The organism is Streptomyces sp. NPDC051907 (genome assembly GCF_040681075.1).
Classification (GTDB): domain Bacteria; phylum Actinomycetota; class Actinomycetes; order Streptomycetales; family Streptomycetaceae; genus Streptomyces.
In genome coordinates this window covers 1-54,261 of the sequence record NZ_JBFAYB010000053.1, presented here as the reverse complement: position 1 = coordinate 54,261, position 54,261 = coordinate 1, and the positions used below count along the sequence as shown (strand labels likewise).

At 71.8% G+C, this 54,261-nt stretch carries 53 protein-coding genes and 3 pseudogenes (1 of these 56 only partly in view); 29 read left to right on the top strand and 27 right to left on the bottom strand.

Going from position 1 to position 54,261, the window contains the following annotated elements:
* Together AB0M39_RS25370 and AB0M39_RS25365 are read right to left on the bottom strand one after the other, a co-directional pair.
* A protein-coding gene (locus tag AB0M39_RS25370; protein ID WP_365368147.1) for a hypothetical protein crosses the window boundary here: on the bottom strand, nt 1-352 show its 5' portion. It extends 194 nt beyond the left edge of the window; the window shows 352 of its 546 coding nt (coding positions 1-352); it begins with the start codon at nt 350-352; the stop codon falls past the left edge of the window.
* Nucleotides 339-647, bottom strand: coding sequence for an SseB family protein (locus tag AB0M39_RS25365; RefSeq protein ID WP_365368145.1), 309 nt, complete (start codon nt 645-647; stop codon nt 339-341). The genes AB0M39_RS25370 and AB0M39_RS25365 overlap by 14 nt, the downstream gene beginning before the upstream one ends.
* A 1,183-nt stretch (nt 648-1,830) precedes the next feature.
* Here AB0M39_RS25365 and AB0M39_RS25360 point away from each other — a divergent pair.
* Entirely contained in the window at nt 1,831-2,466 is a 636-nt protein-coding gene (locus AB0M39_RS25360; protein ID WP_365368143.1) for a haloacid dehalogenase-like hydrolase, read from the top strand.
* 48 nt (nt 2,467-2,514) lie between these two features.
* Here AB0M39_RS25360 and AB0M39_RS25355 read toward each other — a convergent pair whose 3' ends face one another.
* Nucleotides 2,515-2,751: a hypothetical protein gene (locus AB0M39_RS25355; protein ID WP_365368141.1), complete on the bottom strand. Its 237-nt coding sequence runs from the start codon at nt 2,749-2,751 to the stop codon at nt 2,515-2,517.
* Between the two features lie 183 nt (nt 2,752-2,934).
* Here AB0M39_RS25355 and AB0M39_RS25350 point away from each other — a divergent pair, with 183 nt between their 5' ends.
* Nucleotides 2,935-3,318 carry a cold-shock protein gene (locus tag AB0M39_RS25350; protein ID WP_189550285.1) on the top strand — a complete coding sequence of 128 codons (384 nt, stop codon included), beginning with the start codon at nt 2,935-2,937 and terminating at the stop codon, nt 3,316-3,318.
* A 64-nt stretch (nt 3,319-3,382) separates the two neighbouring features.
* Here AB0M39_RS25350 and AB0M39_RS25345 read toward each other — a convergent pair whose 3' ends face one another.
* From AB0M39_RS25345 to AB0M39_RS25330, 4 genes are all read right to left on the bottom strand, one after another.
* Entirely contained in the window at nt 3,383-4,222 is an 840-nt protein-coding gene (locus tag AB0M39_RS25345) for a 1,4-dihydroxy-6-naphthoate synthase (protein WP_365368139.1), read from the bottom strand.
* Entirely contained in the window at nt 4,219-4,878 is a 660-nt protein-coding gene (locus AB0M39_RS25340) for a futalosine hydrolase (RefSeq protein WP_365368137.1), read from the bottom strand. Before AB0M39_RS25340 ends, AB0M39_RS25345 begins: the two co-directional genes overlap by 4 nt.
* A 26-nt stretch (nt 4,879-4,904) precedes the next feature.
* Nucleotides 4,905-5,384: a DUF2771 domain-containing protein gene (locus AB0M39_RS25335; protein ID WP_365368135.1), complete on the bottom strand. Its 480-nt coding sequence runs from the start codon at nt 5,382-5,384 to the stop codon at nt 4,905-4,907.
* 225 nt (nt 5,385-5,609) lie between these two features.
* Nucleotides 5,610-6,959: an MFS transporter gene (locus tag AB0M39_RS25330; RefSeq protein WP_365368133.1), complete on the bottom strand. Its 1,350-nt coding sequence runs from the start codon at nt 6,957-6,959 to the stop codon at nt 5,610-5,612.
* Nucleotides 6,960-7,284: 325 nt separating this feature from the next.
* Between AB0M39_RS25330 and AB0M39_RS25325 the strand changes: the two genes are divergently transcribed.
* The 4 genes from AB0M39_RS25325 (at nt 7,285) to AB0M39_RS25310 (ending at nt 13,518) form a co-directional block, all read left to right on the top strand.
* Entirely contained in the window at nt 7,285-8,220 is a 936-nt protein-coding gene (locus AB0M39_RS25325; protein ID WP_365368131.1) for a DUF3027 domain-containing protein, read from the top strand.
* Nucleotides 8,221-8,794: 574 nt separating this feature from the next.
* Complete coding sequence (locus tag AB0M39_RS25320; protein WP_365368129.1) at nt 8,795-12,025, top strand: molecular chaperone Hsp90; 3,231 nt, start codon at nt 8,795-8,797, stop codon at nt 12,023-12,025.
* 366 nt (nt 12,026-12,391) lie between these two features.
* A complete protein-coding gene (locus AB0M39_RS25315; RefSeq protein WP_365368127.1) occupies nt 12,392-13,015 on the top strand; it encodes a hypothetical protein in 624 nt (207 codons plus the stop codon).
* A gap of 53 nt (nt 13,016-13,068) precedes the next feature.
* Nucleotides 13,069-13,518, top strand: coding sequence for an NUDIX hydrolase (locus AB0M39_RS25310; RefSeq protein WP_365368125.1), 450 nt, complete (start codon nt 13,069-13,071; stop codon nt 13,516-13,518).
* 158 nt (nt 13,519-13,676) lie between these two features.
* Here the strand turns inward: AB0M39_RS25310 and AB0M39_RS25305 are convergent, their stop codons facing one another.
* Together AB0M39_RS25305 and AB0M39_RS25300 are read right to left on the bottom strand one after the other, a co-directional pair.
* Nucleotides 13,677-16,178, bottom strand: a complete 2,502-nt coding sequence (locus tag AB0M39_RS25305) for an HAD-IC family P-type ATPase (protein WP_365368123.1) — start codon at nt 16,176-16,178, stop codon at nt 13,677-13,679.
* A gap of 216 nt (nt 16,179-16,394) precedes the next feature.
* Nucleotides 16,395-16,724: a DUF2530 domain-containing protein gene (locus AB0M39_RS25300; RefSeq protein WP_365368121.1), complete on the bottom strand. Its 330-nt coding sequence runs from the start codon at nt 16,722-16,724 to the stop codon at nt 16,395-16,397.
* A 271-nt stretch (nt 16,725-16,995) separates the two neighbouring features.
* Between AB0M39_RS25300 and AB0M39_RS25295 the strand changes: the two genes are divergently transcribed.
* Nucleotides 16,996-18,468, top strand: coding sequence for an NCS2 family permease (locus AB0M39_RS25295; protein ID WP_365368119.1), 1,473 nt, complete (start codon nt 16,996-16,998; stop codon nt 18,466-18,468).
* Nucleotides 18,469-18,507: 39 nt separating this feature from the next.
* On the opposite strand, the gene AB0M39_RS25290 is transcribed toward AB0M39_RS25295, so the two are convergent.
* Nucleotides 18,508-18,690, bottom strand: a complete 183-nt coding sequence (locus tag AB0M39_RS25290; protein ID WP_365368118.1) for a CopG family antitoxin — start codon at nt 18,688-18,690, stop codon at nt 18,508-18,510.
* 133 nt (nt 18,691-18,823) lie between these two features.
* On the opposite strand from AB0M39_RS25290, the gene AB0M39_RS25285 reads away from it, so the two are divergent.
* The 3 genes from AB0M39_RS25285 (at nt 18,824) to thpR (ending at nt 21,300) form a co-directional block, all read left to right on the top strand.
* Nucleotides 18,824-19,270 (top strand): MarR family transcriptional regulator, encoded by a 447-nt coding sequence (locus AB0M39_RS25285; RefSeq protein WP_365368116.1) that lies wholly within the window; start codon nt 18,824-18,826, stop codon nt 19,268-19,270.
* A gap of 28 nt (nt 19,271-19,298) precedes the next feature.
* Entirely contained in the window at nt 19,299-20,615 is a 1,317-nt protein-coding gene (locus AB0M39_RS25280; RefSeq protein ID WP_365368114.1) for an MFS transporter, read from the top strand.
* Between the two features lie 112 nt (nt 20,616-20,727).
* Nucleotides 20,728-21,300 (top strand): RNA 2',3'-cyclic phosphodiesterase, encoded by a 573-nt coding sequence (thpR, locus tag AB0M39_RS25275; protein ID WP_365368112.1) that lies wholly within the window; start codon nt 20,728-20,730, stop codon nt 21,298-21,300.
* A gap of 148 nt (nt 21,301-21,448) precedes the next feature.
* On the opposite strand, the gene AB0M39_RS25270 is transcribed toward thpR, so the two are convergent.
* Nucleotides 21,449-22,513, bottom strand: a complete 1,065-nt coding sequence (locus AB0M39_RS25270) for a hypothetical protein (RefSeq protein ID WP_365368110.1) — start codon at nt 22,511-22,513, stop codon at nt 21,449-21,451.
* A 142-nt stretch (nt 22,514-22,655) separates the two neighbouring features.
* Nucleotides 22,656-23,066 (bottom strand): hypothetical protein, encoded by a 411-nt coding sequence (locus AB0M39_RS25265; RefSeq protein ID WP_365368108.1) that lies wholly within the window; start codon nt 23,064-23,066, stop codon nt 22,656-22,658.
* Between the two features lie 82 nt (nt 23,067-23,148).
* On the opposite strand from AB0M39_RS25265, the gene AB0M39_RS25260 reads away from it, so the two are divergent.
* The 3 genes from AB0M39_RS25260 to AB0M39_RS25250 are packed head-to-tail and all read left to right on the top strand — an operon-like array spanning nt 23,149 to nt 24,883.
* Entirely contained in the window at nt 23,149-23,967 is an 819-nt protein-coding gene (locus tag AB0M39_RS25260) for a helix-turn-helix transcriptional regulator (protein ID WP_365368106.1), read from the top strand.
* Complete coding sequence (locus AB0M39_RS25255) at nt 23,964-24,269, top strand: DUF397 domain-containing protein (protein ID WP_365368104.1); 306 nt, start codon at nt 23,964-23,966, stop codon at nt 24,267-24,269. The genes AB0M39_RS25260 and AB0M39_RS25255 overlap by 4 nt, the downstream gene beginning before the upstream one ends.
* A gap of 38 nt (nt 24,270-24,307) precedes the next feature.
* The gene (locus AB0M39_RS25250; RefSeq protein ID WP_365368102.1) at nt 24,308-24,883 is read left to right on the top strand and encodes a hypothetical protein; all 576 of its coding nucleotides are present in this window, start codon (nt 24,308-24,310) and stop codon (nt 24,881-24,883) included.
* 33 nt (nt 24,884-24,916) lie between these two features.
* Here AB0M39_RS25250 and AB0M39_RS25245 read toward each other — a convergent pair whose 3' ends face one another.
* Together AB0M39_RS25245 and AB0M39_RS25240 are read right to left on the bottom strand one after the other, a co-directional pair.
* On the bottom strand, nt 24,917-25,372 hold the full coding sequence (locus AB0M39_RS25245) for a hypothetical protein (protein WP_365368100.1): 456 nt from the start codon (nt 25,370-25,372) through the stop codon (nt 24,917-24,919).
* A gap of 153 nt (nt 25,373-25,525) precedes the next feature.
* Nucleotides 25,526-26,407 (bottom strand): glycosyltransferase, encoded by an 882-nt coding sequence (locus AB0M39_RS25240; RefSeq protein WP_365368098.1) that lies wholly within the window; start codon nt 26,405-26,407, stop codon nt 25,526-25,528.
* Nucleotides 26,408-26,495: 88 nt separating this feature from the next.
* Between AB0M39_RS25240 and AB0M39_RS25235 the strand changes: the two genes are divergently transcribed.
* Nucleotides 26,496-26,822: a hypothetical protein gene (locus AB0M39_RS25235; protein ID WP_365368096.1), complete on the top strand. Its 327-nt coding sequence runs from the start codon at nt 26,496-26,498 to the stop codon at nt 26,820-26,822.
* 473 nt (nt 26,823-27,295) lie between these two features.
* On the top strand, nt 27,296-27,889 hold the full coding sequence (locus AB0M39_RS25230) for a Uma2 family endonuclease (protein ID WP_365368094.1): 594 nt from the start codon (nt 27,296-27,298) through the stop codon (nt 27,887-27,889).
* A gap of 46 nt (nt 27,890-27,935) precedes the next feature.
* Here AB0M39_RS25230 and AB0M39_RS25225 read toward each other — a convergent pair.
* A pseudogene (locus AB0M39_RS25225) lies at nt 27,936-28,166 on the bottom strand (TetR family transcriptional regulator C-terminal domain-containing protein); the annotation flags it as partial.
* On the opposite strand from AB0M39_RS25225, the pseudogene AB0M39_RS25220 reads away from it, so the two are divergent.
* Together AB0M39_RS25220 and AB0M39_RS25215 are read left to right on the top strand one after the other, a co-directional pair.
* A pseudogene (locus tag AB0M39_RS25220) lies at nt 28,157-28,462 on the top strand (FAD-dependent monooxygenase); the annotation flags it as partial. The pseudogenes AB0M39_RS25225 and AB0M39_RS25220 overlap by 10 nt on opposite strands.
* A gap of 73 nt (nt 28,463-28,535) precedes the next feature.
* Nucleotides 28,536-29,525: an aldo/keto reductase gene (locus AB0M39_RS25215; RefSeq protein ID WP_365368092.1), complete on the top strand. Its 990-nt coding sequence runs from the start codon at nt 28,536-28,538 to the stop codon at nt 29,523-29,525.
* A gap of 275 nt (nt 29,526-29,800) precedes the next feature.
* On the opposite strand, the gene AB0M39_RS25210 is transcribed toward AB0M39_RS25215, so the two are convergent.
* Entirely contained in the window at nt 29,801-30,397 is a 597-nt protein-coding gene (locus AB0M39_RS25210; RefSeq protein WP_365368090.1) for a MarR family winged helix-turn-helix transcriptional regulator, read from the bottom strand.
* On the opposite strand from AB0M39_RS25210, the gene AB0M39_RS25205 reads away from it, so the two are divergent.
* The gene (locus AB0M39_RS25205; protein WP_365368088.1) at nt 30,396-30,929 is read left to right on the top strand and encodes a carboxymuconolactone decarboxylase family protein; all 534 of its coding nucleotides are present in this window, start codon (nt 30,396-30,398) and stop codon (nt 30,927-30,929) included. The genes AB0M39_RS25210 and AB0M39_RS25205 overlap by 2 nt on opposite strands.
* Before the next feature lie 43 nt (nt 30,930-30,972).
* Here the strand turns inward: AB0M39_RS25205 and AB0M39_RS25200 are convergent, their stop codons facing one another.
* Nucleotides 30,973-31,944, bottom strand: coding sequence for a WYL domain-containing protein (locus AB0M39_RS25200; RefSeq protein WP_365368085.1), 972 nt, complete (start codon nt 31,942-31,944; stop codon nt 30,973-30,975).
* A 146-nt stretch (nt 31,945-32,090) separates the two neighbouring features.
* On the opposite strand from AB0M39_RS25200, the gene AB0M39_RS25195 reads away from it, so the two are divergent.
* Nucleotides 32,091-32,486 carry a RidA family protein gene (locus tag AB0M39_RS25195; RefSeq protein ID WP_365368159.1) on the top strand — a complete coding sequence of 132 codons (396 nt, stop codon included), beginning with the start codon at nt 32,091-32,093 and terminating at the stop codon, nt 32,484-32,486.
* A gap of 119 nt (nt 32,487-32,605) precedes the next feature.
* Here the strand turns inward: AB0M39_RS25195 and AB0M39_RS25190 are convergent, their stop codons facing one another.
* The 3 genes from AB0M39_RS25190 to AB0M39_RS25180 are packed head-to-tail and all read right to left on the bottom strand — an operon-like array spanning nt 32,606 to nt 35,444.
* A complete protein-coding gene (locus AB0M39_RS25190; protein ID WP_365368083.1) occupies nt 32,606-33,718 on the bottom strand; it encodes a contact-dependent growth inhibition system immunity protein in 1,113 nt (370 codons plus the stop codon).
* An 11-nt stretch (nt 33,719-33,729) separates the two neighbouring features.
* Nucleotides 33,730-35,103, bottom strand: coding sequence for a hypothetical protein (locus tag AB0M39_RS25185; RefSeq protein ID WP_365368081.1), 1,374 nt, complete (start codon nt 35,101-35,103; stop codon nt 33,730-33,732).
* Nucleotides 35,103-35,444, bottom strand: coding sequence for a hypothetical protein (locus tag AB0M39_RS25180; RefSeq protein WP_365368079.1), 342 nt, complete (start codon nt 35,442-35,444; stop codon nt 35,103-35,105). The genes AB0M39_RS25185 and AB0M39_RS25180 overlap by 1 nt, the downstream gene beginning before the upstream one ends.
* Nucleotides 35,445-35,726: 282 nt before the next feature.
* Here AB0M39_RS25180 and AB0M39_RS25175 point away from each other — a divergent pair, with 282 nt between their 5' ends.
* The gene (locus AB0M39_RS25175) at nt 35,727-36,197 is read left to right on the top strand and encodes a hypothetical protein (protein ID WP_365368075.1); all 471 of its coding nucleotides are present in this window, start codon (nt 35,727-35,729) and stop codon (nt 36,195-36,197) included.
* A 73-nt stretch (nt 36,198-36,270) separates the two neighbouring features.
* On the opposite strand, the gene AB0M39_RS25170 is transcribed toward AB0M39_RS25175, so the two are convergent.
* Nucleotides 36,271-36,981, bottom strand: coding sequence for a GDSL-type esterase/lipase family protein (locus tag AB0M39_RS25170; protein WP_365368073.1), 711 nt, complete (start codon nt 36,979-36,981; stop codon nt 36,271-36,273).
* 189 nt (nt 36,982-37,170) lie between these two features.
* On the opposite strand from AB0M39_RS25170, the gene AB0M39_RS25165 reads away from it, so the two are divergent.
* Nucleotides 37,171-38,169 carry a WD40 repeat domain-containing protein gene (locus tag AB0M39_RS25165; RefSeq protein WP_365368071.1) on the top strand — a complete coding sequence of 333 codons (999 nt, stop codon included), beginning with the start codon at nt 37,171-37,173 and terminating at the stop codon, nt 38,167-38,169.
* A gap of 100 nt (nt 38,170-38,269) precedes the next feature.
* Here AB0M39_RS25165 and AB0M39_RS25160 read toward each other — a convergent pair whose 3' ends face one another.
* On the bottom strand, nt 38,270-39,034 hold the full coding sequence (locus AB0M39_RS25160) for a TetR/AcrR family transcriptional regulator (protein ID WP_365368069.1): 765 nt from the start codon (nt 39,032-39,034) through the stop codon (nt 38,270-38,272).
* A gap of 109 nt (nt 39,035-39,143) precedes the next feature.
* Between AB0M39_RS25160 and AB0M39_RS25155 the strand changes: the two genes are divergently transcribed.
* Entirely contained in the window at nt 39,144-40,109 is a 966-nt protein-coding gene (locus AB0M39_RS25155) for an ATP-binding cassette domain-containing protein (RefSeq protein WP_365368066.1), read from the top strand.
* Between the two features lie 17 nt (nt 40,110-40,126).
* On the top strand, nt 40,127-40,954 hold the full coding sequence (locus AB0M39_RS25150; protein WP_365368157.1) for an ABC transporter permease: 828 nt from the start codon (nt 40,127-40,129) through the stop codon (nt 40,952-40,954).
* Between the two features lie 9 nt (nt 40,955-40,963).
* Here AB0M39_RS25150 and AB0M39_RS25145 read toward each other — a convergent pair.
* The 3 genes and pseudogenes from AB0M39_RS25145 to AB0M39_RS25135 form a co-directional block, all read right to left on the bottom strand.
* Nucleotides 40,964-41,116, bottom strand: a pseudogene (locus AB0M39_RS25145) (Uma2 family endonuclease); the annotation flags it as partial.
* Between the two features lie 72 nt (nt 41,117-41,188).
* The gene (gene serC / locus AB0M39_RS25140) at nt 41,189-42,307 is read right to left on the bottom strand and encodes a phosphoserine transaminase (protein WP_365368064.1); all 1,119 of its coding nucleotides are present in this window, start codon (nt 42,305-42,307) and stop codon (nt 41,189-41,191) included.
* Between the two features lie 110 nt (nt 42,308-42,417).
* The gene (locus AB0M39_RS25135; protein ID WP_365368062.1) at nt 42,418-43,143 is read right to left on the bottom strand and encodes an ATP/GTP-binding protein; all 726 of its coding nucleotides are present in this window, start codon (nt 43,141-43,143) and stop codon (nt 42,418-42,420) included.
* A 226-nt stretch (nt 43,144-43,369) separates the two neighbouring features.
* Between AB0M39_RS25135 and AB0M39_RS25130 the strand changes: the two genes are divergently transcribed.
* Nucleotides 43,370-46,186 (top strand): FAD-binding and (Fe-S)-binding domain-containing protein, encoded by a 2,817-nt coding sequence (locus tag AB0M39_RS25130; RefSeq protein WP_365368060.1) that lies wholly within the window; start codon nt 43,370-43,372, stop codon nt 46,184-46,186.
* A 30-nt stretch (nt 46,187-46,216) separates the two neighbouring features.
* On the opposite strand, the gene AB0M39_RS25125 is transcribed toward AB0M39_RS25130, so the two are convergent.
* Together AB0M39_RS25125 and AB0M39_RS25120 are read right to left on the bottom strand one after the other, a co-directional pair.
* Complete coding sequence (locus AB0M39_RS25125) at nt 46,217-46,633, bottom strand: pyridoxamine 5'-phosphate oxidase family protein (protein WP_365368058.1); 417 nt, start codon at nt 46,631-46,633, stop codon at nt 46,217-46,219.
* Between the two features lie 86 nt (nt 46,634-46,719).
* Complete coding sequence (locus AB0M39_RS25120) at nt 46,720-47,586, bottom strand: LysR family transcriptional regulator (RefSeq protein ID WP_365368056.1); 867 nt, start codon at nt 47,584-47,586, stop codon at nt 46,720-46,722.
* Between the two features lie 163 nt (nt 47,587-47,749).
* Here AB0M39_RS25120 and AB0M39_RS25115 point away from each other — a divergent pair, with 163 nt between their 5' ends.
* The 5 genes from AB0M39_RS25115 to AB0M39_RS25095 all read left to right on the top strand — a co-directional run.
* On the top strand, nt 47,750-48,622 hold the full coding sequence (locus AB0M39_RS25115) for an EamA family transporter (RefSeq protein ID WP_365368155.1): 873 nt from the start codon (nt 47,750-47,752) through the stop codon (nt 48,620-48,622).
* Between the two features lie 84 nt (nt 48,623-48,706).
* Entirely contained in the window at nt 48,707-49,507 is an 801-nt protein-coding gene (locus AB0M39_RS25110; RefSeq protein WP_365368054.1) for a TIGR03084 family metal-binding protein, read from the top strand.
* Between the two features lie 3 nt (nt 49,508-49,510).
* Nucleotides 49,511-51,202, top strand: a complete 1,692-nt coding sequence (locus tag AB0M39_RS25105) for an acyclic terpene utilization AtuA family protein (protein ID WP_365368052.1) — start codon at nt 49,511-49,513, stop codon at nt 51,200-51,202.
* Nucleotides 51,199-52,797, top strand: coding sequence for a carboxyl transferase domain-containing protein (locus AB0M39_RS25100; protein ID WP_365368050.1), 1,599 nt, complete (start codon nt 51,199-51,201; stop codon nt 52,795-52,797). Before AB0M39_RS25105 ends, AB0M39_RS25100 begins: the two co-directional genes overlap by 4 nt.
* A gap of 7 nt (nt 52,798-52,804) precedes the next feature.
* The coding region (locus tag AB0M39_RS25095) for a biotin carboxylase N-terminal domain-containing protein (RefSeq protein WP_365368048.1) at nt 52,805-54,261 on the top strand (1,457 nt) is incomplete at its 3' end.

The following is a 54,261-nucleotide window of genomic DNA, read 5'->3' as shown; positions in this document are numbered from 1 at the left end:
GCAGCTTGGCCATGTTGGCCGCGGTCGGCGAGAAGTCCTTGATGCGCAGCAGATCGGCCAGTACGTAGGCGGCGAGGACCTGCCGGAGCGTCGCCACCACCGTGTCCGTGTACTCGGCCACCTGCCCCATGCCGAAGCCCCACGACGAGAGCATCTTGTCGGTCGCGTCGTAGACGTCGAAGTCGGCCGAGTTCGCGATCTGCGAGGACATTCCCTTCCAGTCGCGCTTGATGTCGCGCGCGGCCACCATGGACTCCTCCAGCGGCGTCAGTACGGCGCGCACCGAGGCGATCTCGATCTTGTAGCCGTCGCCCGGCCCCCAGCTCGCATCCGCCTTGTCAGGCTCCGCCATCGCGCTCCCCCTGCGTGTCCGTGGTCTCGAGTGCTTCCGCGTTCAGCACGAACGCCCGCGGCCCCAGCGGATCCACCAGCGCGCGCACCCCCTCGGGCAGTAGCTCCACGAGGTCCTCGACGGTCGTGGAAGCCCATGCACAGGGCCCGGCGAACAGTCCGAGTGCTTCCCAGGAGGTGAAGACCGGGACGACCGGCCCTTCCTCCGTCTCGCAGACGAAGAAGCCGGGCTCGTCGGGGCGTTGGAAGTACAGACGCGCAGAACGCAGCGCCGCCAACCGCTCCGAACGAGACATCGACGCGACTGTTTCGTCGTGGACGAGATCACGCAACGACACCGCTTCCCCCTAGTCCGCTCACGCCGTCACTGAATGGACATCCCATCGGGAATGATCGCACAGATGTGCCATCTTCCTTGGTTTTACTGGGGGTTGGCGGGTGGGGCCGGGCGCCCCGCCAGCCGACGGTAGGCGCTCCGCCGATACGACGGCGGGGCCGGGTGGAGCAGCCAGTACGCGCCAATCGACGGGCGGAAGGTTTGGCGGGGGAGGGGGCGGTGTGTGGGGTGCGGGGGTGTGGTCTTCGGCCTCCGGGACGGACTTAGGCCCCTGGGGCGCGGGTCTTTGGCCCCCGGACGCGGCCTTCGGTCTCCGGGGCGCGGGCGTTGGGCTCCCGAGGCGCGGCTCTCGGTCTCCAGCGCCCGGGACTTGGGCCTTTGGGGCCGACCTTGGGCCCCCTGGGCCCGGTGCTCGGTTCCCAGAACCGGGGCCTTTGGCCCTCAGGGCCCGGCCTCGGGGCCGGGCCGTCGGCTCCGGTTCGGCTCTCCCCCGGGCCAGCTCTCGGTCTCCGGCTCCGGGTCCCTGGGCCACCCTCGGGTCTGGGTCTTGGGCCCCCAGGCGCGGTCTTCGGCTCCCGGAGGGCGGCGCTCGGTCTCCGGGGTGCGGTCTGCGGCCGCAGGGGCGCGGCTCTCGGTTTCCGGGCCCGGCCTTGGGCTCCTGGGGGCGGCCTTCGGCTCCCAGAGCTCAAGGCTTCGGTCTCCGGGTCCGGGCCTTGGGCTCCTGGGTCCGGGTCTTCGGTCTCCGGGGCGCGGCTCTCGGTCTCCAGGGTCTGGGCCTTCCGCGCCCGGGCGCGGCCTTCGGCCCTCGGGCACGGGCCATGGACCCCCTGGGCCCGGTGCTTGGTTCCCAGAACCGGCCTTTGGCCCGCAGGGCGGCTCCGGTTCGGCTCTCCCCCGGGCCAGCTCTCGGTCTCCGGCTCCGGACCCTGGGCCACCCCCGGGCCCGGGTCTTCGGCTCCCGGAGGGCGGCGCTTGGTCTCCGGGGTGCGGCCTGCGGCCGCAGGGGCCCGGCCCTCGTCCCCGAGGCCCGGGCCCTCGGCCCTCAGAGCCCGACCCTCGCCCCCCCCGGGCGCGGCCCTCCGCCCCCCCCGCCCTGGAACCCGGCCCTCCGCCCCCCGCGCCGGCCCCGGCACAATGGGCCCATGGCATCCCACCCGGCTTCGCGCACCCTGACCGTCGGATTCGACCTCGACATGACGCTGATCGACTCGCGCCCCGGCATCCACGCCGCCTACCGGGCCCTCACCGCGCAGACCGGGGTGTGGATCGACGCCGACCTCGCCGTCACCCGGCTCGGCCCGCCGCTGGAGCAGGAGCTGGCGCTGTGGTTCCCCGCCGAGCAGGTCCAGGAGATGGGCGATCTGTACCGCTCGCTCTACCCCGCGTACGCCGTCGCCCCGACCCCCGCCCTCCCCGGCGCCCGTGAGGCCGTCACCGCCGTGCAGGCCGTCGGCGGGCGCGCGATCGTCGTCACCGCCAAGCACGAGCCGAACGCCAAGCTCCACCTCGCCCACCTCGGCATAGAGCCGGACGAGGTCATCGGCTGGCTCTGGGCTGAGGCCAAGGCGGAGGCGCTGCGCGAGCACGGCGCGAGCGTGTACGTCGGCGACCACACCGGCGACGTGCGCGGCGCGCGCGCCGCCGAGGCGCTCTCCGTCGCCGTGCCCACCGGGCCGTGCGACGCGGACGAGCTGCGGGCGGCCGGCGCGGACGTGATCCTGGACGATCTGACCGCGTTCCCCGAGTGGCTGCGCGACTACACCGCCGCCTCGGCCTGACATCTCCGCGTCGCTATAGCGCTACGCCGCCGCTACAGCGCTATAGCGCTACACCGCCGACTTCGCCTGACGTCGCTGCGCCGCGATCGACCGCAGCACCCCCGCCGCGGCGATCACGAAGCCGACTCCCATCAGCATGCACACCGCGTAGGCGAGCGGCGGGAACGGCTCGGTGCCGAGGAACAGCGGGGCCACCGTGACCAGTGTGGCGACCGCGCCGACGATGAAGACGATCGCGCCGACGCGCACCAGGCCGTCGCCGGGGGCGGGAGGAGTAGCAGTCATCCGGCCAGGGTAGTTCCCTGCGCGGAGGAACCGTTCGGCGACGTCTTGTCACCAGCCCCTAGACCATTAGCCTTGGGGATGGCGGGTCGACGAAGACCCGCTGTAGTGCTATCCAGAGCCGTTTTTTCGGCGCCCAAGTTCCGGTGCCCCAGCGCCCCAACGAGTACGAGGACGAGGACAGACGTGCCTACCGGCAAGGTCAAGTGGTTCAACAGCGAGAAGGGCTTCGGCTTTCTCTCCCGCGACGACGGCGGCGACGTCTTCGTTCACTCGTCGGTGCTCCCCGCAGGAGTCGAGGCGCTCAAGCCGGGCCAGCGCGTGGAGTTCGGCGTGGTGGCGGGCCAGCGCGGTGACCAGGCCCTTTCAGTGACGGTTCTCGACCCGACCCCGTCCGTGGCGGCGGCCCAGCGGCGCAAGCCGGACGAGCTGGCGTCCATCGTGCAGGATCTGACGACCCTGCTGGAGAACATCACGCCGATGCTGGAGCGCGGCCGTTACCCCGACAAGGTGCACGGCAAGAAGATCGCGGGTCTGCTGCGCGCGGTGGCCGACCAGCTGGACGTCTAGTCCGAAATAGACCGGTACGGCCCGATATGACCCAGCGTAAATCGGCACGAACCGGTCGCTTCGCCTAGACGAAATTGAGCGCATCGCGGCCGAGGGGCGGTACGAGCCCCTCGGCCGCGGCGCGTGTCAGCAGCCCCCGCACCGCCGCGTATCCGGCGTCGCCGAGGTCGGCCGTGAACTCGTTGACGTACAGCCCGATGTGCTGGTCGGCCACGGCCGGGTCCATCTCCTGGGCGTGCTCGAGCACATAGGGACGGGAAGCCTGCGGATCGTCCCAGGCCATCCGGACCGACGTACGAATACTTTCGGCCAACCGTCGCAGCCGGTCCGCCCCGAGCGACCGCTTGGCGATGATCGCGCCGAGCGGGATGGGGAGACCGGTCGTGTCCTCCCAGTGCTCGCCCATGTCGGCGAGACAGTGCAGCCCGTAGCTCTGGTACGTGAACCGGGCCTCGTGGATGACCAGTCCGGCGTCGACCTTGCCGTCGCGCACGGCCGGCATGATCTCGTGGAACGGCATCACCACGATCTCGCCGACCTCCGAGGGGACGGCGGCCGCGGCCCACAGCCGGAAGAGCAGATACGCCGTCGAGCGCTCGCTCGGCACGGCGACGGTCTTCCCTGCGAGGTCGACGCCCGGCTCGCGGGTCAGCACGAGCGGCCCGCAGCCGCGGCCGAGCGCGCCGCCGCAGGGCAGCAGCGTGTACTCGTCGAGGACCCAGGGCAGCACGGCGTACGACACCTTCAGGATGTCGAGCTCGCCGCGCTCCGCCATGCCGTTGGTGACGTCGATGTCGGCGAAGGTGACGTGGACGGGAGGCGCGCCGGGGACCCGTCCATGCGCCCACGCCTCGAAGACGAAGGTGTCGTTCGGGCAGGGCGAGTACGCGATCTGCAAGGTCACGGCGTCTCCTCGAAGACGGGGGCGAGCAGCTGGAAGGCGTGCCGCAGGGCGCCGAGCGCCTCCCCGACGCGCCAGGCGGCGCGGTCGCGCGGGCCGACGGCGTTGGAGACCGCGCGGATCTCGAGAACGGGCACGCTGTGGGCGGCGGCGGCCTCGGCGACGCCGAAGCCCTCCATCGCCTCGGCGGCGGCACGGGGATGACGTCGGGCGAGCTCGGCGGCGCGGGCGGCGGTGCCGGTGACGGTGGAGACGGTCAGAACGGGCGCGTACACGGCGTCCAGCGTCTTGGCGACGCGCGCGGAGAGCGCGGCCGGCGGGTGGTGCACGGAGCGGCCGAAGCCGAGCTCTTCGACGGCGAGATACCCGTCGGAGGTCTCGGCGCCGAGGTCGGCGGCGACGATGGACTCGGCGACGACGAGGGCGCCGAGGGGGGCGTGGGGCTGGAAGCCGCCGCCGATGCCGGCGGAGACGACGAGGTCGTACGGCGCGGTGGCGAGCGCGGCGGTCAGGGCGGCGGCGGTGCGGGCAGCGGCGGCGGCCGGGCCGACGCCGGCGGCGAGCACCTGCGTGTCCACGGCCGCGCTCGCGCCGTCGGCGAGCCCCGCGGCGGCGGAGTCGGACTCCGCCGCCACCGCCGTCACGACCAGTACGCGCACAGCACGGCCCTCCGGGTCCTGGAAGGTCAGGACTCCTTCTCGAACTGGAAGTGCCAGATGCCGATGACCTTCTTGCCGTCGGTCTCCATGATGGACACGGCGGTCTTGTTGGTCGGCTCGCCGGTCGCGGAGGAGAAGAAGGCGTTGCCGGGGACGGTCCGGTAGGTCTTGTGGTACGGCTCCTGCTCGACGGGCTGTCCGCCGAAGAGGAGCGTCCAGCCGTTCTCGGCGATCTCCGGGTCGACGCCCATGCGGACCTTGTCGTCCATGGCGACCTTGATGGTCTTGGCGGGCTTCTCGGTCAGGCAGCCCTGGAGCAGCGACTCCTTGATCGGCTCGCCGTCGTTGTAGCAGGCCGCCTCGGTGGTCACGGTGTCGGTCCCGACGGTCACGGTCGCGAGCGGCGTCGGCTTGTCACAGGCGGAGAGAACCAGGAGCCCGGAACAGACGGCACCCAGAGCGGCAGCGGCCCGGCGGCGCTTGCCCGAGAAGAACGCAACGGTCATGGCCCGAAGGCTATCGGTCCCGTACGGCCACGCCACGCGGGGGTACGGCGTGGCAGCGCGCAGCGGCCCCCGGTTAGCCCACCTGCCCCCTCCGAATCGCCTGCTCAGGACGGACCGAGCCGGACCGAGCCTGCCCGGAACGGACCGGGCTTGCTCGCAGCGGACCGAGGCTGCCCGCAGCGGACCGAGGGGGACGGCGGGCGGACGGCAGGGTACGGCGGGGCCCTACGCCACCCTCGACCGGGGGCGGCCGCCCCTGCGGGCCGCTCCCAGGAGCCCGCGGGCCGAGGCCAGCGCGCCCGTGGCGATGATTCCCGCGCCCACCGCCATGCCCAGCGTGCCGTTCAACGGCAGCGCGATCCCGATCGCGCCGCCCGCCACCCACGACATCTGCAGCAGCGTCTCCGACCGCGCGAACGCCGACGTACGCACCTGCTCCGGGACGTCCCGCTGGATCAGCGCGTCCAGCGACAGCTTCGCCAGCGCCTGCGAGAAGCCCGCCGTCGCGCTCAGCACCGCCACCATCCCCGCGCCGAAGAACACCGCCGCCGTGATCGCCGCCCCCAGCACCAGCGCCAGCACCGTCACGATGATCATCTCTGGGCCGCGGGCCTTCAGCCACGCCCCCACCGCCGTGCCCAGCGCGTTGCCCACGCCCGCCGCCACGCCGACGATGCCCAGCGAGACCGCCGCGCTCTGGCCCGCCAGCGGATGCTCCCGCAGCAGGAACGCGAGGAAGAAGATCAGGAAGCCGGACAGCCCGCGGAAGGCCGCGTTCGCCTGGAGGCCGTGCAGCACCGAGGGCCCGACCGTGCGCAGCGACGGCTTCTTCTCGCCGTGCGTCAGCATGTGCGCCTTGGTCTCCCCCTTCGCGGAGTCCACCTTGTGCGGCAATGTGAACGCCCAGTACGTCCCGAGCAGAAACAGCGCGCACGCCCCGTACAGCGGCCACTGCGGCCCGATCTTCTGCAGCCCGATGCCGATGGGCGCGGCGATGCCGGTCGCCAGCAGGCCCGCCAGCGTCACCCGGGAGTTCGCCTTCACCAGGGAGAACCCCGGCGGCAGCAGTCGTGGCACGACGGCGCTGCGCACCACGCCGTACGCCTTCGAGGCCACCAATACGCCCAGCGCCGCCGGATACAGCTGGAGCCCGCCCGTCGCCACCGCGCCGGACATCGTCACTGCCAGCGCCGCGCGCGTCAGCATCGCGCCCGCCATCGCCGCCCTGCGGCCGTGCGGGATCCGGTCCAGCAGCGGGCCGATCACCGGCGCGAGGAGGGTGAACGGCAGCATCGTGATGCCCAGATACAGCGCGACCCGCCCTCGCGCCTCGTCCGTCGGCACGGAGAAGAAGACCGTGGACGCGAGTGCGACCGTGATCATCACGTCGCCCGCGCCGTTGACCGCGTGGAGCTCGATCAGCTTGCCGAGCCCCGACTCGCCCGCCCCGTGCGCGTGGGTCGCTTTTCGGATACCTCGTGCCGTCCCCGTGAAGGGAAGATGCAGGGCGCGGCCCACCGCCCTGCCCGCTCTGCCGAGCGACCCGGTCTCGTCGGACGACCTCGCGGCTGCCACCCCGTCATAGTGCCCCAAGCCCAGGCGAGGCGAACCGTGATGCGGCGTGTTCGCCCCGGTGGACGCGGCGTGTTCGTCTCTTGTTGGGGCAGGCATGTGGGCGGGAAGTCGCAGAGGGGGTAGCGTGCGTAGCGCGCCACCGGCGGTTGTTCTCGGCCGCGCGCCTCTTCGGCATCCCGCAGAATGGATGACGGTAGGTGTGCCCGAGACAGGTTGGTACGGGCGCGTACGTCGATGCGGCCCTCAGGTCCGCTCCGTCCGCGACTCTCGTACCTCGGTATCGGCCGGCGCACCCGTGAGACGGCGTAGGAGAGAAGCGAGACCTGTGAGTGCTGCGACGACGCGAAGCCGTACCCCTGACCGCCTGTGCGCCGAGGCGGTAGACCTCGCCCGGGCGGCGGCCGAGGAGGCCGCGGCCCCGGGGGTGATCGGCGAGCATGTGGGCACGGTCTCTGAGGGCGACCGTGTGGTCACCCACTTCTTCGAGTGCAAAGAGATCGGCTACCGGGGCTGGCGCTGGGCCGTGACCGTCGCGCGGGCCTCCCGCGCGAAACTCGTCACGCTCGACGAAACCGTCCTGCTGCCCGGCCCCGACGCGCTGCTGGCCCCCGAGTGGGTGCCCTGGAGCGAGCGGCTGCGGCCCGGCGACATGGGCCCCGGCGATCTGCTGCCCACCGAGGCGGAGGATCTGCGCCTGGAGCCGGGCTTCACCGGCGAGGACGTGCCCCCGCCGAACTCGGTGGTCGCCGAGCCCTCCCACGATCTGGTCGAACGGGTCGAGGCGGAGGACGCCGAGCTCACCGACCGCAGGACCGCGGACTCCGCGATCGACAACGGCCGCGGCGCCATCGCGTCGGTGGCCGAGGAGCTCGGCATGCGCCGGGCCCGCGTGCTGTCCCGGTACGGCCTGCACGTCGCCGCAGACCGCTGGGAGGAGTCCTTCGGCGCGAAGACCCCGATGGCCCAGGCAGCCCCGGCAGCCTGTGTGACCTGCGGGTTCCTCGTTCCGATGGCGGGCTCGCTGCGGCAGGCGTTCGGCGTGTGCGCCAATGAGTTCTCGCCGGCGGACGGGCGCGTGGTCTCGCTGACGTATGGCTGCGGCGGGCACTCCGAGGCGGCCGTCATGCCGAAGCCGCCGACGCCGGCGCCGCCGGTGCTGGACTCGATGGGCGCGGACGAGTTCCCGCTGCGCCCGCCGCGCGACGGCGGCTCGGTGCCGGAGCCCGCGGACACGGCGTCGGAGGACCTCGGCCACTCGTAGCCGACGGGGGCGCACTCGGCGGCCTGCGGGCTCGGTCGTACGCGGATCGGGCCGGCGGCAGGCTCGGCGGCTCGCCGTTCGGGCCCTGCGCAGGTTCGCCGGCTCGCAGGGCCGCGTGCGGATGGGGCTGCTGGCAGGTTCGGCCGTACGCAGTCTGGGCTGCTCGCAGGTGGGGCCGCGCGGATTCGGCTGCTCGCAAGCTCGGTCGTACGCGGATGGGGCTGCTGGCAGGCTCGGCGGCACGCAGGGCCGCGCGCGGATCGAACCTGCTCGCAGACTGGACCGCGCGCAGGTTCGGCCCCGCGTAGATCGGGCTGCTCGCAGGATCGGCTGCTCGTCAGGGGACCCCGGCCCGCGCCGGAGGTCCCCCGCAGTTCGACGGCAGGTCTGCCCACGAGCTCGCCGAACGCCCTCCGTAAGTCCCCCCGCGCGCCCTCGCCCCTCACCCCCGCCGGGCGGAAGAGATCGGTCCGGCGCGCGGCCCCGGCAGCCCCTCTCAGGAGGTACCTTCGGCGCACAGGCATCGCGGTAGACGCAAGGCATCGCGGTAAACCGGAGAGAGCGGAGTCACAGCGTGAGCGTCAGGACGACCGAGTGGGCCGACCCGTTCGGGACGGCGCGGCTGCGGCGCGGGGTGCTCGACGCGTGGGGGGCCAGTCCGGCCCGCTTCCGTGAGGACGCCAACGCCGAAGAGGACCTCGCCCTCGGCGGGTACCGCGACCGGCTCGTCGTCGAGCTCGCGCAGAACGCCGCCGACGCCGCCGCCCGCGCGGGCGTCTCCGGCAGGCTCCGGCTGACCCTGCGGCCCGGCTCCGGCGACGCGCCCGCCGTGCTCGCCGCCGCGAACACCGGCGCGCCCCTGGACGCGACCGGCGTCGAGTCCCTGAGCACCCTGCGGGCCTCCGCCAAGCGCGAGGGCCACGAGTCCGCCGTCGGCCGCTTCGGCGTCGGCTTCGCGGCGGTCCTCGCGGTGAGCGACGAGCCCGCCGTCGTCGGCCGGCACGGCGGAGTGCGCTGGTCGCTCGCCGAGGCCAGGGAGCTGGCCACGCAGGCCGCCCAGGGCAGCCCCGGCCTCGGCGACGAGCTGCGCCGCCGCGACGGACACGTACCGCTGCTGCGGCTGCCGCTGCCCGCCGAGGGGACGGCGCCGCAGGGGTACGACACCGTGGTCGTGCTGCCCCTGCGCGACGGCGCCGCCGTCGACCTGGTGGAGCGGCTGCTCGCCGGGATCGACGACGCGCTGCTGCTGACGCTGTCCGGGCTGAGCGAGATCGTCGTCGAGACCCCGGACGGCGTACGGGAGTTGAGGCGCTCCGTGCACGGCTCGTACGTGCACGTCGAGGACAGCGCGCAGGGCGACCGGCGCTGGCGGGTCGTCAGCCACGGCGGCGCGATCGAGCCCGCGCTGCTCGCGGACCGTCCCGTCGAGGAGCGGCTGCGGCCGTACTGGACCGTCACCTGGGCGGTCCCCGTGGACGAGGAGGGCGCGCCGGCCCGGCCGCGCACCGCGCCCGTGGTGCACGCGCCGACCCCGACCGACGAACCCCTCGGCGTGCCCGCGCTGTTGATCGCCTCGCTGCCGCTGGACACGACCCGCCGCCACCCGGCCCCCGGGCCGCTCGCCGACTTCCTGGTGGCACGGGCGGCCGACGCGTACGCCGAACTGCTCGGCGACTGGGCGCCGGTGAGCGTCGGCACGATCGACCTGGTGCCGGGACCGCTCGGCAAGGGACAGCTGGACGGCGTGCTGCGGGCGGCGATCCTGGAGCGGCTGCCGCGTACGGCGTTCCTGGAGGCGGCGGCCCCGCGGGACGTCTCCGGCGAGGACACCGGCCTGCCGGACCGCCAGGTCTCGGCGGGGCTGCGCCCCATCGAGGCGGAGGTGCTGGAGGGCGCGGGCGCGGAGACGGTCCAGGTGCTCGCCGAGGTGATGCCGTGCCTGCTGCCCGCGGGCCTGGAGCGGCGGGTGGAGCTGCGCACGCTCGGCGTGGCGCGGGTCCCGCTGACCGAGGCGATCGACCGGCTCGCCGGGCTCGAGCGCGCGCCGGCGTGGTGGCGGCGGCTGTACGACAGCCTGGCGGGGGTCGACCCCGACCGGCTGTCGGGGCTGCCCGTGCCGCTGGCCGGGGACGCGTCCAAGGATCGAGGCGACGAAGGCGACGAAGGCGACGGAGGCGACGGAGGCGGAGGCGGTGGGGCGGTCCGTACGACGATCGGGCCGCGCCAGACCCTGCTGCCGCTGGCCGAGACCCCGCCGCAGCTGGCCCGCCTCGGGCTGAAGGTCGTCCACCCGGACGCGGCGCACCCGCTGCTGGAGAAGCTGGGCGCGCTGCCCGCGACGCCGCGCGCGGTGCTGACGACGCCGCAGGTGCGGGCGGCCGTCGCCGGGTCCATGGACGCCGGCGAGGTCTGGTACGACGGCGTCGGGGACGGCGCCCCGCTGGACGCCGACGAGCTCGCGGAGACCGTCCTCGCGCTGGTGCGGGACGCGGATCTGGAGCCCGGCGACGAGCCGTGGCTGGGCGCGCTGGCCCTGCCCGACGACGAGGGGGAACTCGCTCCTGCGGGTGAACTCGTTCTTCCCGACAGCCCGTTCGCGTCCGTGATGCGCGAGGACGAGCTGGCGCTGTGCGACGCGGAGCTGGCCGAGCGCTGGGGCGAGCAGCCGCTGGCCGCGTGCGGGGTGCTGGCGAACTTCGCTCTCGTACGGGCCACGGACGTCGTCCTGGACCCCGACGAACTCGAGCCCCGCGAAGGCGACTTCGCCGAGCCCGACGACGCGGGCCTGCTGGACGCCGTCGACGTGTGGTGCGAGGACGTGCTGGACCGGCTGCCCGAGACTCCGCTGCCGCCAGTCGCCACCGAGATCACGGCGGTACGGGACCTGGAGCTGGTGGACGACGACTGCTGGCCGCAGGCCCTGGCCCTGCTGGCGCAGCCGCCGCTGCGCGACGCGCTGACCCAGTCCGTGCGCATCCTCCTGCCGGACGGCACGACGGAGACGGTACGGCCGTACACGGCCTGGTGGCTGCGCGACCACCCGGTCCTCGACGGCCGACGGCCGGCGGGGCTGCGGGCGGAGGGCGGCGACCCGCTGCTGGAGGGGCTGTACGAGTCCGCCGACACGACGGGCTTCGAGGACTCCGAGGTGCTGCGGGCGCTCGGCGTACGCACGTCGGTCGCCGCGCTGCTGGACGAGCCGGGCGGGGCGGCGGAGCTGCTGGGGCGCCTCGCGGACCCCGAGCGCACGGTTCGCTCGGCGCAACTGCACGCGCTGTACACCGCGTTGGCGGACCTCGACCCGGAGCAGGTCACGCTCCCGGACGAGCTGCGGGCCGTCGTGAACGGCGAGGTGGTCGTGGTGGACGCGACCGAGGCGGTCGTCGCCGACGCACCCGACCTGCTGCCGCTCACCGCCGACCTGCCCCTGCTCCCGGTCTCCCCGTCGCGGGCGGCCGAGCTGGCGGAGCTGCTCCAGACCCGCCGCCTGAGCGAGGCGGTCACGGCGGAGGTGACGACGGACGGCGAGGAGCACGAGGTCCCGGAGTCGGTACGCATCCTGCTGGGCCCGACGACCCCTTCGACGTACGTCGAGCACGAGGAGCTGATCGCCTCGGGCGTGGAGCTCGACTGGCACCGCACTCCGGACGGCGTGCTCCACGCGTCGACGCTGGAGGGCGTGGCGGCGGGCCTCGCCTGGGCGACGGCGCAGTGGCCGCGGCGCTTCGAGGTGGCGGCGCTCCTGGAGGACCCGTCCCGCACGGACGAACTGGCCCGCGACCGCTGGTTCGACGCGGGGAGCTAGGGCGGGGGGCGGTTGGTCGGTGCGGGTTGCCCGTGCCTCGGGCGGGGTTGCTTGTGCCGTGGCCGCGCTCGAAGGTGCGGGCCGCCCGTGCCTCGGGCCGGTTCTTGTGCCGTGCCCGCGTTCGTCGGTGCGGGTCGCCCGTGCCTCGGGCCGGTGCTTGTCCCACCCGCCCGCCCGTTTGCCGTTGCCTGTCGGGTGCGGGCAGGGCTGCCTGTGCTGCGGCTGGTCGGCGAGTCCGGGTCGCCCGTGCCTCGGGCGGGTGCTTGTCCCACCTGCCCGCCCGATCACTGCACTTGCCAGGTGCGGGCGGGGTCGCCTGTCCTGCGGTCGGTCGGCGAGGCTCGCCCTGCGAGAAGGGATGAAGCGATGACTTTGCATTCCGATGTGGCCGAGTTGCTGGCAGGGGCCGGCATCCTCGACGTGGACGTCGACGACGCCGTCGCGGACGAGCACGTGCGGTCGTCCGCGTACCGAGACGTCGTCTCGGCGACTGCTTCCTCGCGGAGTCGCGACCGAGACCGCGCGATCGTGGCCACGATCCTGCGCGACCCCAACGAGATGGCGTCCAAGACGGCGGTGGTCGCTCTCGTGGACACGATCGCGATGAAGGCGACCGGTCGTGAAGAGTTCCGGCAGTGGTCGGCCGAACTGCTGCCGGAGATCGACCAGCTCAAGACGGAGGGGTTCCGCGCTTTCATCCGCCGCCGCGTCCACGACTGGCTGTTCTACCTGTCCGTCGAGGACGGTCACGCGCCGACACCGGCCGAGTTGGCGGAGGTCACGGACTGGATGCAGCGCCTCCTCGCCGGGGTGTCGACGTCGCCGGCGGTACTCGCCCTGCTCGCCGAGTCAGGCAACAGGAAGAAGACACGAAACATCGCGAAGAACCGAGCCGGAAGGCCGCGAGCTGAGAACGAAATGAGTCCGACCATGGCGACGCCTTCGGCGAGGACGGATACCACGGGCGTGGGATCGTCCATCCCACAGTGATGAACGTGCCGTTCGCCATCATGCGCGTCTGACGGTCGCTACGCTCGCCGCCCATGGACGACGCACAAGACCGTGGGCCGACGCGTGACGCCGCTGTCGTGGTGGCGCGGGACGAGCATGGCCACATCGCGCTGCTGGCCGCGCCGTTTCCCCGCCATGGCGGGGAGTACTTGTTCCTGCCAGGAGGCCGCCGAGAAGACGGCGAAACCCCTGAAGAGTGCGCCCGCCGGGAGCTGCGTGAGGAGGCTGGAGTCGCCGCGGATCACTGGCAGCCTCTTGGCTCATACGCGATGACTCTGAACGCCACCGCCCGCGTCCACCTGTTCCTCGCCGAGGGGCTGGAGTGCGGTCCCCAGCAGCTCACAGCCACGGAAGAAGAGTTCAAGCTGATGTGGTGGTGCCTGAGCGACGCCATCACGGCCGCCACCGAGGGGCGGTTCCTGCTCCAGGGCGGCCCCCTCGCTCTGCTTCTCGCCGAGCGGACGCTCAACGGCCGATCGTGAGAATCGCCGCCGACGACCGCGCTCCGCGCTGAGCCCGACCACGGGCCTTCGTCGCGCCGCGACCCGCCTCTGTCCGCCGGGACCTGGAGCCACGCCAAGCCCCACCCGTCCCCAGCGCCGGGAGCCACGCCGCGCCCCACCCGCCCACCCGCCCGTCGCTACGCCGGGAACCGCCTGTCCACCCAGCGCCACGCCATCTCCAGCAGCGCCGCTCCCGTCGCCGCGATGGCGACCGCCGCCCAGGGCATCGTCGTGCCCACCAGCTTCAGGGCGAAGAAGTCCTGGAGCCACGGCACGATCAGCACGATCAGGAAGCCCAGGCCCATCGCCGCCACCAGGCATACCCGCCACCACGTGTACGGGCGCGCGATGATCGCCAGGACCCACATGGAGACCAGGAACAGCGTCAGCGTCGCCGCGCTCGTCTCCGCCTCCAAGGCGTCGGGGCCGCTGTAGTGGGAGCGGGCCAGCAGGTACGTCGCGAACGTCGCCGCCGCCGCGATCACCCCCGCCGGGATCGCGTACCGCATCACCCGGCGTACGAAGTGCGGCTTCGCCCGCTCCTTGTTCGGCGCCAGCGCCAGGAAGAACGCCGGCACGCCGATCGTCAGCGTCGACAGCAGCGTCAAGTGTCTCGGCAGGAACGGGTACTCGACCTGGCTGCACACCACCAGCACCGCCAGCAGTACCGAGTACACCGTCTTCGTCAGGAACAGCGTCGCCACCCGCGTGATGTTGCCGATCACCCGTCGGCCCTCGGCCACCACCGAAGGCAGCGTCGCGAAGCTGTTGTTCAGCAGCACGATCTGGGCGACCGCCCGCGTCGCCTCCGAGCCGGACCCCATCGAGACGCCGATGTCCGCGTCCTTGAGCGCCAGTACGTCGTTGACGCCGTCGCCCGTCATCGCCACCGTGTGCCCGCGCGACTGGAGCGCCCCGACCATGTCCCGCTTCTGCTGCGGAGTCACCCGGCCGAAGACCGCGTTCGCGTCCAGCGCCTCCGCCATCTCCGCCTGGTCCGTCGGCAGCCGGCGGGCGTCCACCGTGTTCGCCGCCCCCGGCAGCCCCAGCTTCCCGGCCACCGCGCTCACCGACACCGCGTTGTCGCCGGAGATCACCTTCGCGTGGACGTCCTGGTCGTCGAAGTACCGCAGGGTGTCCGCCGCGTCCGGCCGCAGCCGCTGCTCCAGCACCACCAGCGCCGTCGCCTTCGCCCCCTGGGCGACCGTCGGCGAGTCCAGCTCGCCCGCCGCCCTAACCAGCAGCAGCACCCGCAGCCCCTGCTCGTTGAGGTGCTCGATCTCGTGCAGCGTCGGGTCGTCCGCCGGCAGCAGCACGTCCGGCGCGCCCAGCAGCCACGCCGAACGGTCCCCGTTCCCCTCGCTGAACTCCGCCCCGCTGTACTTCCGCGCCGAGGAAAAAGGCAGCGCCTGCGTGCACCGCCAGCCCACGCCGTCCGCATCCACGCCGCCCGCATCCACCCCGTCCGCATCCACCCCGTCCGGATACGCGTCGATGATCGCCTGAAGCGACGCGTTTGGCCGCGGATCCGACTTCCCGAGCGCCCCCAGCACCCTCCGTACGTACGCCTCGTCCGCCCCGCCCAGCGGCCGCAGCTCCGTGACGTCCATACCGCCCTCGGTCAGCGTGCCCGTCTTGTCCAGGCACACCACGTCGACCCGGGCCAGGCCCTCGATCGCCGGCAGCTCCTGCACCAGGCACTGCTTGCGGCCCAGCCGGATCACGCCGATCGCGAAGGCCACCGACGTCAGCAGCACCAGACCCTCGGGGATCATCGGCACGATGCCGCCGACGGTCCTGGCGACCGAGTCCTTGAAGTTGTCGTCCTTGACCACGAGCTGGCTGACGACGAGCCCGATCGCGGTCGGGATCATCATCCACGTCACGTACTTGAGGATCGTCGAGATGCCCGAGCGCAGCTCGGAGTGGACGAGCGTGAAGCGCGACGCCTCCTCCGCGAGCTGCGCCGCGTACGCCTCCCGCCCCACCTTCGTCGCCGTGAACGCGCCGCCGCCCGCGACCACGAAGCTCCCCGACATCACCGGGTCGCCCGGCTGCTTGACGACCGGGTCCGCCTCGCCGGTCAGCAGCGACTCGTCGATCTCCAGGCTCTCGGCCTCCGCCACCTCGCCGTCGACGACGACCTTGTCGCCGGGGCCGAGTTCGACGAGGTCCCCGAGCACGATCTCGGAGGTGGATATCTCCGCCGAGCTGCCGTCCCGCCGTACCGTCGGCTTCGCCTCGCCGATGACCGCGAGGCCGTCCAGGGTCCTCTTGGCGCGCAGCTCCTGGACGATGCCGATGCCGGTGTTGGCGATGATCACAAAGCCGAAGAGGCTGTCCTGGATGGGCGCGACGAAGAACATGATCACCCAGAGCACGCCGATGATCGCGTTGAAGCGGGTGAAGACGTTGCCGCGGACGATGTCCGCGGTCGAGCGGGAGGAGCGGATCGGTACGTCGTTGACCTTGCCCCGCGCGACCCGCTCGGCCACCTCCGCCGTCGTCAGCCCGGTCGCCGGGGCCAGGAGGGAGCGCGGTGGCTTCCTGGGATGTACGGGGTCCAGCTCGGCGCCCGCGTCGATGACGGGTCCGCTCGGCTTGGGGCCGTTCGCGTCGATCCTCGCCCGCTGAGTCATGGTTTCGACGGTACGGGGGGAAGGGCCGGTTCACCCGCCGAGTGCGGAGAGATCAGACTTCGGTAGGACGGGAATGGTCCCGTGGCACTACGCAGGGCACTGCTCAGGCGGTCCGCACTCAGGCGGTCCGGTCGATCTGGACGCAGGCGCGGTCCGGTCGGTCTGGACGCAGGCGCGGTCCGGACTCAGGCGCGGTCCGGACTCAGGCGGTCCGGGTCACTTGCCCTCGCCGGAGTCCGACGGCGACGACGGCGCGCCACCCGCCCCGGCCTCGGCCCCCGCCTCCGTCTGCTCCGCCTTCTCCGCGAGCGACCGCTTGATCGCCGCGTCCCGCCCCCGCACGTACCAGATGCCGATCAGCCCGAGCCCCGCGCCCGCCAGGCAGGTCCACACCCACCAGGTCAGGTCGCGCTCGTCGAACCAGCTGTAGAAGGGGACCTGCACGAGGAACATGACGAACCACAGGATCGTGCCGCCGATGATGGTGGCGACGACGGGCCCCTCAAGGGGCTCGGGCGCCTCGTGCGTGGGGGTCCATTTCGCCATGCGGCCAGTGTAGGCGGCCCCTCTCCCCACCTCGTCGGCCCGCCGCCAGCTGGTGCCGAGGCCATGGCCAGCCCCCCGCCCGCCCACCGCCGCCCGCTGCTCACCGCCGTCTACGCGCGGAGATACCGATCTTCCATCTATACATTCATACTGAAGCGGTTTGTGTCCGACCGGTTTTGTTCGTAGGAACCTCCAAGGGTCCTGGAGCAGCCAGTGAACCGGCCAGGAACCCGCCGAGAATCCCCGCCAAAGAACCCCCGCGAGGTCCCGCATGCCCCCCACGGCCACCGCTCCCGCGGACGCCAAGCCGCCGCGCCCCGACTCCGGTGACTCCGGTCCCGGCGCCGCCCACCGGCTCGACCGCTACTTCAGGATCTCCGAGCGCGGCTCCACCGTCGCCCGCGAGGTCCGCGGCGGCTTCGCCACCTTCTTCGCGATGGCCTACATCATCGTGCTGAACCCGATCATCCTCGGCAGCGCGAAGGACATGTACGGACACCAGCTCGACGGCGGCCAGCTGGTCACCGCCACCGTGCTGACCGCCGCCTTCTCCACGCTTCTCATGGGCGTCATCGGCAACGTCCCGATCGCGCTCGCGGCCGGACTCGGCGTGAACACCGTCGTCGCCCTCCAGCTCGCGCCCCGCATGAGCTGGGCGGACGCGATGGGCATGGTCGTCCTCGCCGGCTTCGTCGTGATGCTGCTGGTCGCCACCGGACTGCGCGAGCGCGTGATGAACGCCGTGCCGCTCGGCCTGCGCAAGGGCATCGCGATCGGCATCGGCCTGTTCATCATGCTCATCGGCCTGGTCGACGCGGGCTTCGTCACCCGTATCCCGGACCTCGCCCACACCACCGTCCCGCTCCAGCTCGGCGCCGACGGCCACCTCAACGGCTGGCCCGTCCTCGTCTTCGTGCTGGGCACGCTGCTCACCCTCGCGCTGATCATCCGCAAGGTCCCGGGCGCGATCCTGATCTCCATCGTCGTGATGACGCTGGTCGCCGTCCTCGTCCAGGCGCTCGCCGACCTGCCTGCGGGGGCGTGGGGCCTGACCACCCCGCAGTGGCCGGGCAACCCGGTCGCCTCGCCGGACTTCGGGCTGGTCGGCGAGGTCAGCCTGTTCGGCGGCTTCGGCAAGGTCGGCTATCTGACCGGCTGCCTCTTCGTCTTCACCGTGCTGCTGTCCTGCTTCTTCGACGCCATGGGCACGATCCTCGGCGTCGGCGACGAGGCGAAGCTGATGGACGACAAGGGCGACTTCCCCGGCATCAACAAGGTCCTGATCGTCGACGGCATCGCGGTCGCCGCGGGCGGCGCGACCTCGTCCTCCGCCAACACCTGCTTCGTGGAGTCCACGGCGGGCGTCGGCGAGGGCGCGCGCACCGGCCTGGCCTCGGTCGTCACCGGCGCGCTCTTCTCGGTCGCGCTCTTCCTCACCCCGCTGGCCACCATGGTCCCCTCGCAGGCGGCGACGCCCGCGCTGCTGGCGGTCGGCTTCCTGATCCTGGCGGGCTCCGTCAAGGACATCGACTGGAGCGACTTCACCATCGCGGTGCCCGCGTTCCTCGCGATGGTGATGATGCCGTTCACGTACTCGATCACCAACGGCATCGGCATCGGCTTCATCGCCTTCAGCGTGCTGCGGCTGGCGGCGGGCCGCGGGCGCGAGGTGCCGGTGGCGATGTACGTCGTCTCGGCGGTGTTCGTCTTCTACTACGCGATGCCGGCGCTGGGCCTCACGTAGAACCGTAGAGGGGTACTCGCCCACGGGGCAGGGGGCACGTCACATACGGCCGTAGAACTCCTCCGTCTCGTCGACCGCCGACTTGAAGCGTTCGTCGAAGTCGTCGCGAATGAGCGTCTGGACCACATAGTCCTGGACGCTCATTCCGCGTTTTGAGGCGTGCTGCCGGAGCCGGTTGAGCAGCTCACCGTCTATCCGCAGGCTGAGCACTGTCGATCCCATGTCAGCCAGGGTTGCCGCTCCATACTGGCCGACGCGTCACTTTCCGCATGCGGCTCACTCATATGGGTGACTCCGCCGACTGTGGCCATGTCCCACTGGTATTTAGCATGGGTAATGAGTTACGCTAACGAACATGCCTGACCTGTCCCATGGCGCCGCCGACGAAGACGTCGCCGCCGTGAACTCGCTCCGCTCGGCCGTCATGCGGCTGGGCCGACGCCTGAAGCATCAGCGCGTCGACGAATCGCTGAGCCCGACCGAGATGTCGGTGCTCGGCACCCTCGCCCGATGCGGCTCCGCCACCCCCGGTGAGCTGGCCCGCAAGGAGCACGTCCAGCCGCCGTCCATGACCCGGATCGTGGCACTGCTCGAGGCCAAGGGGCTGGTCCGGCTAGAGCCGCACCCCGACGACCGCCGGCAGAAGGTGGTCAGCCAGACCGAGCAGGCGGAAGCCATGCTGGAGGAGAGCCGCCGCAAGCGGAACGCCTGGCTGGCCACGCTCGCCGAGGGTCTGGACGAGGACGAGTGGGCCAAGCTCCGCGCTGCCGCTCCCGTTCTGGAGAAGCTCGCACACCTTTAATCACCGCATTGCCAGGGAGGCGACACTTTTGCGTACGGGACCCGGAGCAGACTCCGCACCCGCACCCGCCCCTACAACCATGTTCAGCTCGCTGAAGATCCGTAACTACCGGCTCTTCGCGACCGGACAAGTGGTCTCCAACACCGGTACCTGGATGCAGCGCATCGCCCAGGACTGGCTGGTGCTGACCCTGACCGGCTCGGCTTCGGCCGTCGGCATCACCATCGCGCTGCAGTTCCTGCCCATGCTGCTCTTCGGGCTCTACGGCGGCGTGCTCGCCGACCGGCTGCCCAAGCGGCGGCTGCTGCTCGCCACCCAGGCAGCGATGGCCCTGACCGGCCTCGCGCTCGCCGCGCTCACCCTCAGCGGCCACGTCCAGGTGTGGCACGTCTACCTCACGGCCTTCCTGCTCGGCCTCGTCACCGTCGTCGACAACCCGGCGCGCCAGTCCTTCGTCGCGGAGATGGTCGGCCCCGGCCAGCTGGCCAACGCGGTCAGCCTGAACTCCGCCAACTTCCAGTCCGCGCGGCTGGTCGGCCCCGCCGTCGCCGGTGTGCTGATCACGGCCGTCGGCAGCGGCTACGCCTTCCTCCTCAACGGACTGTCCTTCCTCGCGCCCATCGCCGGTCTGCTGATGATGCGCAACAGCGAGCTGTACAAGGTCGAGCGGGCGCCGCGCGGCAAGGGGCAGCTGCGGGAGGGGCTGAAGTACGTCGCGGGGCGGCCCGAGCTGATCTGGCCGATCGTCCTCGTCGGGTTCGTCGGCACCTTCGGATTCAACTTCCCGATCTGGCTCTCGGCCTTCGTCGACGACGTCTTCCACGGCGACGCCGGTACGTACGGCCTGCTCAACACCTTGATGGCGGCGGGCTCCCTGGCGGGGGCCCTGCTCGCGGCCCGGCGCGGGACCTCACGGCTGCGGGTGCTGGTGGGGGCGGGCGTGCTGTTCGGCCTGCTGGAGGTCGTGACCGCGTTCGCACCGTCGTTCTGGATCTTCGCGGCGCTGATGGTGCCGATCGGCATGTTCGGCCTGACGGTCAACGTCACCGCGAACTCCAGCGTCCAGATGGCCACGGACCCGCTGATGCGGGGCCGGGTGATGAGCCTGTTCATGATGGTCTTCACGGGCGGCACCCCGCTGGGCGCGCCGCTCGTCGGCTGGATCACGGACGCGTACGGCCCGCGCGTGGGCTTCGCCGCAGGCGGCGCGGTGGCCATGCTGGCGGCGATAGGAGTCGGCGTGATGCTCGCCCGTGTGGGCGGGCTGCGCCTGAAAATAGATCTGCGGCGGGGGCGCAAGCACCTCGAGTTCGTCCCGAGGGAGCAGCTGACCACGGCGGCGTGAGGCGGCGCGCTGGGCGGCCCCTGAAATGGTTCGCGTGAACTGGTGCCTGCGAACTGGTGCGTGATCGGCAGGCTGCTTCCGGCCCGCCGATCGGGTGCGCAAGACTCGCCGTATGAGAATCTTCGCCGCCGTGCTCCCGCCCGCCCCGGTCGTGGACGAACTCGGCGCCGCCGTCGACCGGTTGAAGTCCCTCCCCGGCGCGGACGGGCTGCGCTGGACCGGGCGCGCGGGCTGGCACTTCACGCTGGCGTTCATGGGCGAGGTCGACGAGAGCCTCCTGCCCGAGCTGCACGAGCGCCTGCGCCGGGCCGCGCACCGGACGCCGCCGTTCTCCCTCCGCGTCCACCAGGGCGGCCGGTTCTCCCAGCGGGTGCTGTGGGCGGGGGCGGCCGGCGGGATCGAGGAGATGCGCCTGCTGGCGGAGCGAGCGGACGCGGCGGCGCGCCGGTCGGGGATCAGCATGGAGGAGCACCGCCGCTACCACGCGCACCTGACGGTTGCCCGCAGCCGCAGCGACGACGCGGATCTGCGGCCGTACGTCGAGCGGCTGGAGGGCTTCGAGGGCACGCCCTGGCAGGTGTCCGAGCTGGCGCTCGTCCGCAGCAACCTGCCGGTGAGCGGGATCAAGGGCGAGGAGCCCCGGTACGAGACGGTCGGGTCCTGGCCACTCGAACGGGCGAGTTAACCTCGTTCCGTGAACCCGAAGACCAGAAACCAGATCATGGCGGGCGTGCTCGTGCTGCTGTTCGCGATCATCGCCGTCGCGGCGGCGGTCGGCCAGTAGCCTGCCGCCTGCGCCTTTGCCCGCCCTCGCCGCGTCGGCAGCGTAGGACCTACGCACCGGCGGCGGCTTCCTGGACGCGGGTGCGCCAGGGGATCGATCTCGGGCGGGGTGCCGTCTGCGCGGCTGCGGCTGTACGGCGGCGGCAGGGAGCGCAGTGGGTCTCGTCGGCCACGGCGCGGAAGACGTGCTCGTCGCCGGGGCCCTTGCAGGTGATCAGCCCTCCGGCCGGGACGGCTCCAGGGGCTGCCGTGGCCGACGTGGCTGACGTGGTCGGAGCGGCTCCAGCGGCTGACGCTGCTGGCGTGCTCGGCGCGATCGGTGCGGGGAGTTTCTCGATCAGGCGGTGGCGTACGAAGCCCACCGCCGAGCGGACCCCGCCCGGAGGAAGGCCCGCCGTCAGGGCCTGACGCAGATCGGCCGTCGACAGCCCGCGCCGCAGCCACTCCGCCGCCGCGTCCGCCAGAGCGCGCGCCTCGCGGACCCCGAGCAGCAGATCCCGCCGCGTGTGCCTCAGAGACAGCAGCAGCCGCTCGGCCTCGACCACCTCCGGCTGCGCGACTTCGGGCTCCGCGACCTCCGTCTCCCCGACCTCTGGCCTGTCCGATTCACCCGGTCCATCCGATCCATCCCGTCCGTCTGTTTCGTCGGGGGTGCTGGGTGGGGGGTGGGGGTTGTTCTTCTCCCTGGTTTTAACCTCCGGAGGAGAGCCGCCGGGTTCCGGGCTCTCCGGTTCTCCGACGGTCGGTCCTCCGACACTCGGCGGCTCGGCAGCTGGGGGAGTGGGAGGCGCGGGCGGATCCCCGGGATCGGACGTTGGCTGCGGGACCCCCTCCCTCACCGCGTTCGCGCCCTCGCGCGTGAGGGCGACGTTCGACACGAGCTGCTCGGTGACCCAACGCCCGCGCGTCCCCTGCCACTTCCACTCGTGCAGGAAACCGCATGCGACCAGCTGTTCTTTCGCCCGCTGGTAGGCCCGAGGCTTCATGCCGAGGTCGCTCGCGTGCTCGCTGAGCGGCTTGTCGCAAGCGGAGTCGGGGAGTCCCTGAATGAGGACGATCAAGATCTTCGCGTCGCTGTTCAGGCGCGGATGCCGTACGACGTCGTTCGCAACCATGGTGTAGCGCCGAAGGGGCGCGATAGCATGCCGAAGCATTTCTGGTGGACCCACTTTCCACTGGTAGTGAAGGTCCTCGGATGGTGTTGGCGCACCGCCGGGGGCCGCTCCATGTGTACGTGCACAGAGCGTGAGGACGCGGTTACCGTACCGCATATACGACCATGTCGTACAACAAGTCCGTTTCCACGAACGGCACTTCCTCGGTCGGCCGAGACCTCCAGTCCAGCGGCCATGTCCACCCGTCGAGCGCGGGCACCCCCACGAACGCCGAGCTGCGCCCGTCCCGACTCAGCGCCCGCGCACCGGCGGGCCACGCGTGCGCGGCGGCGGTCTGCGGCGGCAGCAGGAAGTACATGTTCTGCTCGCCGATCGCCTCCCGGACGATCGGACCAGCCTGGAAGTCCGTGAACTGCATGATCTCGTAGGCCACTTGCTCCCCGAGGAATCCTCCGATGCGTACGGCGTCGAAGTGAACCCCCGCATGTCGCAGGGCATGTCCGGAGGCGGGAATCCAACTGGGCACCGTGTCAAGTGAAATGCGCGGATTCATGGGGCCAGCCTTCCGGCCCGGCTCTAGTGTGACCAGCACCACAGAGAGTTTGTGATGGGTTGTGCACTTGGGGAGGACGGAAGTGAACATCGGGAACAACGGGAGTCCTGGGGCGGCAAAGGCGTTCGGCAGACTCCTGCGCTTCCACCGTGAACGCGCCAAGGTCTCGCAGGAGGCGCTGGGCAAGCACACGACGTACTCCAAGTCCCAGGTGGCGATGATCGAGCGCGGGGAGCGCCGCCCACGGGGAAACTTCGTGGAGCTGGCGGACGAGCTGCTGGGTGCACAAGGTGCACTTCTGGAGGTGGCGGAGGAGCTGAAGGCGAGTGGGGTGGCGGCGTGGTTCGAGGACTACGTGGAGGAGGAGGCGAAGGCGGCGGGTGTCCACATGTATGCGACGCATGTGATTCCTGGCCTGCTTCAGACGGAGGAGTATGCGCGGGCGGTCTTCGCCTGCGAACGCCCGTCACTGGAGGCCGAGGAGATTGAGGCGGGAGTCGTGGCCCGCCTTGCCCGGCAGAAAGTGTTCCGCCGAAAGCCCACGGCTCTGATGAGCTTCGTCCTGGAGATGAGCACGTTAACCCGCCCGATCGGCGGGCTGGCGGTCCTCAAGGAGAACCTGCGACACATCCTCGACATCGGTCGTCTCCGCAATGTCGAATTGCAAGTCATGCCGGCGGACCGGCAGACACATGCTGGGCTCAGCGGGCCCTTCGTCTTGCTGGAGACGGCCAAGCGTCGCAGTCAGCTGGTCTACGTCGAGGGGCAGGGCGGCCGGTACTTTCTCAGCGAACAGCCGGACGTAGGCGATGTGTTCGCACGGTATGGCATTCTGCGGGCACAGGCCCTCAACCCGGAAGACTCAGCCAAACTCATCGAACAGGTGGCACGAGAGCTATGAGAAGTAGCGACCTCAACTGGTTCAAGAGCAGCTACAGCGGCGACCAGGGCGGCGACTGTGTGGAGGTCGCCGTCGAGTGGATGAAGTCCTCGTACAGCAGCGATCAGCAGGGCGAATGCGTCGAGATCGCGGTCGAGTGGGCGAAGTCCTCGTACAGCAGTGGCCAGGGCGGCGAATGCGTCGAGGTCGCCGCCTGCCCCCACGCCGTACACGTCCGCGACTCCAAGGACACCAGCATCCGGGCGCTCACCCTCACCCCCGCCGCTTGGTCCGCGTTCCTTCGGGTGACTAGCACCAGCTGAACGCATCGGCTGGAGGGCTCGCTGGTAGCGATCAGGCCATGGTCCTCACTATCCCCCAAGCCCTGTACGACATGGCCGTCGGCTTCATGAAGGATGCCGGTCTCTCTCCCAAGGCCGCCGCCGAGAAGGCCAAGGCGGCCGTGCCCGGCGCGTCCAAGGCCGACGAGTGGGATGTTCTGCGCAAGCTGGAGGACGCGAAGCTGGCCGGGACGATCACGCTCACCCACAAGAATTCGGGCTCCCGGCTGGCGCTCATGAGCGGTGGGGCCCTGGAGGCACGGCAACCGGACGCGTACGAGGACGAGGACCGCTGGCAGGCGGTCCGCGTCGCCGACGGCGACATCCACCTCAAGCACGCCAAGAGCGGCAAGCTGCTGGCGAGCCGGCAGATGATCGGCCCCGCCGGCCGCCACGACCTGTACGCGCACGCGGACGACGAGGACAGCAAGTACACGGACGACGTCCGCTGGCTGGTGGACTGGTCGAGTGACGCGCTGATGCTGCGTTCGCAGAGCTCAGGCGCGCTGCTGGCGATGGACGCCGAGCCGTGCGCCGAGCCGGACCGAAGCGGCGGCGACGTGGACGGCAAGGAGTGGCTGGTGGCGACGGTCTAGAGCACGGGCGCGCTCAGAGCTCGCGCGGGACCCTCACAGCTTGAACAGCACTCCGCGCCAGGTCCAGCCCGCGTTGAGGACGGCGGCTTGCAGGGGGTTCTTCATGTCCCGCGAGTCGAAGCGGAAGCTCTCGACCTTGTGCCGCCGGCCGTCGGGACCCCGCTCGTACGTCCACTGCCGGCTCACCGTCCTCGCCGGCCCCCGGCCGTACGAGCGCTCGCCGTTCTTCGCCTCCCACTGCTCGTCGAGGGCCCGCACCTCGCGCCGCGCCGGGACGATCCGCATCCGTATCTTGAGGGTCAGCTTCAACTCCTCCACCCGCCACACCGCCACAAGGTCGGCGCCCTCTTTCGCGGTGCTGTCGCGCACGACGTACGGCACCCCGGGCCGATTGACCGCGAGCAACGCGGCCCGCACTTCGGCGGCGGATCGCGGCGCGACATGGGCACCGGGATACCGGGTTCCGGTCATCTTGTCGAAAAGGCCCACTTGGCGAAATCCCCCTGCGCATCGCCGTAACTGGCTGCTTAGTATGACTATCTCGGACGACCTGGGGGCGGTGGGGCAGCCGGGCTCAGTGAGCAGATCGGGCTCCGTCTGCCTGCCTGCGGACGCGTCGGACCGGCGAGAGTCCACGGCGGCTTAGACGACCGGCGGCCTGCCCAGGCGGGACATCCGCCACACCGTCCTCCACATGATGGGACGTCGAGGGCCCCCGCTGCTCCGGATGCCCTCGGCGAACCCGCCGAACCAGGCCCGCAGTCCCGCCAGGGACTTCGTGCGGAGCACGGTCAGCACCACCCACACCCCCAGGTAGACCGGCACGAGAAGAGCGGGCAGATGCCGCTTGGCAAGCCAGGCCCGGTTCCGGGCCGTCATCCGGTAGTAGACAGCGTGCCGTGCCGGCGAAGTCTTCGGGTGCTGGAGAACGAGCTGCGGCTCGTAGAGGACGTCCCAGCCCCGATCGATCGCCCGCCAGGCCAAATCGGTCTCCTCGTGCGTGAAGAAGAACGCGTCCGGCCAGCCGCCGGTCTGCTCCAGCATCGGCATCGACAGCGCGTGACCACCGCCCAGGAACGTGGTCACCAGCCCCCGCCGCATCGGGTCCTTGGCCCGCAGGCGGGGCACGTGACGCCGCTGGGTGGCGCCGGTCTCGTCCGCGATCCGGAAACTGACGATTCCGAGACGGGTGTCTGCCTCGTACAAGTCTGCGATCCGCCGGAACACGTCCGCTTCGATCAGCAGCCCGTCGTCGTCCAGGTCCACGAGCACGTCCACGTCACCGAACTCGCGCAGCCGCCGCCAGGCGACGTTGCGGCCACCGGACACACCCAGGTTCTCCTCCAGCTCCACCGCGGTCACGCCGTCCGGCAGCCCCGCAAGCGCCGCGCCGTTGCCGACGACGACAACCCGGGCTGCGGGCTCGTCCTGCTTGGCCACCGACTCCAGCAAAGACAGCAGCTCAGGCATCCGGTCGCCCATGGTCAGCACGGCGACACCCACACGCGGCCGGGTCACATCCATCACCACTTCTCTCAAGCCGGCATCAGGTGAACGGCGAGCGTATCCCGGCCGAAACCTGCTGCCGGACCCATCAGAAGGGCCAACAGACATGGACCGGATCACCCTTGGCGGCTACGTCACCGCCCCCACCGACATGCGCAAGCCCGACCGCGAGGTCATCATCCGCACGGGCGCCGGCCTATACCGCTGCGGAACAACCCAGTTCGGGGCCGTCATCGGCGACGACACCCAGACCGGCAACAGCATCAGCATCGGGCCCGGCGTCGCCATCGGCCGCCGCTGCCAGATCACCAGCGGCGTCGCCCTCGCCATCCGCGCCGTCCCGAAGGACTGCACCGTCACCGCCCCACACGCCAAGGAAGCCAGCGTCCGCCGCCATCGTCGCTCCTTGGCACCCGATCGGACCACCGACTAGAGCGCGGGCCCCTCACAGCCTGAACAGCACTCCGCGCCAGGTACACCCCGCGTCGCGCACGACGTACGGCCCCCGGGCCGATTGACCGCGAGCAACGCGGCCCGCACTTCGGCGGCGGATCGCGGCGCGACATGGGCATCGGGATACCGGGTTCCGGTCATCTTGTCGAAAAGACCCACTGGACGCGTCGGACCGGCGGGCGGGCGGACGTGCGGCATTCCGGCGTCTGCTCTGAGAACGCGGACAAGCCGTCGGGGTGCGCACTCTCGTACTGCGTGGAACTCTTCGCCCACGAGCTCCCGCCTGGAACCACCCGGATCTACGCGAGGTCGGTGATCGAGCCGAGCCTGACTCCGCCGCCTGCCGCGCCCAAAGCCTGACGAGTCCTTGCCACGGGCGTGCCGAAGCGTTCGTACGTATCGTTGTACTTCGCGGCTGCATGCGATCACGCGGCAGCGCGGAGGAGCGCCGCGATGACCGTCGTAGAGACCGACAGGATCGACATGGCCGACAACAGCGACAAGCAGGTCCTGGACGAAATGTTCGAGGCGCTTGAGCGGATGCCCGTCCCCGAGGGATACAGGGTCGAGATCGTCGGGGGGGCCGTCTACACGTCGCCGCAGCGGGACGTCCATTGGGAGATCATTCGCCGCATCGTCCGCGCCTTGGAGGACACGTTCGGAATGTCCGTCAGGGTGTTCTCCGATGTGCGCATCGACTTCCCCGGCCGGTTGAACGGCTTGTGTCCGGACGTGGCCAAATTGAGGGCCTCGGCCGAGAAGGACGGTGACGGGCGCTGGCGCTATGAGGACGTGGAGTTCATCGCCGAAGTCATCTCCAAGGACACTGCTGCCAACGACTACGGCCCCAAGAAGACCGCTTACGCCTCCGCCGAGGTGCCCGTCTACCTCATCGCCGATCCGTACCAGGGGCGGTGCCACGTGTACACGCAGCCCAAAGGCGGCGACTACGTCACGGAGACGACGGTCGCCTTCGGCGGGGAGCTCGACCTCGCGAACACTCCCGTCGGCCTCACCCTCGCCACGGCCGACTTTCCCCGCGCCTGAGGCGACTTGGCAACGGGAGCTGCGCGCCTCGCAGGTCAGCCGTCGTTCAGCCGTCGCCCGTCTCCCGTAGCGCCGTCGCCGCCAGGCCTCGGATCGCCTCCCTGGGCGCTTTCCCGTCCCCCGTCAGCCGGTCGAAGACGAGGCCGTCCACGCAGGCCAGCAGGGCGAGCGTGCGGCTCTCCGCGTCCGTTGTGCCGTGGGCCGAGAGGAACTCCGTCACTGCCGCGCGGGCCGCGTTGTCCCGAGGGGCGAGGATCTCGCGGAGCTCTGGGCGACGCGGCCCACGCCATGACGCCGAACCTCGGCCAGGGCGCTGGAGGGCGCGGCGACCTTGGCCGCCGCCCTTGCCGACGGGCCCGCTGTGGAGCGCGCGCTCACGCGCTACGACGCAGAGCGCCGGCCCCGCAGCCAGGCGGTCGCCCGGGCCGCCGCCAGGTCGGCCGGATGGGCCAGCAGCTGTCCCACCCGCTGGCCGTCTCCCTGCGCAACGCCGTGCTGCGGCTGGCCCCGTCCGGTGTGGCCGTCCGAGCCATCCTGCGGCACGCCGCGTGGACGCCTCGGCCCCTCGGCTGAGGAGGGAGAGCCAACTCGTGGTGCATGGAATGCCCTTGCTTCGAGCGCGCTCGAAGGCGTTGGGTAGGTACGCATGAAGTACACGCAGCTCGGACGCACTGGACTCAAGGTCAGCCGACTCGTACTCGGCACCATGAACTTCGGCCCGCAGACCAACGAGGCCGACAGCCACACGATCATGGACTCCGCGCTGGACGCGGGGCTGAACTTCTTCGATACCGCCAATGTCTACGGCTGGGGGGAGAACAAGGGCCGTACCGAGGAGATCATCGGCACCTGGTTCGCCCAGGGCGGCGGTCGGCGGGACAAGACCGTGCTGGCCACCAAGGTCTACGGGAACATGGCCGGCGACGGGGACCCGTGGCCCAACCACGACCTGCTCTCGGCGGTGAACATCCGCAGGGCCGTCGACGCCAGCCTCAAGCGGCTCCAGACGGACTACATCGACGTCTACCAGTTCCACCACATCGACCGCCGGACTCCGTTCGAGGAGATCTGGCAGGCCATCGACGTACTGATCCAGCAGGGCAAGATCCTCTACGTGGGCTCGTCGAACTTCCCCGGCTACAAGATCGCCCAGGCGAACGAGACCGCCGCCCGGCGCGGCACGTTCGGGCTGGTCAGCGAGCAGTGCCTGTACAACCTCGCCGAGCGGCGCGCCGAGATGGAGGTCATCCCGGCCGCGCAGGAGTACGGCCTCGGCGTCATCCCGTGGTCCCCGCTGCACGGCGGTCTGCTCGGCGGAGTGATCAAGAAGGAGACCGAGGGCAGGCGCCGGGCGTCCGGGCGCTCGGCCGAGGCGCTCGCCAGCACGGCGGTCCGGGCGCAGGTGCAGGCGTACGAGGACCTGCTCGACAAGCACGGTCTCGAGCCCGGCGAGACGGCGCTGGCCTGGCTGCTGACCCGGCCCGGGGTGACCGGCCCGATCGTCGGTCCGCGCACCCCCGACCAGCTGGAGAGCGCGATGCGGGCGCTGGAGCTGGAGTTGAGCGAGGACGTCCTGGCGTCCCTGGACGAGATCTTCCCGGGGCCGGGGCCGTCTCCCGAGGCGTTCGCCTGGTGATCTAGCAGACGGACGCGGGTCGTTGAGCCGCGCTCGGGGTCGGCCGCGAGGCCCCCTCGGGGCGCGGCTTCGCGTCGTCACGGGGCGAGCACTGGCGTTGTGCCGAGGGGGGCTCGACGCGGTGTCATGCGCCGCCGAACTAGCGCGCCGGGCCGTGTCATGCGCCGCCGAGCCAGCCCGCCGAGCCAGCCCGCCGAGCCAGCCCGCCGAGCCAGCCCGCCGAGCCAGCCCGCCGGGCTGTGTCATGCGCCGCCGAGCCAGCCCGCCGGGCCGTGTCATGCGCCGCCGAGCCAGCCCGCCGCGTCGAGGCGGAAGGGCTCCGCGGGGAGCACCGTGCGGAGGGACTCCTCGATGTCGCGTACTCGGTCCGCGCCCAGGGTGCGGGCCCAGTCCGCGCGGAGGTCGTCGAAGATCGCGGCCGAGCGGGTGAGCGCGTCCAGGCCGTGGGGGGTGAGGCGGACCAGCTTGCGGCGGGCGTCGGACGGGTCGTCGGTGCGCTCGGCGTAGCCCAGGGTCACCAGGCGGTCGACCGTCTTGCCCGCCGCCTGCTTCGAGACGCCCAGGCGGCGGCCGACCTCGCTCGCCGTCGCGCCCATGGGGCCGATCGCCTGCATGGCGAAGCCGTGGGCGGGGCGGATGTCCGGGTGGCCCTGCTCGGCGAGCGCGGCGTGGAGGCGGTCGATCAGCGAGCGGAAGCCGGAGAACAGCAGCAGGGGGAGCTCGTACCCCGGCTCGTATCCAGGCTGTCCGGGCTGGTGTCCGGGCCGGTGTCCGGGCTGATGTCCAGGCTCCCCTCCGTGTTCCTGGCCGGGCGCGCCGAAAACGCGGTTGCCTGGTTCGACAACCTGGTTTACTTTCTTTTCGTCAACCATGTTGTCGATTATAGGAGTCGCCGTGTTCGTCGAGCACACCCTGGAATCCGCGCCCCCCGCCTCGCGCCGCCCCATGGAGGCGACCATCGCCCGCCTGGGCCACCTCCCGCCCGCCGTCGCGAAGCTCGCCTCCTCCCCGCACCTGCTGGAGGGCTTCCTCCGGCTCAGCGCCGCCTTCGAGCAGACGACGCTGGAGCCGGTCGCCCGCGAGGTCGTCGTCATGACGGTCGCGACGCGCAACGAGTGCCATGTGTGCGTGGCGATGCACACCGGCAAGCTGCGCGCGCTCGGCGCGCCGGATGAGCTGATCGCGGAGCTGCGCGAGCAGCGCCCGCTGACCGACGAACGGCTGGAGGCGATCCGGCAGTTCGCGCTGGAGGTGCTGCGCACGGCGGGAGAGGTGGCCGACGACGAGCTGACCGCCTTCTTCTCGCACGGCTACACCCGGCAGAACGCACTGGAGGTCGTGATGGGCATCGGCGCGTACACGATGTCGACGCTCGCGAACCGGCTGACGAGGGCGGCGGTCTAGCGACCGTTCACGAGAGCCGGCGCACCGCATGCGCAACCCCGTCTCAGGGCGAGACTCCGTAGCGGGCGGCCACCGCGGCGGCGCGGTTGCGCAGGGAGGCGCGCAGCGACTGCGGGGACAGGGCTTCCGCTTCCGTGCTGAGCTGCCACAGCGCCCATTCGGCGTGCCGGGAGTCCTGGAAGGTCAGCTCCAGCCGCAGCCAGCCGTCTTCGTCCGGTTCCTCCGCGCGGACGGCCACCGCGGTGTCCAGCAGGTCCTTCCGCCGCGCCGGGTTCACCCGGGCCAGCACGGTGAAGTGGTCGCTGCCGAGGAACTGCGCGGAGCGTTCCCGCCAGATCCGGTCCAGATCGACCCGGTTCGGCCGCTGCGCCGCCTCGGGGAGCTCCTCGGCGGCCAGCACCCGCGACAGCCGGTACGTGCGGTCCTCGCCGGATCTCGTAGCCAGCAGGTAGCCCCGGTCGCGCACGGTGACCAGGCCGATCGGGTCCACCGTGCGCCACTGTGGCGTCTGGCCCGTGGCCGCGTACTGGATGCGCAGCTTGTGTCCGGCGAGCACCGCGCGCCGGACCTCGATCATCACGGCGTCGGGCACCTCGTCGCCGACCAGCCGGCGTGAGAGCAGGTCGGTCTCCGGCTCGACGAGGAATCGCTGGGCCGCGTCGCTCGCGGTCGCCTGGTGGCTCTCGGGCAGCGCGTCGACCACCTTCCGCATGGCCGAGGCGAGCGCCGGGCCGAGGCCGAACACCTGCTCGCCGCGCCCCGATCCGGCGGCCAGCAAGGCGAGGGCCTCGTCGTGGTTCAGTCCGGTGAGCTCGGTACGGAAGCCGGGCAGCAGCGCGAAACCGCCGTGTCTGCCGCGTTCGGCGTAGACCGGGACGCCGGCCGCGGACAGCGCCTCGATGTCGCGCAGCACGGTGCGCGTGGACACCTCCAGCTCGCGGGCCAGCGTGTCCGCGGTCAGCCGACCGCGCTGGCGCAGCAGGAGCACGAGGGAGACCAGCCGGTCGGCGCGCATGCGGGAACGGTAGCCGAATACATGACCAAGGGTGTCGTGATTGGTTGCGAGGCTCGTCTGCACGACGTCAGAGCCGGCCGTCCGCCGAGCCGATGGACGTACGTACGCCCCTTGAATCGAATGAATCGAATGGAGCAGACGTGGCGATGGAACGAACCGCGGTCAACCCGGTGACGTGGTCGGTGGAGTTGGGGTTCAACCAGGGCGAGGTCGTCTCCGGGCACACGCGGACCCTGTACATCTCGGGGCAGACCGCGATGAACGGCGACGGCAAGCCCCAGCATGACGGCGACATGGCGGCGCAGTTGGCGCTGAGCGTCGACAACCTGGAGGCCGTGCTCGGCGAGGCCGGCATGTCTCTCGCGAACCTCGTGCAGCTCAGCGTCTACACGACCGACGTCGATCTGCTCTTCCAGCACTACGGCGGGCTGGCGGGGCGACTGGGCGCCGCCGGGGTGGCGCCGGCCACCACGCTGCTCGAGGTGACGCGACTGGCGATCCCCGGCCAGATGGTCGAGATCGAGGGGACCGCCGTCGCGTAATGCGGCCAGTACGACCTCGCTGCCTCCGCTGCTCGTGTCGGCTGAACCGGCACGAGCAGCGGGGGCAGACGTCTCCCGGCGCTGGTGGGCGCCTGTCGGCTGCCCGTGCGCGAACTGGGTCAGATCTTCTGGTGCTGCCGGATGATGGCCGCCACATCGGTGAGCCATTGGCTGAGCGAAACGCCCCTCGGTGTGGCTGCCGACAGACCGAGACTGCGCACAGCCCGCGCCAGTCGCGTACGCGAGTCCATCTCCGTCACGAGGCTGGACAATTCCTCGGCGGTCTTTCGGAGTTCTTCCTTCGGGGTCAGGGTGAGGTAGGAGTCGACAGCCTCCGCGTGGGACAGCGAGCCGGCGACGAAGCTCAGATGGAAGTAGCCGCGCAGGAGGTGGTGCACATGGGGGAAGCGTTCACGCAGCCTCTCGCGGTCGAGTCTCCTGTCACGCGCCTCGCTCAGGGCCTGCTCCATGCGCTGCGTGTTCGCGGCCGCCGTCAACTCCGCTGCCAGGGAGAGTGACTGCTCTCCTGATCCGCGGGCCACGAGATCCGTCAATTCCACGAGCGCGCGCTCACCGGGCTGGGCGGCGATCAGCCGTCGTGCCATCGATGTGCCGGTGGATTCGTCCGCATCGCCGAGAGAGACGATGAGCATGGCGATCTGCAGGCCGAGATCGAAGCCGATCGTCTCGGCGGAGGCGATCCGATCCATCCCGCGTTCGGCGACGGCCGCGATGCCCTTGGTGTGGACGGCGACGATCTCGTCGCTCAGGAGCCACTGGAGCGAGCGGCCGAACTGGTGCTGGTCGACCAGGTTGAGCAGGGCCTTCGCCGCACGCAGCCGTTCGTCGGCCGTGCCCCGTTCCGCTGCCATCTCGCTGCTGCCGCCCACGCAGTGAGCGAGCTGCCCGAATGTGTCGTCCACGCCGTGGAAGCGGTCGTACGAGGCGCCGAGCCAGACAGCCCTCTCGCCCGCGGCGCAGGCTTCGAGGACGGCCTGGTAGCCGACGGGGTCAGCCCAGGTGGCGAGGGCGCAGCAGGCCAGAAACCGTTCGACGGGGTCAGCCGCGGCATCCTGCAGGATGCCGCGCAGTCCATCGGTGCGCTCGGTGTACCCCCCGTCGAGGGCGTCCGCGATCACGTCGTCCGGATCCGCGGGCTCGCCGTCGAAATCCGTGTACAGCAACGCCGTCAGCGCGGAGCTGGGCGTCCAGGGGGAGGTGCTCTCACTCATGATCTTCTCGCTCACTGCCCGGAGGTCGAGTACGGGCCGTGGATGTAGTCCTTGGGGATGGTTCCGCTGATCAGCCACTCGCCGTCGCGGCGGGTGTTCAGGAGAGCCATGATGCGGTCGGCGACCTTCTTGGTCTTGCCCTTGCTCAGGCCGAGATCGTCGGACACCGCGGTGATGTCCTCTCTCGGGCTGGTCGGGGTCAGAGAGGTCGGTACGTCGACGTGCTTCCCCGCCACCAGGTCGATCTCGTCCTGGATGGACTGCTGTACGCGTTCAGCAGGCCAGACGTCCACGTCCTTGACCTTACCGGCGGCGATGTCGTCCTGGAGCCTCTGGTAGTCGACGCGAAGCTCTTCCTTCCCGTAGACCTTGCCCGTGCCGTCGGCAGGCGCGAAGGAGGTGAACTGGCTGTTCTCCTTGTGCTGGGGCACCTGGCCGCCGCGGACATGCTGGAGCGGAGTGATATCGCCGTCCGGGTTGGCCGGAATCAGACCGACTTCGGAGTCGTATCTGGACTTCCGGAGTCCGAACGGGTTGTGCGTGGCGCCGAAGTCGTCGTCCTGACGGATCAATCGCAGCGCGTTGGGGTCGTCGGCGGCTGACAGGCCTGGAACCGCCGCCGGTCCCGGCCCCGCTGCGGGCGGACGGAGGTAGAAGGGCACGTCGTTGAGGAGCGTCCGGAGTCCGCCGGCCTCGACGACGGACTGGGCCCCTCCGAAGCCTGCGCCGAAGGCGCCGCCGAAGATCATGCCGTTCGTCGCGGCCTGGCTTGCGAGCTCGAGGCTGTAGCCGTCCTGATTCCCGGTCGCGATCTGGAGGGGCTGGGCGACCGCGAGATCGACGGTCACCGACTCGACACCGCCGAAGACGGCGCCGACCAGGGCTGTGGCGGCTATTCGTGCTGCTGTCGTGCTGATGACCACGCCCATGCCCGCGGCGAACTCGACGATGGTGGCCGCAGCCGTGGCCGCCGCGCCGGCCGCCAGACCGGCGGTGAAGAAGGCGAGGCCGATGCCGGCCACGATGACGCCGGCTGAGATCGCCAACTGGGTGTCGATCTTGTCCTTGACGTCCTCGATGTCGTCCGCGAGGTCTTCCAGCGCCTGCGCCATCTGCCGGGCGGAGCCCTCAAGGTCCTGGAGCCACCCCTTCTCGCCGTTGCTGTATCGACGCCAGAACTCGTCGAAGGCCTCGATGGCCTCACCCTTGTTGTTGTGGATGAGGGTGGTGGCGTTGGTGTTCGTGGCTATACGCACGTTCTTGACGGCGTCCGCGTAGTTCCGCCACGCCGTGGCCGCCTTGCGCAGCTTGGCCTCGTCGCCGTCCGGCCACCACATGCCCATCGATTCGACGAGCCATTCCTTGGCTTCCTCGAAGGCGCCCATCAGCGGGCGTCCTTGCGGTCCGCCTTACTGAACATCGCTCTGATCAACTTCTCGTTGTCGATGTGACCATCAGCCATGTCCGTCAGCGCAACATGGATACTGGCCAGACCTTGCACCAAGATCGCGGCGGAGTTCTCCATGTTCTCGAGGTTCTTGCCATAGGCGTCCCGGAACTTCGCGACCTCCTCCTCGCCGCCCCACGGGGCGCCGAGAGCGTCCAGCTCCTGCTTCAAAGTGACCGCCGCTGTGCGGAGCGCCTCGCTCTGGGTATGGAAACCAGGGGCTGACGCCTTGATGTCAGCGGTCTTGATGTCCAGAACCTTGCCAGGTGTCTCTGCCATGTCGTGCTCCCCCGTGCTTTGTTGGCCTCCCGACGTTAGCCGATCGCCTTCGGCGTGCGGTCATGGGGTCAGGCCGGGGAAAGGGGTATAACGGGGCGAGATGGAATGAATCACCGTGTGGCTGGAATTCGCCGGTGCGGTGTCGGGCGTATGGCGACAGCCCTTGCTTTCTTGAGGTGTACATGCCGCAATGCGAGTGTCGCTGCCCGCACCCGGCGCACCCCGCACCCCGCACCCCCACATGAGCCATCCCGTACACCCCACATGAAAGCGGGACCCCCCATGAGGCACGGCAGACTCTCCTTCGGATCCTTACTGGGCGTCGGCGTCATGGCCGTCGGCGCCGTGCTCGGGACCGCCACCGGCGCAGGCGCGGTGACTCCCGACACCGCCACCCTCTCCTTCAACTGCGGATTCTTCGGCTCCGGCTCGGCGACCCTGAACGCCACGCAGGACGGGACCGCCGCCACCATCAGCCTCTCCACGTCCGCCATCACCTCGCCGATCAGCGTCGGAGCGAACTCCGTCGCCTCGACCCTCACCCTGACCAAGAACGGGACCGACACCGCCACCTTCACCGGCAGGTCCAACCCCGCCATCCCGGCCGGCGGGCCCGTGTCCACCGGGCCGCTCACCGGAACCGTCGCCGTCGGCGACTCGCTGGAGGCGAAGTCGCTCAAGGTCGTCGTCTTCGGCATCACGGCGAACTGCACCGCCACCTCCGCGCAGTCCCCCGGCCCCTTCGTCTTCTAGAGGGCGGATGGACTCAGCTCAGGAGGGGTGCTCGCCACTCCTCCTGAGCCGCTCTACTCCTCCTGAGCCTGGCTCAACTGACGCTGGCCGCCGCCGGAGACGCCGGCAGCTCGTACGGCGTGCCCAGGTCCCACGCCTGGTGCATCGCCTCCGCGAACGCGGCCGCCAGCTTGTGCTCGCCGGTCGGGCCGGGGTGCGTCCCGTCGTATGTGTCGTGGTCGATGTCGTACGCCGCCGGGGCCGAGGCCAGCAGGACCGGCGAGGCCGCCGTGTCCAGGTCGGCGACGGCCTTCGCGAGCAGTTCGTTGAAGCGGTCGCACTCGGCGGCGAAGGGAGCGTCGGTGCGGGCCCGCACGTTCGGTATGACCGGCAGCAGCACCATCCGCACCCGCGGGTTCGCGGCGCGGGCCTCGACGACGAACTGCCGTACGTTGACGGCGGTCTGGGCGCTGTCCGTGTAGAAGCCGAGGTCTATCAGGCCGAGCGAGACGAGCAGGACGTCGACCCTCTCCGCGGCGACCGTCTCGCGGATGACGGGCGCCATGTGCAGCCACCCCTCGCCCCAGCCGGCCAGATGGCGGCGGGCGGGCGCGGGGAAGGTCGGGTCGGCGTACGCGGTGGAGAGCGCGGAGTCCGACCCGGCGTCGTACAGCTCCGAGCGCGGGCCGACGATCTCGTACGGGCCGCTGAACGAGGCGCTGAGGTGCTGCCACATACGGAAGCGCCAGGTGTAGTCGCCGGCACGTCCGATGGTCATGGAGTCGCCGACGAACATAAAACGCATGGGCGCAATCATGGCCGATCACGCGGCTGGTCGGCGATGTGAGGCTGGACACGGGCCGGGCGGGGGGCCGGGCCGTCTGGGCGAGGGGCGCCGGGTGCGGTGGAGGTGGCGCCCGGGCAGGGGTCTGGCCGAGGGGCCGGGCAGGGGTCTGGGCGAAGGGCCCGGCGCGCGAGGTGGCAGGCTGGAGCCATGCGTTCGCTTCCGTACGTCCTCGGGACCTCTGCCGTCGCCGCCGTCGTGGCGCTCGCCGCCGGGCCCGCCGTCGCCGACGAAGACTCCGGTTTCACGATCAAGGACCCGAGGGTGAAGGAGTCCAGCGGGCTCGCCGCGAGCCGGGCGCACCCAGGGGTGTACTGGACGCACAACGACCAGGACCAGCCGCGCGTCTTCGCCGTCGACTCCAAGACCGGCGAGACCGTCGCGACGATCACCCTGAGCGGCGTCGGCACACCGCGCGACATGGAGGCGATCTCGGTCGGCCCGGACGGGAGCGTCTACGTCGGCGACATCGGCGACAACCTCGACGGCAGCTGGGACCACGTCTGGATCTACCGCTTCCCCGAGCCGAAGACGCTGAAGGACCAGACCGTGCGCGCGGCGCAGTTCACGGTGAAGTACGCGGACGGCGCGCGCAACGCCGAGGCGCTGATGGTCCACCCCAAGACGGGCCGGGTCTACATCGCCTCGAAGAACGAGGACGGCGGCGGCCTGTACGAGGGGCCCGTGACCCTGACCGCCTCCGGCACGAACGTCTTCCGCCGGGTCGGGGAGGTGCCCTGGGTGACCGACGGGGCCTTCTCGCCGGACGGCAAGGAGCTGCTGCTGCGCTCGTACTTCAGCGCCCGCGGCTATGAGTGGAAGAACGGCAAGCTGGGGACGGACCACCGGGTGCGCGCGCCGCTCCAGGGCCAGGCCGAGTCCGTGACGTACACGGCGGACGGCGCGGCGCTGATGTTCGGCTCGGAGGGGGAGCAGAGCGATGTGGAGCGGGTCCCCCTCGGCGACGACTCGGCGTCGGGCGGCGGACGCGGGTCCGACTCCGACTCCGGTAAGTCGCCGTCCAGCGGCGGGAGTTCGGCGGACGCCGCCGGGGACGGCGGGAACGACAAGCTCACGTTCGCCTTGATCGTCCTGGCGGGCGGCGCGGCCCTCGTGCTGGGCCTGAAGCGGCTCTTCCGACGCGGCTGAGGCGCGGGGCGCGCCCTGACCTGAGGCGGCAGGGCACGCCCCTGACCTGAGGGGGCCTGAGGCTGAGGGGGCGCGCCCCCTCACGCCCCGCCCCCTCACCTCACCCCCCGCCCCCCTCCGCGCGCTCCTTCACCAGCGCCTCGAACCCCGCGATCAGCCGCCGCAGCCCGAACCCGAAGGTGTCGAACGCGCCGAACGCGTCCTCCGACAGCGCCGCCACCATCGGGTACTCCCCGCTGAGCATCGCCCTCTCCAGGAACGGCTGCTGCTGGCCCCAGAACTCGTCGTCGGTCAGCCCCGTCTCCTTGACCGCCTCCGCGGCCTGGATCTCCAGGCGCGCGATGCCGTAGACGTGGCTCTGCACGGTGATGATCACCGCGATCAGCTCGGGGTCGCTGAGCCCCATCCCCTGAAGCGCGGTGAGGGCGACGTCCAGCCCCCGCACGCTGCTGGGGCCGAGGACCGTGCGCGTCTGGTTGACGTTGAGCAGCCAGGCGTGGGACCGGAAGAGCTCCAGGTGGGCGCGGGCCAGCTGCTCCACGGCCGCGGGCCAGTCGCCCTCGGGGGCGTGGCTCGCGGCGTCGAGGGGCGCGCCCTGGACGCGGTCGAGCATCAGGTCGAGCAGCTCCGCCTTGCCCGGGACGTACCGGTACAGCGACATCGTGCCGACGCCGAGCTCGGTCGAGAGGCGGCGCATCGACACGGCGGCCAGGCCCTCCGCGTCCGCGACCTCGACCGCCGCCGTGACGATCCGGTCCAGCGTGAGTCCGGGCTTGGGCCCGCGGGAGGGGCGCTCGCCGGTGCCCCAGAGGAGTTCCAGGCTGCGCGAGACGTCGCCGCTGCCGCCCGTTTCGGTCGTCGTCATGGGGTCAGCCTAATGCTCTGGACAGAAATTGGGTACGGTGTACTCTCCTCCGGGTACACCGTACTCAGTTTGGTGGGTCGCGTCGTACGTCCGACTCGAGGAGGGGCTCATGAGCGCATACGCGGTGCTGGCGGAGGCGATCGAGAAGAGGTACGGCGAGAAGAGGGCCCTCGACGGCTTCGACCTCGCCGTGCGCAGGGGGACCGTGCACGGCCTGCTCGGGCCGAACGGCGCGGGGAAGACCACGGCGGTGCGCGTGCTCGCCACGCTGCTGCGGTTCGACGGCGGACGGGCCGAGGTGGCCGGCGCCGACGTGGCCCGCGACCCGCGCCGCGTGCGCCGCAGGATCGGGCTCACCGGGCAGTACGCCGCGGTGGACCAGCTCTTGACCGGGCGTCAGAACCTGGAGATGTTCGGCCGGCTCTTCCATCTGGGCGGCAAGGGGGCCGCGCGGCGCGCCGGCGAGCTGCTGGAGCGGTTCGACCTGGTGGAGGCGGCGGACGACGGCGTCGGAGGGTACAGCGGCGGCATGCGCAGACGGCTGGACCTGGCGTCGTCGATGATCCTCGCTCCCGAGGTGCTCTTCCTGGACGAGCCGACGACCGGCCTCGACCCGCGCGGCCGGGGCGAAGTGTGGTCGGCGGTGCGGGAGTTGGTGGCGGGCGGCACGACGGTCCTGCTGACCACGCAGTACTTGGAGGAGGCCGACCAGCTCGCCTCGCACATCACGGTCATCGACAGGGGCCGGGCCATCGCGGACGACACCCCCGACGGCCTGAAGAACCGCGTCGGCGGCGACCGTATCGAGGTGGTCGTCGGCGAGGAGGCGGACCTGGCCGCCGCGGTCAAGACGGTCGCGCGGGTGTCGGTCGGCGAGCCGGAGACCGACGGGCAGGAGCGCCGGGTGCACGCGGTGGTCGCCGACCGGGTGGCGGCGCTGACCGAGGTGGCGAGGAGCCTTCAGGACCAGGGGATCGCGGTCGAGGACATCGGGCTGCGCAGGCCCAGTCTGGACGACGTGTTCCTGCGCCTGACCGGACACCGTACGGACGCGATGGAAGGAGCGGCGGCATGAGCGGCGGAGCGAGCGGCATGAGCGGCGTCGGCGCGACACCGGAGGAGGGCCCCGAGCGGCGGCTCTACTGGGCGGTCGTGGACAGCTGGAACGTGGTGCGCCGCGGGCTCACCCACTACCAGCGCCAGCCCTCCCTCATCGCCTGGCAGCTGGGCTTCCCGATCGTCTCGGTGCTGCTGTACGGCTATGTGTTCGGCGGGGCGATGCAGTCGCCGGACGGCGGCGACTACCGCGACTTCCTGTTGCCGGGCATGTTCGTGATGACGATGGCCTTCGGCTTCATGAACACGGCCATCATGGTGGTGAACGACTCCTCGAAGGGCGTCGTCGACCGCTTCCGCTCGATGCCGATGGCGCCGTCGGCGGTGGTCGCCGGACGCGGGGCCAACGACCTGATCGTCGCCTGCGCGGAGCTGACGATCCTCGCGGGGACGGCGTTCGCGATGGGCTGGCGCTCGGACGGCGGCTTCTTCGGCACGCTGGGCGCGTTCGGGCTGCTGCTCCTGCTGCGGTTCTTCATGATCTGGGCGGGCGTCTGGATCGGCCTCCTGGTCCCGAGCCCGGAGGCGGCGGGCGGCCTGTACGCCGTGGCGTTCCCGCTGACGATGATCTCCAGCGTCTTCGTTCCGCCCTCCACGATGCCCGACTGGCTGGGGGCGGTCGCCGCGTGGAACCCGATCTCGTCGACGGCGTCGGCGACGCGCGAGCTGTTCGGCAACCCGGTGGCGAGCGACGGCAGCTGGATCCAGGAGAACGCGGTCCTGATGGCGGTCGTCTGGCCGGTGGTGCTGACGGCGCTGTTCCTGCCGCTGGCGGTACGGAGGTTCCAGCGGCTCAGTCGCTGAGGGGGCTGTTCACGCTTCGGGCCGGGGCCTGCGGGCCCCGGCCTTGAGCAGCTCCTCCACGTCGAGGGTGACCTTCGCGCCAATGGAGTCGGGGAGGGTGGCCTGCTCGCCTGGGGTGTGGATGCGGTGGCTGCCGTAGTCGGCGGCCCCATCGGGCTCTGTTCAGGTGACGCGTCAGGGCCCGGGCACGCCTGCCGTGCCCGGGCCCCACCCACGTACAACCGCGAACGGCTGCTACAGCTTCTCGATCACGTAGTCGATGCAGGCCGTCAGCGCCTCGACGTCCGACGGGTCGATCGCCGGGAACATCGCCACGCGCAGCTGGTTGCGGCCCAGCTTGCGGTACGGCTCGGTGTCCACGATGCCGTTCGCGCGCAGCGCCTTGGCGATCGCGGCCGCATCGACCTCGTCCACGAAGTCGATCGTGCCGATGACCTGCGAGCGCTTGGCCGGGTCCGCGACGAACGGGTCCGCGAGTTTCGACGCCTCGGCCCATCCGTACAGCGTCTGCGACGACTCGGCGGTGCGGCGGACCGACCAGTCCAGGCCGCCCTGGCCGTTCAGCCACTTCAGCTGCTCGTTCAGCAGGAAGAGCGTGGACAGCGCAGGGGTGTTGTACGTCTGGTTCTTGCGCGAGTTGTCGATCGCCGTCGGCAGGCTGAAGAACTCCGGCACGTGCCGGCCCGACGCGTGGATCCGCTCGGCGCGCTCCAGCGCGGCCGGGGAGAAGACGCCGATCCACAGGCCGCCGTCGGAGGCGAAGGACTTCTGCGGGGCGAAGTAGTAGACGTCGGTCTCGGCGATGTCGACGGGCAGGCCGCCCGCGCCGGACGTCGCGTCGACGAGCACCAGCGAGCCCTCGTCCGCGCCCGCCACCCGCTTGATCGGGGCCGCGACGCCGGTGGAGGTCTCGTTGTGCGTGAAGGCGTAGACGTCGACGCCGGCCTCGGCCGCCGGCTCCGGGTGGGTGCCCGGGTCGGAGGCGATGACCGTGGGCTCCGCGAGCCACGGCGCGAGCTTGGCGGCCTTCGCGAACTTGGAGGAGAACTCGCCGAACGACAGGTGCTGGGACTTGTTCTCGATCAGTCCGTGCGTCGCGACGTCCCAGAACGCGGTCGAGCCGCCGTTGCCCAGGATCACCTCGTAGCCCTCGGGGAGCTGGAAGAGGTCGCGTACGCCGTCGCGCACCGCGCCGACCAGGTTCTTCACCGGGGCCTGGCGGTGGGACGTGCCGAGGAGGGACGTGCCGGTAGCGGCCAGGGCGTCCAGCGCCTCCGTTCGCACCTTGGAGGGGCCCGCGCCGAAACGGCCGTCGGCGGGCTTGATGTCAGCGGGAATCTGGATCTCAGCCACGAGCCGGAGCGTATCGGGTCCGAGGGCGCGGCGGATACGCGGTCCGCCCGATGAGACGACGAATCCGCTGTGAGCTGCGGCTCAGCCTTGGGCGGCTCAGCCTCCGGTGCTCACCCTTCTGCGGCCCGGTCCGTCGCCTGGTCCGGCGCCCGGTCCGTCGCTTGGTCGGGTGCCTGGTCCGGCGCCCGGTCCCGATCCGCCTCCGCCGCGCCCTCCTCGCGCAGGGACAGCGTGTGCAGATGCTCGATCAGGGCGATCAGCACGAACTTGCTGGACGAGTGGTCCCGGGCGTCGAACTCGACCAGCGGCACGTCCGGCCCCAGCGCCAGCGCCTCGCGGATGCGGTCCTCGCTGTGGAGGGGGCCGCCGAAGTCGTTGACGGCGACGATGAAGGGCGTGCCCTGGCGCTCCAGACGGTCGATCGCGTACCAGGAGGCGTCGAGGCTGCGGGTGTCGACGAGCACGACCGCGCCGAGCGTGCCCGACAGCAGCCGCTCCCACAGGAACCAGAAGCGCCCCTGGCCCGGCGCGCCGAAGAGGTACAGCACGCTGCGCTCGTCGAGCGTGATCCGGCCGAAGTCGAAGGCGACGGTCGTGGCGTTCTTGTCCTGCACCGCCTTGTCCTGGACCGCCGATGCGGCGTCCAGATCGCGGCCCGCGCGGCTGATCACCTCTTCCGTGTGAAGGGGGCGGATCTCGCTGACGGAGCGGATCATCGTCGTCTTTCCGACGCCGAATCCGCCCACGACGACGATCTTCAGGGCGTTGACGGTCGACCCGGCGAGCGCGGGGTGGGTCTGCGCCGGGGCTGCCGCCCGGGTGAGGCGGGTCGTCATCGGGTCATCGGTTCTCGTCGGTGACGGTCATCGAGTGTTGCCTTCCGGGGGTGACGGGGGCGTAACTGGAGCCGTGAGTTCCTGATCAAGTGGTCGTCACTATAGGAGAGTTGGCGATCACTTTGGTAAGGACTTGTGGCCTTTCCCACGAGAGGGACGGCGCATCGTGTGCAAGTGACATGTTTCCTGCCGGTGTGGCGCGAGCGGCGGGGGCATCCTGAGAGACATGGCTGAGCAGCAGGAGACGGCGGGGCTGGCACAGGCGCTGGCGCGGGCGGTACGCGGCGAGGTGGACTTCTCGGCCGCCGCCCGGGCCCTGATGACCATGGACGCGTCCAACTATCGGCGGGTCCCGGTCGGCGTCGTCGCGCCGCGCGACGCCGAGGACGTGGCCGCCGCGCTGGAGGTGTGCCGCCGCCACGGGACGCCGGTGGTGCCCCGCGGCGCGGGGACCTCCATCGCGGGGCAGGCCACGGGCGTCGGGGTGGTCCTGGACTTCACCCGCCATATGAACGCCGTGGTCGACGTGGACGCCCAGGCGCGCACGGCCGTGGTGCAGCCGGGCGTCGTCCTCGACACGCTGCGCGACGCCGTGCGCGCCCACGGGCTGACGTTCGGCCCCGACCCCTCCACGCACAGCCGCTGCACGCTCGGCGGGATGATCGGCAACAACTCCTGCGGGGCGCACTCGGTGGCGTGGGGGACGACGGCCGACAACGTACGGCGGCTGTCGGTGCTGACGTACGGAGGGGACGAGCTCGCGCTCGGCCAGGGCTGGCAGGACGGCGTCGGCGGCGCTCCCGCCGGCCTGCGCGAGCTGGTCGAGCGCCATCTGGCGCTTCTGCGCACCGGCTACCCCGACGGCCTGCCGCGCAGGATCTCCGGCTACGCGCTGGACGCCCTGCTCCCCGAGAAGGGCGTCGACCTCGCCCGCGCCTTCTGCGGCAGCGAGGGCACCCTGGGGGTGGCGACGGAGGCGGTCGTACGCCTGGTGGACGCGCCGCACGCCCGGGCGCTCGCCGTCCTCGGCTACCCGGACGAGAGCGCGGCGGCCCAGGCGGCGGCCGGACTGCTGCCGTACGGCCCGCTGACCGTCGAGGGCATGGCCGCGGACCTGGTCCCGGACCCGCGCGGGCTGCCCCGCGGCGGCGCCTGGCTCTTCGTCGAGACGGGCGGCGACACGGCGGCCGAGGCCCGGACGCGCGCGGCGGGGATCGTACGGGCGGCCGACGCGCTGGACGGGACGGTGGTGGACGACCCGGCCGGGATGCGCGCGCTGTGGCGGGTGCGGGAGGACGCGGCAGGCACGGCGACCCGGACCCCCGACGGCGGGGAGGCCTGGCCGGGGTGGGAGGACTGCGCGGTGCCGCCGGAGCGGCTCGGGGCGTATCTGCGGGACTTCCGCGCGCTGCTCGCCGAGCACGGCCTGCGCGGCACGCCGTACGGCCACTTCGGCGACGGCTGCATCCACGTCCGGATCGACTTCGACCTGATGAGCGAGGAGGGCGTACGACGGTTCCGGCGGTTCTCCGAGGAGACGGCGGACCTCGTCGTCGCCCACGGCGGCTCGCTGTCGGGCGAGCACGGCGACGGCCAGGCGCGCGCGGAGCTGCTGCCGAGGATGTACGGGGACGAACTGGTCGCGCTCTTCGGCCGGTTCAAGGATCTGTGGGACCCGGCGGGCGGCATGAACCCGGGGATGCTGGCCCGTCCGAACCGGCTCGACTCCGATCTGCGCTTCGCCGTCCTGCCGCGCGTCCCCGTCGAGACGGCGTTCGGCTTCCCGCACGACGGCGGGGACTTCGCGAGCGCGGTGCGGCGGTGCGTGGGCGTCGCCAAGTGCCGCAACCCCGCCGGGTCTGCGGGGGTGATGTGCCCCTCGTTCCGGGCGACGGGCGAGGAGGCCCACTCCACGCGCGGCCGGGCGCGGCTGCTGCACGAGATGCTCGCGGGAGAGGTCGTACGCGACGGCTGGCGCTCCACGGAGGTCCGGGACGCCCTGGACCTGTGCCTGTCCTGCAAGGGCTGCCGCAGCGACTGCCCGGTGGGCGTCGACATGGCCGCGTACAAGGCGGAGTTCCTGCACCACCACTACGCCGGCCGGGTCCGGCCGGCCGCGCACTACGCGATGGGCCGGCTGCCGCAGTGGCTGCGCGCCGCGGCGCCCTTCGCCCGGGCGGTCAACGCGGCGGCCCGGGTGCGCCCGCTCGCCGCGCTGGCCAAGCGCCTGGCGGGCATCGCGCCCGAGCGCCCGCTGCCCGCGCTCGCGCCCGAGACGTTCCGGCGCTGGCTGCGCGGGCATATGAGCGGCCGTGCGGAGGTCCTCGCCGAGGGCCGCACGGCGGTGCTGTGGCCGGACACCTTCACCGACCATCTCTCCCCGTCCGTGGGCCGGGCGGCGGTACGGGTGATGGAGTCGGCGGGCCTGGGGATCGTCCTCCCGCCGGGCCGGGTCTGCTGCGGCCTGACGTACGTCTCCACGGGCCAGCTCGACCGCGCCCGCGCGGTGATGCGGCACACCCTGGACACCGTGGAGCCGCTGCTCGACCTGGGCGCCCCGGTCGTCGTCCTGGAGCCGAGCTGCGCGGCGGCGCTGAAGACGGACCTGCCGGAGCTGCTGACCGACGATCCGCGGGCGGCCCGGCTGGCCGCGTCGGTACGGACGTTCGCCCAGGCGCTGGAGGAGTGCGCCCCGGACTGGGTCCCGCCGCGCCTCGACCGCGCCGTCGCGGGCCAGACGCACTGCCACCAGCACGCGGTCCTGGGCGAGGAGGCCGACCGGCGGCTGCGCGAACGGGCCGGGCTGACAGGGGAGCTGAGCAGCGGCTGCTGCGGCCTGGCGGGCAACTTCGGCTTCGAGAAGGGCCACTACGAGGTCTCGGTCGCCTGCGCGGAGGACCAGCTCCTGCCGTCGGTGCGCACGGCGGGCCGGCAGGCGGAGCTGCTGGCGGACGGCTTCTCGTGCCGCACGCAACTGGAACACCTGGACGGCCGCCGCGCCCGCCACCTCGCGGAGGTCCTGGCGGAGGGGCTGGAGGACTGACGACAGCCGGCGGCCCGGGCCGAGGGCGTACTAGAGCGCGAGCTCCTCGATCCGCGGCGGATCCTGCGTGAAGTCGCTGTACCGCACCCAGCCGGGCCGCACCCGTACATGCGTGATGCCGGGCCAGGAGAGCCGGTCCCGGCCGTCCGGGTAGGCCAGGAAGTAGCACGCCTGGAGGCGTTCGAGCTCGGACCCGGCGGGGAAGTCGGCGACGCCCTCGATCTGGGCGGTGATCGCGTCGTCCCAGCCGACGACGAGGGCGATACGGGGGTCGGCGCGCAGGTTCTCGTACTTACGGGTCGTCTCGACGGTGTCGAAGACGATCTCCAGCTCGTCGCTGACCGCGTACCCGACGACCGCGGCCTGCGGCGCCCCGGCGGGGCTGACGGAGGACTGCACGGCGAGTCTGTGCCTGCGGAGGAACCAGATCAGGTCGTCGCGATTCATGGGTCCTCCCTAACACGGGGACGTCCCGATCACGGGGACCTCTGGCTGCCCTCTCGCCCTCGCGGCGACGGGGGCCGCATGCCCGCTCAGCCCCCGGCGTCCTGCGCGGCCACCTCCCGTGCCAGCGCCGCCAGTCGGCGCAGCGACGGATGGGGGGTCGTCGGGCGCCAGGCCAGGAGGACGGGGACCTCGGGGGCGTCCGACAGGGGGAGGTAGACGACGCCCGGGTGCGGGTGGAACTCCGCCGTGGAGGCCACCGACGCGCCGACCGCCCGGCCCGCCGCGATCGCGGTGAGCCAGTCGTCGGTGTTGGCGACCGTGAGCGTCGCGGCCGGGCGGGCGCCGGCGGGCCAGAGGTCCAGCGCCGTCAGGCCGGAGACGCGGTTCAGGACCACCGTCTCCCGTGCCAGGTCCGCCAGGGTCACCGAGGGGCGCGCGGCCAGGGGGCCGTCCGAGGTGACCGCCGCGACGCGGGGCTCGGTGAACAGCAGCTCGGTCACCAGGCCGGACGTGTCCACCGCCCCCCGCAGGACCGCCGCGTCGACCTCGCCGCGGGCCAGGCCCGCCGTGCGGTCGTCGATGCGCAGCAGTTCCAGCGGGGTCTCCGGGTGCTCCTGCTGCCAGCGGCGCAGCAGCGGCGTGGTGTACGGGCCGAGGGCGGACCAGGCGTGGCCGAGCCGCAGCGGCCGGCCGCGCAGGGCGCTCGGGGTCACGGCGTCGTCGAACGCGGCGACCGCGGCCGCCGCCTTGTCGAGGAAGGCCCTCCCCGCCTCGGTGAGCTCCAGGTGGTGGGTCGAGCGGTCGACCAGCCGGGCGCCGAGGCGGGTCTCCAGCGCGGCGAGCGCCCGCGAGACGGTCGGCTGCGCCAGATGCAGCCGCGCGGCCGCCCGGGTCACGCTCGACTCCTCGGCGATGGCCAGGAAGCAGCGGAGGTGGCGCAGCTCGATGCTCATGCGTCTGGAGCATAACCGCAGCGAGAAACGTATTTCACGGATGACGGACGGGTCCGTAGCGTGGAGGGACGGACCAAGACGGACCAAGAGGGATCGGCCAGGGAGGCTTTCGGTGGACGAGGTGCGTACGACGGTCGCCCCTGAGCCGGAGGCCGCCGCCGCTCTGGAGGGCGCGCACGCCCCGGGCGGCGGCCGGCGCTCTCTCGGGCCGGTCTCGCTCGTCGTCGCCGGCGCGCTGTCCGTCCAGTTCGGCGCCTCGATCGCCGTCCTGCTCATGCCCCGCACCGGCCCGCTCGGCGTCGTCGCCCTCCGGCTGGTCCTCGCGGCCCTCGTCCTGCTCGTGGTGTGCCGGCCCCGGCTGCGCGGGCACTCGCGCGCCGACTGGGGGACCGTCGTCGCCTTCGGCACGGTCATGGCCGCGATGAACGTGCTCTTCTACCAGGCCGCCGACCGCATCCCCCTCGGCGCGGCCGTCACCCTCGAGGTCCTCGGCCCGCTCACCCTCTCCGTGATCGCCTCGCGGCGGCTGGTGAACCTCGTGTGGGCCGGTCTCGCCCTGGGCGGCGTCGTCCTGCTCAGCGGCGGCGGCTTCGACCGGCTCGACCCGGTCGGCGCGCTCTTCGCGCTCTCGGCGGGCGCGATGTGGGCCGGGTACATCGTGTTCAGCGCCCGTACCGGACGGCGCTTCCCGCAGGCCGACGGGCTGGCGCTGGCGATGGGCGTCGGGGCCCTGCTCAGCCTGCCGCTCGGGATCGCCGAGGCGGGGTCGAAGCTGCTGGTGCCGTCCACGATCGGTCTGGGGCTGGCCGTCGCGGTGATGTCGTCGGTCCTCCCGTACACGCTGGAGCTGCTCGCCCTGCGCCGGCTGCCCGCGGCGACCTTCGCCGTGATGATGAGCCTGGAGCCGGCCCTCGCGGCGACGGCCGGGTTCCTCGTGCTGCATCAAGCCCTTTCCCTGACCGACGCGTTGGCGATCGGGCTGGTCATCGGGGCGAGCGTGGGCGCGGTCCGGACACAGGCCGCCAGGAAGGCGTAGAAATCAAAGCAAGCATGCTTGCTTGTTTCACTGGGCGCTGCCATGCTCCTCGGCACACAACGTCGTGTCCCAAGGGAGCGAACCGTGTCCGACCCGGCCGCCGTCCTCGTCGCCGTACTCGACGACCTGCGCAGCGAAAGCGATGAACTCGACCAGCTGGTAGGGGAGCTGAAGCCAGCCGGCTGGTCGGCGCCCACCCCGGCGCCAGGGTGGAGCATCGCCCACCAGATCGCCCATCTGGCCTGGACCGACGCCGGGTCGCTGCTCGCCGTCACCGACGCCGGCGCCTTCGCCGCCGAGATCGACAAGGCCCTCGCCTCGCCGCACGGCTTCGTCGACGACGGCGCGGAGGCCGGCGCGGCCCTGCCTCCCGCCGAGCTGCTGGCCCGCTGGCGCGAGGGCCGCGAGCGACTCCAGCAGGCCCTGCGCGAGGCTCCGCCGGGGACGCGCTTCCCCTGGTACGGCCCGCCCATGAGCGCCGCTTCGATGGCCAGCGCCCGGCTGATGGAGACCTGGGCGCACGGCCAGGACGTCGCCGACGCCCTCGGCGCCGTACGCGCCCCGACCGCGCGGCTGCGGCACATCGTCCGCATCGGCGTCCGGGCCCGCGACTACGCCTTCTCGGTCCACGGCCTCACCCCGCCCGCCGAGCCCTTCCGCGTCGAGCTGACCGCGCCCGACGGCGAGCTGTGGGCGGACGGGCCCAAGGACGCGGCCCAGCGGGTGAGCGGCCCCGCCCATGACTTCTGCCTGCTGGTGACCCAGCGCGCGCACCGCGCCGACCTCGCCGTGCGCGCCGAGGGCCCCGACGCCGACCGCTGGCTGGACATCGCCCAGGCCTTCGCGGGACCGGCCGGCCCCGGCCGCGAGCCCAAGGAGGCGTGAGCCGTGCTCCGCATCGCGAACGCCTCCGGCTTCTACGGCGACCGCTTCGAGGCGGTGCGGGAGATGCTGACCGACGGGCCGGTGGACGTGCTGACCGGCGACTACCTCGCCGAGCTGACCATGCTGATCCTCGGCCGCGACCGCCTCAAGGACCCCAGCCTCGGCTACGCAAAGACCTTTCTGCGGCAGCTGGAGGAGAACCTCGGCCTCGCCCACGAGCGCGGCGTGAAGATCGTCGCCAACGCGGGCGGCCTCAACCCGGCGGGCCTCGCCGCCGCCGTGCGCGAGCTCGCCGGCCGCGTCGGCGTCCCCGTCAAGGTCGCCCACGTCGAGGGCGACGACCTCGCCGAGCGCTTCCCGGGCGCGCTGACCGCCAACGCCTACCTCGGCGGCGCCGGGATCGCCGCCTGTCTGAGCGCCGGCGCGGACATCGTGGTCACCGGCCGCGTCACCGACGCCGCCCTGGTCACCGGACCCGCCATGGCCCACTTCGGCTGGGCTCCCACGGAGTACGACAAGCTGGCCGGCGCGGTCGTCGCCGGGCACGTCCTGGAGTGCGGAACCCAGGCCACCGGCGGCAACTACTCCTTCTTCGGCGGCCACGACGTGCGCCGCCCCGGCTTCCCCCTCGCCGAGGTCCACGCCGACGGAACGTCCGTCGTCACCAAGCACGACGGAACCGGCGGCCTCGTCGACGTCGGCACGGTCACCGCCCAGCTCCTGTACGAGACGGGAGGCGCGCGCTACGCGGGACCCGACGTCACCGCCCGCCTCGACACCGTACGGCTGACGCAGGACGGACCCGACCGGGTCCGCATCGACGGCGTGCGCGGCGAGGCGCCGCCGCCCGCCCTCAAGGTCGGCCTCAACCGCGTCGGCGGCTGGCGCAACGAGATCGTGTTCGTGCTGACCGGACTCGACATCGAGGCCAAGGCCCGCCTCGTCCAGGACCAGCTGGACGACGCCCTCGGCGCGTCCCGCCCCGCCGAGGTGCGCTGGGAGCTGGCCCGCACCGACCACGTCGACGGCGACACCGAGGAGCGCGCCAGCGCCTATCTGCGGCTCGTCGTGCGCGACGGCGACCCCGAGAAGGTCGGGCGCGCGGTGAGCGGCGCGGCGATCGAGCTGGCGCTCGGCAGCTACCCGGGCTTCCATGTGACCGCCCCGCCCGGAAAGGGCGCGCCTTACGGGGTGTTCGAGGCGCGGTACGTCGACGCGGCCGAGGTGACGCACACCGCCGTGCTGCCCGACGGGCAGCGGGTCGTGCAGCCGCACCCCGTCCGCACGCGGGCGGTCGAGGCCCTCAACCAGGCGGCCCAGGCGGCCGAGGCGGTCCGGCTGCCCGCGGCGCCGCCCGCGGGGCCGACGCGGGCCGCGCCGCTCGGGCTGGTCGCCGGCGCCCGCAGCGGCGACAAGGGCGGCGACGCCAACGTCGGCGTCTGGGCCAGGTCCGAGGAGGCCTGGAGCTGGCTCGCCCACGAGCTGACCGTGGACCGGTTCCGCGAGCTGCTGCCGGAGACCGCGGGGCTCAGCGTCGTACGGCACGTCCTGCCCAATCTGCGGGCCCTGAACTTCACCGTCGAGGAGATCCTCGGCGAAGGCGTCGCCGCGCAGGCCCGCTTCGACCCGCAGGCCAAGGCGCTGGGGGAGTGGCTGCGTTCGAGGTATGTCGACATCCCGGAGGTACTGCTGTGACCGTCCTCGCCTCGTCGCTCGACCCCGCAGGGCCGGAGTACGCGGCCCACCGCGAGGCCATGCTCGCCAAGCTCGCCGAGCTGGACGCCGCGCACGCGGGGGCCCTCGCGGGCGGCGGCGAGAAGTACGTCGCCCGGCACCGGGGGCGCGGAAAGCTGACCGCCCGCGAGCGCGTCGAGCTGCTCGTCGATCCCGACACGCCCTTCCTCGAGCTGTCGCCGCTCGCCGCGTGGGGCAGCGACTACCCGGTGGGCGCGTCCATGGTCACCGGGATCGGGACGGTCGAGGGCGTGGAGTGCCTGATCACGGCCAACGACCCGACGGTGCGGGGCGGGGCGTCCAACCCGTGGACGCTGAAGAAGGCGCTGCGCGCCAACGAGATCGCCTACGCCAACCGGCTGCCGTGCATCTCGCTGGTCGAGTCCGGCGGCGCCGACCTGCCGTCCCAGAAGGAGATCTTCATCCCCGGCGGGGCGCTGTTCCGGGATCTGACGCGGCTGTCGGCGGCCGGCATCCCCACCGTCGCGGTCGTCTTCGGCAACTCGACGGCGGGCGGGGCGTACGTCCCCGGCATGTCCGACCACACCGTCATGATCAAGGAGCGGTCGAAGGTCTTCCTCGGCGGACCGCCGCTGGTGAAGATGGCGACCGGCGAGGAGAGCGACGACGAGTCGCTCGGCGGCGCGGAGATGCACGCGCGCACCTCGGGGCTCGCGGACTACTTCGCGCTCGACGAGAGCGACGCGCTGCGCCAGGCGCGGCGCGTGGTGGCCCGGCTCAACTGGCGCAAGGCGCACCGGGACCCGGCCCCCGCCGCGCCGCCGAAGTACGACGAGGAGGAGCTGCTCGGCATCGTCCCCGGCGATCTGAAGACGCCCTTCGACCCGCGCGAGGTGATCGCACGGATCGTGGACGGCTCGGACTTCGACGAGTTCAAGCCGCTGTACGGGCCGAGCCTGGTGACGGGCTGGGCCGAGCTGCACGGCTATCCGGTCGGCGTCCTGGCCAACGCCCAGGGCGTGCTGTTCTCGGCCGAGTCCCAGAAGGCGGCGCAGTTCATTCAGCTCGCCAACCAGCGCGACGTTCCGCTGCTCTTCCTGCACAACACCACCGGCTACATGGTCGGCAAGGAGTACGAGCAGGGCGGCATCATCAAGCACGGCGCGATGATGATCAACGCGGTGTCCAACTCGCGGGTGCCGCACCTGTCGGTGCTGATGGGCGCGAGCTACGGCGCCGGGCACTACGGCATGTGCGGCCGGGCGTACGACCCGCGCTTCCTCTTCGCCTGGCCGAGCAGCAAGTCGGCGGTGATGGGCCCGCAGCAGCTGGCCGGGGTGCTCTCGATCGTCGCGCGCGCCTCGGCGGCCGCGAAGGGCCAGCCGTACGACGACGAGGCCGACGCCGGACTGCGGGCGATGGTGGAGCAGCAGATCGAGGCCGAGTCGCTGCCGATGTTCCTGTCCGGGCGGCTGTACGACGACGGCGTCATCGACCCCCGCGACACCCGCACGGTCCTCGGCCTGTGCCTGTCCGCGATCCACACGGCCCCGGTCGAAGGCGCGCGCGGCGGCTTCGGCGTCTTCAGGATGTGAGGCACAGATGATTCGCTCTGTTCTGGTCGCGAACCGCGGGGAGATCGCGTGCAGGGTCTTCCGCACCTGCCGTGAGCTCGGCGTCGCGACCGTCGCGGTGCACTCCGACGCGGACGCCTCCGCGCTGCACGTACGGCAGGCGGACACGGCCGTACGGCTGCCGGGCTCGACCCCGGCGGACACCTATCTGCGCGGCGACCTGATCGTGAAGGCCGCGCTGGCGGCGGGCGCGGACGCGGTGCACCCCGGCTACGGCTTCCTGTCGGAGAACGCGGACTTCGCGCGGGCGGTGACGGACGCGGGCCTGGTCTGGATCGGGCCGCCCCCGGCGGCGATCGAGGCCATGGCGTCCAAGACGCGGGCCAAGGAGCTGATGGGCGTCGCGCCCCTGACCGAGGTGACCGAGGCCGACCTGCCCGTGCTGGTGAAGGCGGCGGCGGGCGGCGGGGGACGGGGCATGCGGGTGGTGCGCACCCTGTCCGAGCTGGCCGGGCAGCTGGCCGCGGCCCGCGCCGAGGCGGCGTCGGCGTTCGGGGACGGCGAGGTCTTCCTGGAGCCGTACCTGGAGCGCGGGCGCCATGTGGAGGTCCAGATCCTGGCGGACGCGCACGGCACGGTGTGGACGCTGGGCACCCGCGACTGCTCGCTCCAGCGCCGCCACCAGAAGGTGATCGAGGAGTCCCCGGCGCCGGGCCTGCCCGCCGGGCTCGTCGCCGAGCTGCACGAGACGGCGGTGCGGGCGGCGCGCGCGACGGACTACCGGGGAGCAGGCACGGTGGAGTTCCTCGTCGTCGGCGACACGCCCCACTTCCTGGAGATGAACACCCGCCTCCAGGTGGAGCACCCCGTCACCGAGGCGGTGTTCGGCCTGGACCTGGTGGCGCTCCAGCTCCAGGTCGCCGAAGGCGCGCCGCTCCCGCCCGAGCCCCCGGCGCCGAGCGGCCACGCGGTGGAGGCGCGGCTGTACGCGGAGGACCCGGCGAGCGACTGGACGCCCCAGACGGGTCCGCTGCACCAGCTGCGCCTCGCGCCGGCCGACGCGCGCCCGGGGGGCCCGGTCCCTGCCCCCTGGGTGCGCGTCGACACCGGCTACGAGGCGGGCGACGCCGTCGGCGTGCACTACGACGCCATGATCGCCAAGGTGATCGCCTGGGCGCCCACCCGGGAGCAGGCCGTGCGCCGGCTCGCCCACGCCCTGCGCACCGCCCGGGTGCACGGGACCGTCACCAACCGGGATCTGCTCGTACGGTCGTTGGAGCACCCCGACTTCGCCGCCGGGCGGCTGGACACCGGGTTCTACGAGCGGCATCTCGACGAGCTCGCCGCGGCCCCGCCCGGCGAGGAGCTCGCCGCGGTCGCCGCGGCGCTGGCCAGGTGTCAGAACAGTAGTCACGTCGCCTCTTCTCTAGCTCGACGAGCTGTCGTACCAGGGTCAACATCCAACCAGGCCGAAAACGTTCCCGC

What these genes read in the sequence shown, in the direction of transcription:
- AB0M39_RS25365 (WP_365368145.1), bottom strand. Translation starts at nt 647, where the DNA reads ATGTCTCGTTCGGAGCGGTTGGCGGCGCTGCGTTCTGCGCGTCTGTAC.
- AB0M39_RS25360 (WP_365368143.1), top strand. Translation starts at nt 1,831, where the DNA reads ATGGCATCCCACCCGGCTTCGCGCACCCTGACCGTCGGATTCGACCTC.
- AB0M39_RS25355 (WP_365368141.1), bottom strand. Translation starts at nt 2,751, where the DNA reads ATGACTGCTACTCCTCCCGCCCCCGGCGACGGCCTGGTGCGCGTCGGC.
- AB0M39_RS25335 (WP_365368135.1), bottom strand. Translation starts at nt 5,384, where the DNA reads ATGACCGTTGCGTTCTTCTCGGGCAAGCGCCGCCGGGCCGCTGCCGCT.
- AB0M39_RS25315 (WP_365368127.1), top strand. Translation starts at nt 12,392, where the DNA reads ATGACTTTGCATTCCGATGTGGCCGAGTTGCTGGCAGGGGCCGGCATC.
- AB0M39_RS25310 (WP_365368125.1), top strand. Translation starts at nt 13,069, where the DNA reads ATGGACGACGCACAAGACCGTGGGCCGACGCGTGACGCCGCTGTCGTG.
- AB0M39_RS25305 (WP_365368123.1), bottom strand. Translation starts at nt 16,178, where the DNA reads ATGACTCAGCGGGCGAGGATCGACGCGAACGGCCCCAAGCCGAGCGGA.
- AB0M39_RS25300 (WP_365368121.1), bottom strand. Translation starts at nt 16,724, where the DNA reads ATGGCGAAATGGACCCCCACGCACGAGGCGCCCGAGCCCCTTGAGGGG.
- AB0M39_RS25295 (WP_365368119.1), top strand. Translation starts at nt 16,996, where the DNA reads ATGCCCCCCACGGCCACCGCTCCCGCGGACGCCAAGCCGCCGCGCCCC.
- AB0M39_RS25290 (WP_365368118.1), bottom strand. Translation starts at nt 18,690, where the DNA reads ATGGGATCGACAGTGCTCAGCCTGCGGATAGACGGTGAGCTGCTCAAC.
- AB0M39_RS25285 (WP_365368116.1), top strand. Translation starts at nt 18,824, where the DNA reads ATGCCTGACCTGTCCCATGGCGCCGCCGACGAAGACGTCGCCGCCGTG.
- thpR (WP_365368112.1), top strand. Translation starts at nt 20,728, where the DNA reads ATGAGAATCTTCGCCGCCGTGCTCCCGCCCGCCCCGGTCGTGGACGAA.
- AB0M39_RS25270 (WP_365368110.1), bottom strand. Translation starts at nt 22,513, where the DNA reads ATGGTTGCGAACGACGTCGTACGGCATCCGCGCCTGAACAGCGACGCG.
- AB0M39_RS25265 (WP_365368108.1), bottom strand. Translation starts at nt 23,066, where the DNA reads ATGAATCCGCGCATTTCACTTGACACGGTGCCCAGTTGGATTCCCGCC.
- AB0M39_RS25255 (WP_365368104.1), top strand. Translation starts at nt 23,964, where the DNA reads ATGAGAAGTAGCGACCTCAACTGGTTCAAGAGCAGCTACAGCGGCGAC.
- AB0M39_RS25250 (WP_365368102.1), top strand. Translation starts at nt 24,308, where the DNA reads ATGGTCCTCACTATCCCCCAAGCCCTGTACGACATGGCCGTCGGCTTC.
- AB0M39_RS25240 (WP_365368098.1), bottom strand. Translation starts at nt 26,407, where the DNA reads ATGGATGTGACCCGGCCGCGTGTGGGTGTCGCCGTGCTGACCATGGGC.
- AB0M39_RS25235 (WP_365368096.1), top strand. Translation starts at nt 26,496, where the DNA reads ATGGACCGGATCACCCTTGGCGGCTACGTCACCGCCCCCACCGACATG.
- AB0M39_RS25230 (WP_365368094.1), top strand. Translation starts at nt 27,296, where the DNA reads ATGACCGTCGTAGAGACCGACAGGATCGACATGGCCGACAACAGCGAC.
- AB0M39_RS25215 (WP_365368092.1), top strand. Translation starts at nt 28,536, where the DNA reads ATGAAGTACACGCAGCTCGGACGCACTGGACTCAAGGTCAGCCGACTC.
- AB0M39_RS25205 (WP_365368088.1), top strand. Translation starts at nt 30,396, where the DNA reads ATGTTGTCGATTATAGGAGTCGCCGTGTTCGTCGAGCACACCCTGGAA.
- AB0M39_RS25210 (WP_365368090.1), bottom strand. Translation starts at nt 30,397, where the DNA reads ATGGTTGACGAAAAGAAAGTAAACCAGGTTGTCGAACCAGGCAACCGC.
- AB0M39_RS25200 (WP_365368085.1), bottom strand. Translation starts at nt 31,944, where the DNA reads ATGCGCGCCGACCGGCTGGTCTCCCTCGTGCTCCTGCTGCGCCAGCGC.
- AB0M39_RS25195 (WP_365368159.1), top strand. Translation starts at nt 32,091, where the DNA reads ATGGAACGAACCGCGGTCAACCCGGTGACGTGGTCGGTGGAGTTGGGG.
- AB0M39_RS25190 (WP_365368083.1), bottom strand. Translation starts at nt 33,718, where the DNA reads ATGAGTGAGAGCACCTCCCCCTGGACGCCCAGCTCCGCGCTGACGGCG.
- AB0M39_RS25185 (WP_365368081.1), bottom strand. Translation starts at nt 35,103, where the DNA reads ATGGGCGCCTTCGAGGAAGCCAAGGAATGGCTCGTCGAATCGATGGGC.
- AB0M39_RS25180 (WP_365368079.1), bottom strand. Translation starts at nt 35,444, where the DNA reads ATGGCAGAGACACCTGGCAAGGTTCTGGACATCAAGACCGCTGACATC.
- AB0M39_RS25175 (WP_365368075.1), top strand. Translation starts at nt 35,727, where the DNA reads ATGAGGCACGGCAGACTCTCCTTCGGATCCTTACTGGGCGTCGGCGTC.
- AB0M39_RS25170 (WP_365368073.1), bottom strand. Translation starts at nt 36,981, where the DNA reads ATGCGTTTTATGTTCGTCGGCGACTCCATGACCATCGGACGTGCCGGC.
- AB0M39_RS25165 (WP_365368071.1), top strand. Translation starts at nt 37,171, where the DNA reads ATGCGTTCGCTTCCGTACGTCCTCGGGACCTCTGCCGTCGCCGCCGTC.
- AB0M39_RS25160 (WP_365368069.1), bottom strand. Translation starts at nt 39,034, where the DNA reads ATGACGACGACCGAAACGGGCGGCAGCGGCGACGTCTCGCGCAGCCTG.
- AB0M39_RS25155 (WP_365368066.1), top strand. Translation starts at nt 39,144, where the DNA reads ATGAGCGCATACGCGGTGCTGGCGGAGGCGATCGAGAAGAGGTACGGC.
- AB0M39_RS25150 (WP_365368157.1), top strand. Translation starts at nt 40,127, where the DNA reads ATGAGCGGCGTCGGCGCGACACCGGAGGAGGGCCCCGAGCGGCGGCTC.
- AB0M39_RS25135 (WP_365368062.1), bottom strand. Translation starts at nt 43,143, where the DNA reads ATGACGACCCGCCTCACCCGGGCGGCAGCCCCGGCGCAGACCCACCCC.
- AB0M39_RS25130 (WP_365368060.1), top strand. Translation starts at nt 43,370, where the DNA reads ATGGCTGAGCAGCAGGAGACGGCGGGGCTGGCACAGGCGCTGGCGCGG.
- AB0M39_RS25125 (WP_365368058.1), bottom strand. Translation starts at nt 46,633, where the DNA reads ATGAATCGCGACGACCTGATCTGGTTCCTCCGCAGGCACAGACTCGCC.
- AB0M39_RS25120 (WP_365368056.1), bottom strand. Translation starts at nt 47,586, where the DNA reads ATGAGCATCGAGCTGCGCCACCTCCGCTGCTTCCTGGCCATCGCCGAG.